The following is a 43,893-nucleotide window of genomic DNA, read 5'->3' on the forward strand; positions in this document are numbered from 1 at the left end:
TATTCGTTGATTAAATGGATTGGGCTGTTACTCCGCCGTCGAGCACAAACACTGCGCCGGTCGTGAAGTCCGATGCGGCTGAGGCCAAGTAAAGCGCTGCGCCCGTGATATCCCTTGGCTGACCGATGCGCCCCGCCGGCGTCCGCGCCAAAACGTGATCCAGCAATTCCGGATTTCCCCAAAGCGCCTGCGCGAATTTCGTCCGCACCAAACCGGGGATGCTTCCCTTCATCTCCATCGCGATCCGGTACGCGGGCGTGTTGCGGATCGTATCCTGCGCTTCCACGCGCAGGTGCATCTGCCCGAACCGCACGGGTCCGAACGTCACCGCGTATTCGGCCTCCTGGCCGATCGCGAAGGGCCACGCCGGGGGAAACGGACCGCCGCCCGCCGTTTCCGATCCGGCCTGGCCCGCGAGCGGGGCGCTACCGGCTAGGAAGGCGGCTAGCAGTCCGAGGCAAGACCCGGCGTGAGCACCGAGAACCGACGCGAGGACCGTGGCGAGCCCTGGCAGGCGCTCCGGCATGTCAGGCGACTTCCATAGCCTGCCGGCCGATTTCGCGCAGGGCGCGGTCCCGGCCGGCCGCGAACAGCTGCCGGAGTTGCTCGCCGACCCGGAAGCGCGCGTCGCGGTATCGGCGGAGGGGATGCGGATCATGCGGAATCTCCTCGAATCTTCGTACGAACGGCCACACCTGCAGGAGCAGCGCGGCGTTGGCGGCCCAGCCCTCGTACTGCACCAGCGGCCCATCGCCGGCGGCGACGGCGCGTTCCAGAGCGAACAACCTATATAACCGAAGAGAAGCATAAGGGTCCGTCACGGCTGGAGCCGCCAGCAGACGACCGGCGCAGAGCCGGCCGCCGGCCCGGGTCAGACGCCGGTTCAGGGGTTCGGGTTCGCCGCGCGCGACCGTGACGAGATCGGCGCCGCCCTCGAAGCAGCGAAGCATCTTCGGCAAGCGCTCGGGCGAATCGGAGAAATCGCCCTGCATGGAGACGAACGCATCGCGGCGGGGGTAGCCCGAGCGGCGAAGCGTCGCCCGGATCAGCCGGTCGAGGCTCACGGCGTAGCCCCGCCGTTCCTCGTTGCGGAGCACGGTCAGCGGGAGCACCCGCGGATACCGGTCCAGCGCTTCGCCCGTCCCGTCGTCCGAGGCATCGTCGCAAACGAGCACGTGAAACTGCCGCCGCTCGCCGTAGAGCAATTCGCGGATGCGCCACAGCAGCGGACCGATGGTCTCGCGCTCGTTGTGAACCGGAATCCCGATGTGAATCACGCGCCCTCTCCGCGTTGCGCCACCCGCTTCCAGCGCCGGTGGAACCAGAAGTACTGCTCCGGCCGCCGTTCGATCTCCCTCTCCAGCACCCGAACCCAACCCTTCGTGAGCTCGACCGGATCGCCGGCGGAGCCGGATCGACCGCCGTCGATCTCTTCATGGACGATCCGATACCCCGATGGGTCTCGAACGAGAGCCGCGAAGAAGAGAGGGACATCGGCCGCGAGACACAAACGCGCGGGGGCGAGCGATGTCCAGGCGGGGCGGCCCAGGAAGTCGATCGGGGCGCTGCCGCGCCGGGCGTGCTGATCGGCCACCAGGGCCAGGATCCGGCCCGAGCGCAGCGCGTCGAGCGCCGGCCGCGCCGCCTCGTCGCGGTCGAGCACGTCCAGTCCGAGCCGCGCGCGCAGCTCCTGCAGCCGACGGCCGAAGGCGCCCCGCTGGCGCTGCACGACCGCCGTCACGCGCACTCCGAGCGCCCGCACGGCGGCGCCGCCGAGCTCCCAGTTGCCGAGGTGTCCGGCGACGACCACGGCGCCGTCCCGCTCCGCGACCGCGGCGTGCAGGCGCGGACCCAGCCCGGCCTCATCGACGACGCGAGACAGCCTCCGCTCGACCCGGGGCGGGCCGCCCATGAGGAGCGCGGCTTCCCGGCCGAAGTGCCGGTAGCACGCGCGAGCCGTGCCGCGCACCCAGTGCGGCGTCGCGGCCGGGAAGCTCGCGGCGATCTGGGCGTCGACCACGCGGCGCCGCATGCGGAGAGGGTCGCGACACAGCGCCCCGAGCGCCCGCCCGGCCGCGAGCGCCACAGGTTCCGGCGCGGCGCGCAGTCCGAGATGCAGGCCGGTCACGCCGCCGTCCACGAGCGCCTCCGCGAGCCGCCGGCCGGCGCCCCGTCCGCGGCCCCCGCCACGCCGGCCCGCCCGGCCCTTCACGGTTGCGAGACGCCTTCGAGCTGGGGGCCGAAGAGCCGGCGGTACGGCCCGCCGCGAGAGGCGAGCGCGTCGTGGCGGCCGGCGTCCACGAGTCGCCCGCGGTCGAGGACGAAGATCCGGTCGGCTTCGCGCACCGTGGAGAGCCGGTGGGCGACGACGATCACGGTGCGGCCATGCAAGCCTTCGGCCGCCGCCCTCAGCGCCGTCTCGGTCTCCGCATCCACGGCCGACGTGGCTTCGTCCAGGATCAGGATCGGGGGATCGCGGAAGATGGCCCGCGCGATCCCGATGCGCTGGCGCTGCCCCGTCGACAGACGCACCCCGCGATCGCCGAGCACGGTGTCGTAACCGTCCGGCAGTCCCGCGATGAAGCCGTGCGCCCCGGCCGTCCGCGCCGCCGCTTCGACCGCCGCCGGGTCCGGCGCGTCCTCCCCGTAGGCGATGTTCGCCGTCACCGTGTCGTGGAAGAGCACGGCCTCCTGCCCCACGAGGCCGATGAGCCGGCGGAGGGAGTCCACCGAAAACTCCCGGATGTCCGTCCCATCGATCGTGACCCGCCCCACCTGCGGATCCGCAAACCTGGGCAGCAGGTCGACCAGCGTGGACTTCCCGCTCCCCGACGCCCCGACGATGGCGACGACGGATCCGCGCGGGACGACGAGATCGACGCCCTGCAGCGCCGCCCGGCCCCGCTCGTAGGCGAAGCTGACCCCCTCGTAGCGGATCTCCCGTTCGGGCCCCGCCGCGATCCGCGACCCTCCGGCCGGCTCCGGGTCCTGGTCGAGGATCTCGAAGAAACGGTCGGCCGCGGCGAGTCCCTGAGCGGCGATGGCCGGATACTGCGCTAATCCCTTCACCGGCGAGATGGCGCGCAGCGCGATGGTCACGAAGGCGACGAACTGTTCGGGCGCGATCGACCCGCCGCTCCCCACGAACGACGCTCCGATCCAGACGAGTCCGAGCGCCACGACGGACGCGAGCGTTTCGGAAAGGGGCGAGGCGAGGTGCCGGGTCGTGGCCGCCGAGATCCGCCTGCGGCTGAACGCGTCCGAACGGCGCCGAAAGCGCCTCTCCTCGAAGTCCTCGGCAACCCTCGACTTCACAAGCCGCACCGCGCCCAGCGATTCCTGCAGCGCCGCGACGAGTTCGCCGTGGTCATCCCAGGTGCGGCGGAACTTCTCGCGCAGCCGGCCGAGCAGCGGCCGCAGGCCGAGCCACACGAGCGGCACCAGGATGACGGCGATGAGCGCCAGCCTCCACGAGAGGGCGAACAACGCCACGGCGTAGGCCGCGAGGGTCGCCACCTGGCGCACGGCCTGCGCGAGCGCGTCCGTCACGACGGGCTTCGCCTCGCCCGCGTCCGCGATCACGCGTGCGATCAACTGTCCCGCCTTTCCACGCTCGAAGAAGGCGAGGGGCAGACGCTGCAGGTGCGCGTGCACGGCGTTGCGCACGTCGCGGACGAGGAACTCCTGGGTGCGGATCGAGAGCGCCCTCCCTCCGACGACGCAGAGGTTCTTGAGGAGGAGCGCGGCCAGCACCAGCACGCACACGGCCCGGAGTCCGTCCAGCCCCGCCTCCGGGCCGAGCCATCCCCCGGCGATCCCGTCGATGAAGCGCTCCGCCGCGTTCCGTCCGCCGCCGGGCAGGGGAGGCCCCATGCCGAAGAGCGAGCGGAGGAACGGGATGAGCAGGAGGAGGCTGAACGCCTCGAGTCCGGCCGCGAGCACACCGAGCGCCAGGCTCGCAAGAAAGGTCCATCGATAGGGGCGCAGGAACCGGAGCAGCCGCCGATACGACGAGGCGCCCCCGTCCCGGCCCGGGTTCATCGAGTCACCGCGGCGTGAGCAGCGCGGCGGGAAGCACCATCTCGTCGGGGCTCACCCCGCCGTGCAGGAAACTGTCCCGGTACCGGTTCTGGTATTCCCGCAGCCGCGTCGGGTAGACGAAGAAGTAGTCCTCCCGACAGAGGGCGAAGGTCTTGCTCATCCCGCCGGGAGGCATTCGCCATTCGTCCGCGTCCGAAGTCGACATGACCGCGGCCGGGTTCTCCACCTTCATGTCGTCGCCGATCTTGTAGCGCAGGCTCGTCGATGCGTCGCGCCCGGCGTAGATCGTGGCGGGCCGCCGGCAGTGAATCGAACCGTGGTCCGTCGTGAGGAGGACCCGGACGCCCCGCTGCGCGGCCAGCCGGAGCGCCTTCAGCGCCGGCGAACGCTCGAACCAGGTCACCGTGAGCGAGCGCAGCGCGCTGCTGTCCTGCGCCATCTCCCAGATCAGGCGCGACCGCGCCCTCCCGTGCGTGAGCATGTCCACGAAGCCGAACACGAGCGCCGTGGCGGAAGGAGACGACAGGTAACCGCCGAGCCGCGCCAGCATGGGCTCGCTCTCCTGGGCCGAGAAGATCTTCTCGTAGTGCACGGGGATCCGCGACGCGGTCAGTTCGTGGATATGCCGCTCGAAGAGTTCGTCCTCGAAGGAGTTGTAGCCGGTCTCGCTGCCCCTCTCCCACCACTCCGGACGACGCTCGGCGAGTTCGTCCGCGAAGATGCCTCCGAAGATCGCGTTGCGCGCGAACGGGGTCGCCGTAGGCAGGAGACCCGCGTAGAGCGCCTCCTCGATCTCGAAGTATTCGCTGACGATGGGGAGGACAGCCCGCCACTGGTCCAGCCGCATGCAGTCCATCACGACGAGCAGCGCCGCCGGATCCTCGTCCAGGATCGGCCGGAAGAAGCGGGACAGCACGTCCACCGAGAGGGTCGGCCCCCGCTCGCCCCCCTCGTGCACCCACTCCCCGTACCGGTCCGCCACGAGATCGCAGAAACCTCGGCTCAGGTCGGTGTGCAGCCCCTTGAGGATCTCGCGCAGGCCCGACTCGCCGGCCTCCTCCAGCTTCAGGTCCCAGTCGACCAGTTCCGAGTACAGGTCGGCCCAGTCCCGCCACGAAGCCGCCGTGGAGACCCGCTCGCGCAACTCGCCGAAGCGGCGCGAGAAGTCGCGCGTGATGTGCTCGTGGCGCAGGGCCGGGCCGGCGAGGAGCCGCGTCACGACCGACAGCACCTGCCGGGGGCTCGTCGGCTTGACGATGTAGTCGTCCGCCCGCCGTCCGATCGCCTCGTGCATGGTCGATTCCTCTTCGCTCTTCGTGACCATCACCACGGGGAGGCGGGGGGCGGAACTCCGGATGCGGTCGAGGACCTCGATCCCGCGCAGCCCGGGCATGCGCTCGTCCAGAAGTACGAGATCGTAGGAAGCCGCCGTCAGGAGTTCCATCGCGTCCTGGCCGTTCATCACGGCATCGACGTGATAGCCCGAGGACCGCAGCAGCATGAGATGCGGACGCAGCAGGTCGACTTCGTCGTCCACCCACAGGATCCGGCCTGCCACGGTCTTTGTCCCTTCCGTCATGCGCCGCCTCTCAGGTGGTCAGATACGAGCGGATGGCCCGCTCCAGCTTAAGCACGACTTCCTCGGCGCGGATTCTCGACATGCGTCCCGCCCGGGTGGCCCGGGACGGCATCCGCTCGCCATCGGAGCCGGCCGGGCCATGAAAATGGTCCACCGTGAGATCCGTGAACCGGCCGTAGGGACCGCTGCGCCTGGGGTCCGTGTACCCGTACAGTCCGATGGTCGGCGTCCCCAGCGCCACCGCCATGTGCAGAGGACCCGTGTCCGGCGCCAGCGCGAGATCGCTCGCGGAGAGCCGGCCCGCCAACTCCCTCAGCGTCCCGCCCAGCGCGACGCGCGGCGGAACCCCGCACAACCGTTCGAGGCGGCGGGCATCCCGCAGTTCCTCTTCGGAGTCTCCTCCCAGGAGGACGGGCTGAAGGCCCAGATCTCCGGCCGCCATGTCGATTACCCGCGCCGTCCCCTCGAGGGTCCAGTTTCTTCGGGCGTTGGAACTCCGCGGCACGACCGCAAGCACCGGAAGCGAGAATTCCTCCCGCCACCGCGCCGAGACCCGCCGCTCCTCCTCCGTGAAATGAAACCGCCATTCCAGGCGCCGCGGGACGCCGAGGTGGTCGAGGAATTCGAACAGTTCGTCCTGAATGTGGGCCACGGGAGCCGGCGGGATGCGGCGGTTCGTGGCCAGCCAGCTCAGGTCGCGGGCGCGCGGGCGATCGTGGCCGAGGCGCTCCGGAGCGCGCAGGAGACGCGTGACCGTCCCTCCCTTGAAGTTCGGCTGCAGACAGATGACGAGATCGAACGTTTCTCCTGCCACGTCACGCCGAAAGCGGGAATAGGCGCGGGCGCCGAGCCGTCGGTGAAAGCGCACGATCCGGTCGACATCCGGCCGGCCGGCCATCAGCGTGGCGGGGCCCGGCTGCAGCACCCAGGTGATGTGGGCGCCCGGCCAGGCCCGCCGGAGCGACGCGACGATGGGCATCCCCTGCACGGTGCTTCCCACCGCACTCATGAGCACGATGGCGACCCTGCGCGGCGGAGCGCCCGCGCCGCGCAGGGATCTATCGGGCCGCATCCCGGTACAGGGGGTGGCGGACCGCGACGAACCCGCGGGGCGAAACCGGCCCCAAAAAGACCCGCCCGGGCTGACAACGGCCCGAAAACACAGTAATCTCGGGGCGATGCGAACTCTCACCCGCTATATCCTGAGCCGTCACGCCGGGCCGTTCATCTTCGCCGCCATCGGCACCACGGTGCTGCTCCTCCTCGACCAGGTGAGCAAGCGCTTCGAGCGGCTCATCGGCAAGGACCTCGAGTGGTCGGTGATCGCCGAGGTCTTCGTCTACTCCATCCCCTTCATCCTCGCCCAGACCCTGCCGATGGCCGTGCTCATCGCGGTCCTGTACGTCTTCAGCCGGATGGAGGGCGACTTCGAGATCACCGCCGTCAAGGCGAGCGGCATCCCCCTGTCGCGCGTGATGGCCCCGCTCCTCGTTTGTGCCGTCATTCTGGCCGGCGGAATGACCTGGTTCAACAACACGGTCCTGCCGCAGTCGAATCATCACCTGCAGGTGCTGCTCACGGGGATCGGCCGCAAGAAGCCAACCTTCAACCTTCGGGAACATACGATCAACGAGGTGCTCCCGTCCTATGTCTACGTGCACCCCGGCATGATCGACCGGGAGGAGAGCGTGGTGCACGATGTCGCGATCTACGATGAGCGAAATGGCCAGGAGAGCCGCTCCATCTACGCGACGCGTGGAAAGATGGGCTTCTCGGAGGAGGGGGAGGACCTCTATTTCGACCTCGAGGACGGCGTCGTCCAGGTACGCATGAACGAGCGCCCGCACGCCTTCCGGCGCATCGCCTTCGAGCGGATGCTGCTCAAGATCCCGGATGTGGCGAACGGGCTCGAGCGCGATACCGCGGCCATACGCGGCGATCGCGAGATGAACATCGCCGACATGCGCGTGGAGGCGGATCGCGGCGCGCAGATGGCGGACGCGGCGCGTTGGGAGAGCCTCGTGTACGCGCAGGCGATCACCCGCATGCTGCTGGACTTCGCGCAGCCTCTCGCGGACGGCACCTATGCCGGGGAGGGCGACATCCCCGACTGGGACGATAACATGGCCGACTGGGCGGATTACGTCGCCGACCGGAAGGATGACATCCCCGAACTGGAAGCCGACCTTCCCGACTGGGCCGATCTCCCCGACCGGGGTGACGACCCCTCCGCGACACCGGGCGCGCCCGCCCAGGGCGAGATGGGGCCGGAACCCGTGGGGCAGCGCGCCGCGCCGGATTCCACCAGGCAGGTCGCCGAGAGCGCGGCCCGCCGCTTCTACTCCGCCTCCGATGCGGCGAACCAATTCCAGTCCTACGCCGAGCGCGAGGTCACGGGCCTTCGCCGAATCAACCAGTACTGGGTCGAGATTCACAAGAAGGGGACGATCCCGGCCGCGTGCATCGTCTTCGTCCTCCTCGGCGCCCCGATCGCCGTCCGGTTCCCGCGCGGCGGCGTCGCGCTCGTCGTCGGCGTCAGCCTGGGCATCTTCGGGGCGTACTACGTCTCGCTCATCGGGGGCGAGCGGCTCGCCGACCGCCTCTGGATCTCGCCGCTCTGGGCCATGTGGGCCCCGAACGTCATCTTCGGCGCCGCCGGGATCGTGGCCCTCGCGCGCTCCACCAAGGTGATGCGCTGACGCCGTGAAACTGCTCGACCGGTACGTCCTTTACCAGTTCCTGAGGATCTTCGCGGCCTGCGCGCTCGGCGTGCCGTTCCTCTTCATGGTCATCGACATCGCCGACAACCTCGACAGGTTCCTCGACCAGGGGTCGACCTGGTCCCAGATCGTCCTCCACTACGTGTACGAGTTTCCGTACCAGTCGCTGCTCGGGTTTCCGATCGCCGCCCTGCTGGGGTCCGTGTTCACGGTGGCCTCCATGTCCCGGCACTTCGAGGTCGCGGCCGTCAAGGCGGGCGGCGTTTCCTTCTACCGGCTCGTGCTCCCGATCCTCTGCGGCGCCACGCTGCTCAGCTTCGTCGCGCTCGGCCTCACGGAACTCGTCGCCGTGACGACGCGGAAGTCGGCCGAAATCCTCGAGCAGGAGGAGGCCCGCAGCCAGACGATCCGGAACTCCTTCGTCTACCGGGGAGACGACGGCCTCGTGTACAAGGCGCGACTGCTCGACACGCGCGAGGGCCGGATGGACGACGTGCAGATCGAGCGGAGGGGATCGGGACCCGACTTCCCCACCGTACACATCACGGCCAACGTCGCCAGGTACGACCCGGCGTTCTCGCGCTGGGTGCTCCAGCAGGGGTGGATGCGGGAGTTCCGCGGCCCGGAGGAAGAAACCGCCTTCGAGTTCGCCGAACTGTTCGTGCGACAACTGGACGAGACGCCCGAGGAGCTGCAGGCCAGACCCAAGGAACCGGACGAGATGCGCTACGCGGAACTGGGGCGCCTCATCGAGTCCGTAGAACGGTCGGGCGGCACGACGAACGGGCTAAGGACCTCTCGCGCGCTGCGCATCGCCTTCCCCTTCATCTGCCTTGTGATCGCCGTGTTCGGCATACCGCTGGCGCACAGCAACAAGCGGGGCGGCGCGCCGACTTCGATCGGGATCGCGCTCGGGACGACGATCCTCTTCCTGACTCTGATCCGCATCGCCGAAGCGATGGGCGCCGGAGGGGCGCTGTCACCGGCGGCGGCGGCCTGGCTGCCCAACATCGTCTTCTTCGGCGCCGGCCTGCTTCTCTTCGCGAAACTGCGCACGTAGCCAGCCGGGCGGAGCCGGCCGGGCGGAGCCAGCCGGGTGAGCGGGCCGCGGTTAGCCGGTCTGGGCGTCGATCCGTTCGATGTCGCTTCGCACCATGAGGCGGATCATCTCCTCGAACGACATGCGGGACTCCCAGCCCAGTTGCCGCTTCGCCTTCGACGGGTCGGCACAGAGCCGCTCGACTTCGGCCGGCCTCAGAAGCTCCGGGTCCTGTTCCACGTGCTCGCGCCAGTCGCGTCCGATCTCGTCGAAGGCGATCTCGATCAACCGTTGCACGGAATGGGTCACGCCGGTCCCGATCACGTAGTCTTCGGGCGTCTCCGCCTGAAGCATGAGCCACATCGCCTCGACGTAGTCGCCCGCGAATCCCCAGTCGCGCTCCGCCCCGAGGTTCCCGATCGACAAGCGGTCGGCGAGACCCCGGTGGATGCGGGCCGCCTCCCAACTCACCTTGCGCGTGACGAATTCGCGGCCCCGCCGGGGGCTCTCGTGGTTAAAGAGGATCCCGCTCGCCGCGAACAGGTCGTAGCTCTCCCGGTAGTTCACCGTAATGAAGTGGCCGTACACCTTCGCGACGCCGTACGGGCTGCGCGGATAGAAGGGCGTGTCCTCGTCCTGCGGGGTTTCCCGCACCTTTCCGAACATCTCCGACGAGGAGGCCTGGTAGAAGCGGATCGCGGGTTCGACCGCGCGGATCGCCTCGAGCATGCGCGTCACGCCCAGCGCCGTGAACTCGCCCGTCAGCAGCGGCTGATCCCAGGAGGTGGGGACGAAGGACTGCGCCGCGAGGTTGTACACCTCACGGGGCTGCACGCGTTCGAGAACGCGAATGAGCGACAGCTGGTCGAGGAGGTCCGCCTGGTGGAGGGTGATCCGGTCCCGCAGATGCGAGATGCGGTCGTATTTCTCCACCGAGGAACGGCGCACGACGCCGTGCACCTCGTACCCCTTGTCGAGCAGGAACTCGGCCAGGTAGGAGCCATCCTGTCCCGTGATGCCGGTGATGAGCGCGATCATGGCGGCCGAATATGCGCGGCCGGCGCGCCGCGGCCAAACGTGCGCGGCCCGTGCGAGGCCGGCGTCGCCCCGCCGCTTGACCGAAGACAACCCGAATCCGACATTCCCCGTCCCGCAGCCGGCCGGGCCGCGGGTAACCGAAGGCCGAAGACAGAGGAGGTCTCGCGATCCCGCGCGCGACGCCGGTTCCGGAGTGGGTGCCCGATCTTCCCGCGAGCCCGGGCGTCTACGTCTTCGTGGATGCGCACGGGCATCCCCTCTATGTGGGGAAGAGCGTGAACCTGCGGCGGCGCGTGCGGGGCTACTTCTACTCGGGGGGACCGTCGAACGAGCGTCTGGCCGAGATGCTGCGGATCGCCCGGGGCGTCGAGGCACATCCGACCGGGAGCGACCTCGAAGCGCGACTCGTGGAGGCGGAGCGCATTCTCGGCCAGCGGCCGCCCTACAACCGCGCGCTCAAGCGGCGCGATGCCGGCTGGTATCTGGAACTGCGCCAGAACGAACCCTTCCCTCGCCTGCGCGTCGTGCGCCGGCCGCGCCGGGCCGAGGCCCGCTACGTCGGCCCCTTCTGGAGTCGCCGGTTGCCCGAGCGCATCCGTCGCCTCGTGGAGAAGATCGTCCGGCTGCGGAGTTGCGCCGAATCCGTGCGTCCGGACCCGGCGCGGAGCCCGTGCATGCAGTTCGACATGGACCTCTGCACCGCGCCCTGCGCGCGCCGGGTGGGACTCAACGCCTATCGGCGGCAGGCGGAGACGGCCGGGCGCCTGCTCGCCGAGCCGGGCTACGCGTGGGAACTCATGGACCGGTTCGCCGAGGCGCGCGACGCCGCCTCCGAAAGACTGGAGTTCGAGCGGGCCGCGGCGGCGCAACTGCGTCTCGAGTGGATCGAGGAACTCGAGGAGCTTCGGTTCCTGCTGGAGCCGGAAGCGGAACCGCACTCCTGGCTCATCGTGCTCCCCGGGCTCGACGAGGCGCACCGGATGCTCCAGCCCGTGGCGCGCGGGCAGGTGCTGCGGCGGCGCCGCGTGGCGTGGGTCGAGGGTGCCTGGGAGGAGGCCGTGGAAGACGCCTGCTACGCCGTGCGAGTGGCGGAGTTGCGGGCGCCCCCCGTGCTCTCGCCGCGGGAATCCGTGCCCAGCGCGATGGTCGGCCGCTGGCTCGAGGAGGGCGGTGACGGCGGACACGCGATCGACCTGACCCGCCTCGACGCCACCGGCGCCATCGACCGCCTGCGGCGCCTCGCGTCCTGACGCCGGCCGCGGAACCCCGTCACCGTCAACCGGGTCTTGATTGCCATGCTCAGCTCGACTGCCATGCTCGAGAACTCAGACGTCGTCGCGGCCCGCGAACGGATCCGGTCCGGCGTGGCGCGGACCACCTGCCCGCAGTCCTTCGCCCTGGAGGCGCGCGCCGCTGGCCGCTTCCATCTCAAGACCGAGTTCCGGCAGCGCACCGGGTCGTTCAAGGACCGTGGGTCGCTCCACAAACTGCTGCGCCTCGGCCCGGCCGCGCGCGAGGGAGGCGTCATCGCGGCCAGCGCCGGGAATCACGCCCAGGCCCTCGCGTATCACGCCGCCCGGCTGGAGATCGCGTGCACGATCGTGATGCCCACGCACGCGCCTCTCATCAAGGTCGCCCACACCCGCGGCTACGGCGCCCGCGTGATTCAGACCGGGGAGACCCTCTCCGACGGGATGGCGCTCGTCGACCGCCTGGCCCGCGAGGAGGGGTTCACGCCCGTCCACGCGTTCGATGACCTCGATGTGATGGCGGGCCAGGGGACGATCGGGCTGGAGATCCTCGAACAGGTGCCCGACCTCACGACGGTCATCGTCCCCGTCGGAGGGGGCGGGATGATCTCCGGCGTCGCGACCGTGGTGAAGGCGCAGCGCCCGAAGGTGCGCGTGATCGGCGTGGAGGCCGCGGCCTCGCCCGGGGCCCGTGAGTCGCTGGCCGCCGGGAAGCCCGTACACCTGGAGAACTCGGACACGCTGGCGGACGGCATCGCCGTGAAGCGGATCGGCGACCTCGCCTTCCCTCACCTGGCGGCGCTCGTGGACGACGTCGTCCTCATCGACGAGGAACAGATCACCCGCGCGATCTTCTTCCTCCTCGAATCGGAGAAGTTCGTCGTGGAGGGCGGCGGAGCGGTGTCCGTGGCCGCCGTCCTCGAGGGAAAGGTCGACCTCGGCCCGTCCGACGTCACCGTCTGCATCCTCTCCGGCGGCAACATCGACATGAACCTCGTGTCGCGGGTCATCGACCGCGCGCTCTGGTCCGATGGCCGGCTCGCGCGTCTCGCCGTCGTCGTCCGCGACCGTCCGGGCTACCTCAACGAAGTGACGGCGCTCGTTGCGATCGAGGGCGCCAACGTCCTCCACATCGAACACACGCGCGCCTTCGGGGACATCTCCGTCGGGAAGGTGGGGATCGAACTCACAATCGAGACGCGCGGCCGCGACCACATCGCGACGATCGTGGCCAAGCTCCGCGAACTCGGCCACCGGGTCGAAGAACTGTCCTGACCCGCCCGCTGCCGCCAGCCCGAAATCAGGCCGTCTTTGCGTTCTTCCTCCGGCGCGCAAACCCCTCGAACAGCCCCTCGACTCTGGCCATACGCTCACGCAGATCGCCGATCTCACGCCCCATCCGTTCACGGAAACTGCCTACTTCGGCCGTGAGCGCCGTCAAGTCGCGCCGGATCGCGTACTGCCCCGGCAGGATCGCGGCAGCCAGTGCGATCGCCGCCGCTATGATCGTCCACATTTCAGCCGTCATGTGCTCGCCGACTCCTCATCCGTCGATGCCGTGTGAAGCTAACACCCCATCGAGTTACCCGCCCCGATCAACGGAGCCTTAACCGGGAGTGTCTTCGACCTCGGCCAGCGCCTTCTGGAGTTCGCGCCGGGCCACGCGCGTGACGAGGACGACGACGGCGGCCGTCGCGGCGAGGCCCGCCACGAGCAGGGCGGTCTGCCCCCAGCTCGCCGCCCCGCCGGACGCCTCGGCCACCTCCGCCCCGGCTGCGCCGATGTACACGTACAGGAGCGTCCCCGGGAACATCCCCACGAGCGAAGCCGCGACGTACTGGGTGAAGGTCGCGCCGGTGAGGCCGTAGAAGTAGTTCTGCGCGCTGAACGGAAACACCGGTGAGAGGCGGGTGAGGAAGACGATGCGCCAGCCCTGGGTTTCGACCGCGCGGTCGATCGCCCGCAGCGCCGGGCGGTTGGCGAGGAGCTTCTCGACGCGGTCGCGGAGCACGTAGCGGGCGATGAGGAAGGCGAGCGCGGCCCCGATGTTCGCGCCCACGAACACGGTGAGGGTACCGAGCGCGAGGCCGAAGGTGACGCCTCCGGCGATCGTCAGCGCCGAACCCGGCACGAAGAGGACCACCGCGAGCGCGTAGAAGAGTCCGAAGAAGAAGGGTCCCAGCCACCCCAGCCCCGCCGTGGTCTCGCGCAGCCAGGTGACGAGTCGCGCCAGGAAGCCCAGATCCTCCGTCGCGGCGGACTCCGAAGCCGCGGGCTCCGACGCCTGGGCGGCCTGTGCGGGGACCGGCGCAGCGACCACGAGGACGGGAGGGCCGCCGATCTCGGGACCCGCGTGGGCCGACGGCGCAGCGACCGCGCCCTCGACCGGCCCCGGTACGAACGCGCCCAGGAGGAGCGCGGCCAGGGCGGCCACTGAACCCCGTCTTCCGTTTCGCCTCGGCCCGGCCACTACGGCCTCTCCAGGCGGTTATGCGCGGCGAGAATGCGCCGGACTTCGTCGTGAGGGAGCCCGGGCACCATGTTCCCGTCCCGCCCCACCATGGTCCGGCCCGCAACCATCGCGTTCGTGATCGCCTCCTCCGTGGCCTGGGCCGTCGCGAGCAACAGCGGCGAAATGGCGTCGTTCGACATCATCTCGACGGTCGAGTTCTCGCCCCGGTTCCACGCCCCGCCGTTGGCCGTCGAGAAGGCGATGAAGATGTCGCCGGAACTGTTCGCCCCGTACCCCCCCATGCGCCCGATCCCGATCGGCGCCCGGCGCGCGAGCCGCTTCAACTGGTGCGGCAGCAGCGGAGCGTCCGTCGCGATGACGACGATGATCGAACCGAGACCGTCGAACGCGCCCGCGTCCGCCGCACCCCCCGCGCCGCCGGGCGGCGTCCAGCCGAGGAGTTCCTGTCCGACCGGCACGCCCGCGATCAGCAACTCCGGCCGGCGCCCGTAGTTGCACTGCACGAGCACGCCGACGGTGTAGTCCCCCACGAGCCGGGACGAGGTCCCGATCCCGCCCTTGAACGAATTGCAGACCATGCCGGTCCCGCCACCGACCGACCCTTCCGTGACGGAGCCCGCGGCGGCGCTCTCGATCGCCGCGAACACGTGCTCCTTGCCGACGTGGAAGCCGTTGATGTCGTTGAGCCGCCCGTCCCAGGTCTCCGCCACCAGCGGCAGGCTCCACCAGATGCCCGGCGCGATGGGATGGTTCGCCTCCGCATCCCGCGACCACTCGATGACCGCCTGGTGGACATCTCCCACGCTGTGGGTGTTGGTGATCATCACCGGACCTTCGAGGAAGCCCGATTCCTCGACCCAGGTCGTCCCCGTCATCTCGCCGTTCCCGTTCAGCGAGTACCAGCCGGCGAAGACGGGTTCGTAGCTCTCCGTGCGCGGGAGCACGGCGGTCACGCCCGTGCGCACGGGACCCTCCCCGACGACGAGCGCTCCTTCGCCTTCGATGATCGTCGCGTGCCCGACCCGAACGCCGGCCACATCGGTGATCGCGTTCCAGGCTCCGGGCTCCCCCGGGAAGGGGATCCCGAGGTCCCGCGCCCGCGGCGGGGTCTGGGCGCTGAGGGCGCCGGCGACCAGCGCTCCCGCGGCGAGCGCTGCGGCGACGGCGGCCGGCATCGGCGCGACTGGGCGCCGGCGGGCCGATCCCGTTCGTGGCAAGAAGAACATCGACACCTCCACGCGAGGGACTATGTGATTCGGTCTTCGACCATTACCTGAACGTGCCCTACCTGAACGTGCCCTGGATCCCCAGCGTCCACAGGATGTCCGGCCGCAGACCGGCCGCCTGGATCGGGAGCAAGGCGTTCGTGGCGAGAATCATGTCTCGGCCGAGCATGTATTTGAGCCCCACGGCGAGGTCGATGAAATGGTGACCGACGTCCGGGAGGGATGACGACTCGACCGTGAGCGCCGGGTTGCCGACGAAGGTGACGGGACCCGGCAGCGGATGCTCCGGATCCGCCAGTTCCCAGCGAGTGATGAGGTCGGCGGCCACCGTGAGGACGTCGGACGCCTGGGCATCGAATCCCACTGTCGCGAGCACCGCGTCCCGGTCGAAGTTCCGGTCGCGCAGGTTGCCCTCGCGCAGGAGATAGCCGGCGTTCACATGGGGCGAGAACCGTCCCCGATTGAGGGAGAGAATCGCCACGGCGCGGCCACGCCCCTCGCCCAGGCCGAGCAGATCTTCCTCCTGGCCCGTGGGGAAGGTGACGTCCGCCAGGAGCGCCATGCTCACGGGCGGGGGCGCACGGCCCACGGTCGTCCCGCTCGTGAGGTTGACCTTCACGCGGGCGGAGATATCGCCGATTCCCGTCGCCGACCCTCTCACGGAGTTGCGCGCTTCGAGGACCGGCGCGGCGGGCGTGCCGCCGAAACGGTGCGCGAGCGCGTTGCCGAGCGGCAGAATCTGAGCGTGTGCCGTCCCCCTCAGATTGGCCCGCACGACCGGCACCGCGAACCCCACGTCGAGGAAGGACGCCAGGCCGGCGCTCAGGACCGCCGTGGCCACCGTGTAATCGAGGTCGAGGTTCGTCCGCACCCTGAGCACATCGCGCTCGAAGAAGGGCAGGCCGAGCCCGGGGTCCGGACCCAGGGCCACGTTCGAATCCTCGTGGAAGAAGTTCAAAACGAGGTTGTCCGTGGGCACGCCGCTGAAGTTCGTGACCTGGAAGGCGGTCGCTTCGAGGCCGAGGAAGAACCGCCCCATCCCGAGGGTCTCCGCCCGTTCCGCGAAGATCGGCCCGAACGACGCGCTCCGCTCTTCGTCCGACCAGATGCGGCCGCCCGACATCGCCGTCGGGGGAAGGCTCCCGACCACGGCGGCGATGCCCCCCTGGAAGGAGAGGATGAGCGCGTCGTTTCGCGGGACCCGCTCGCGCAGGAAGTGCCGGCCGTGCTCCGTATTGAAGATCCCGGTCTCCTCGAAGTCCGGGTCGAGGCACAGAGGCACGCCGCACTGCCCGAACACGAACAGTTCCGACACGAGGTCCGTGAGCGACTGTGCCGCGGCCGGTCGGCCCGCCGCCGCCGTCAGCGCCACCGTGACCATGAGCCCCGCGACGGCTCGTCCGTGCATCTCGCCTCCCATCGAGTTTCCGCTCCGGTGGCGCTGAAGGTTTGTGCGCCGGTCGGACGCGGCAAGACGACCCGTTGACCACCGGCGCCCTCCGCGCTCATCGTCGGGCCATGCCTTCATCACGCCCGCGTCCGACAACAGCCGCCTCGGCGCCCGCGTTAAGGCGGCGCAGCCAGGACGCCCACGACGTCATCATCGTCGGCTCCGGCGCGGGGGGCGGCATGGCCGCCTACGTGCTCGCCTGCCACGGCCTCCGGGTCCTGCTCCTCGAGGCGGGGCGGGACTACGATCCGGTGTCGGAGACCCCGATGTTCCAGCTCCCCGCCGACGCGCCGCTCCGCGCCGCGGGGACCGCCGACAAGCCGTTCGGCTTCTACGACGCGACGGTGGACGGCGGCTGGCGCGTCCCCGGCGAACCCTACACGAACGCCGAAGGGGTCAACTTCATGTGGTGGCGGGCCCGCATGCTCGGGGGGCGGACGAACCACTGGGGCCGCATCTCCCTCCGCATGGGGCCGTACGACTTCAAGCCCTACAGCCGGGACGGGCTCGGGTTCGACTGGCCGATGACGTACGACGACCTCGCGCCATGGTACGACCGGACCGAGGCCTTCGTCGGCATCTACGGCTCGAGCGAGGGGCTCGAGAACACGCCCGACTCCTCCGATGGAATCCTCCAGCCGCCGCCCGCGCCGCGCGCCTACGAACTGCTCGCGAAGAAGGCGTGCGGGGGTCTCGGGATCCCCGTCGTGCCCGCGCACATCGCGATCCTCACCGAAGCGCAGGACGCGGAAGGCCTGTCGCGGATGCTGTGGCCGGGGAACGCCCTGGCCCAACGCGTGACGCGCGACGCCATGCGCGGCCGCGCGCCCTGCTACTGGGCGACGCCATGCGGACGGGGCTGCTCGATCAAGGCCAACTTCCAGTCGACGACCGTCTGCCTGCCGCCGGCGCAGGCGACCGGCAACCTCACGACGATCACCGACGCCATGGTGCGCGAGGTGACGCTCGATGCGCAGGGACGGGCGAACGGGGTCCACTACGTGGACAAGCAGGCGCGCGCCGACCGCCATGCCGCGGCTCCCGTCGTCATCCTCGCGGCCAGCGCCCTCGAGTCCGCCCGCATCCTCCTCAACTCCCGCAGTTCGCTCTTCCCCGATGGCCTCGCCAACGGGAGCGGACTCGTCGGCAAGTACATCATGGACACCGTGGGCGCCGGCGTCTCCGGCCAGATTCCCGCGCTCGAGTACCTGCCGCGGCACGCCGAGGAAGGGGCCTCGGCGATGCACATGTACATGCCGTGGTGGCTGTACGGGGAGCAGGCGGCCGGGCGCCTCGATTTCGCCCGCGGCTACCACATCGAGTTCGGCGGCGGGCAGCGGATGCCGGGTTACGGCGCGTTCAGCGGCATCGAGCCGCTCACCGAGGGCGCCTACGGACAGCGCTTCAAGGAGGAATGCCGCCGCTACTACGGTTCGTTCACCTACTTCGACGGCCGCGGCGAGATGATCCCCAACGACGACTGCTACTGCGAGATCGACCCGGAGGTCGTCGATCAATGGGGCATCCCCGTGCTCCGGTTCCACTGGAAGTGGTCCGACCACGAACTCAACCAGGCCCGTCACATGCAGCAGACGTTCGCCGGGATCATCGAGGAGATGGGCGGGCGCGTGCTCTCGACGGTGCAGACGGATGGCGCCCGCGCGATCCTGGCGCCGGGCCAGATCATCCACGAGGTGGGCGGCGTGCGGATGGGAGACCGGCCGGAGAACTCCGTGCTCAACCAGTACTGTCAGTCGTGGGAGGTCCCGAATCTGTTCGTGATGGACGGTGGGCCGTTCGTCTCCAACGCGGACAAGAACCCCACGCTCTCCATCATGGCGATCGCCTGGCGGTCTTCCGAGTACCTCGTGGATCAACTTCGGCAGGGAGCGCTCTGATGGCGGACCACCCACGCGAACGGGCGCGGGACCGCGAACGGGAACCGGAGGCGACCGAGGGACTGACCCGGCGCCGGGCGCTCCAGGTGCTCGCGGCCGGGGCGGCGGGCGCGGCCACCATCTCCGCGGGGGCGTGCGCCGACGGCGGTGAATCCGCGGTTCCCGGCGCCGAGGATGCGACCGCCTTCTCCGGCGCCACGAGCGGCGGCAACCGCCGGGCCGCCGGCACGCCGACGGACCCGGACCTCGTCTCGCCGGTCGTGTGGTGGGACCTGGTCCTGACCGAGGACGAACTCGCCACCCTCGCTTCCCTGTGCGACGTCATCATCCCCGAGGACGACCACTCCCCCGGCGCGGCGGCGCTCGGGGCGCACGCCTTCATCGACGAGTGGGTGAGCGCGCCCTACGACGGAAACCGGGACGATCTGACGCTCGTCCGCGGCGGGCTCGTGTGGCTGGACATCGAATCGGCGGAACGTTTCGGGGGCCGCTTCACCGAACTCACGCTCGAGCAGAAGCACGCGATCTGCGACGACATCTGCTGGGCGGAGAACGCGGCGCCGGAATACCGGGTCGCGGCCCGCTTCTTCGACCGCGTGCGGGATCTCACGTCGACCGCGTTCTGGACGACGGCGGAGGGGATGGCCGACCTCGGTTTCGTGGGGAACCGGCCCATGCCCCGCTTTGACGGCCCGCCGCCGGAGGTTCTCGAACGCCTGGGTCTGGCTTAGTGTACACCGGTGGCCGTCGGCGCGAGACCATGCAGGCGGACTTTCTTTCGCAGACCTGTCCCGGAGTGAGGCGCAGATGACGCTGAAGAACGATTTCTCCCGGCGCGACTTCGTTCGGGCCTCGGGCGCGGCCGGCCTCGGCCTGAGCATCGTACCCGCGCATGTGCTCGGCGGGCCCCGGCACCGCGCGCCCAGCGACACGCTGAACGTGGCGCACATCGGGGTCGGCGGCATGGGAGGCGGCGACGTGCGCGGCATGGCGGGCGTCGGCGAGAACATCTACGCCCTGTGCGATGTGGACGAGCGCCAGGCGGCCGGCTCGTGGAGCGCCTTCCCGCGGGCCAAACGCTACCGCGACTTCCGCACGATGCTCTCGGAAGAGGCCGACAACATCGACGCGGTCCTGATCTCCACGCCGGATCACACGCACACTGCGGCCGGCATGATGGCCCTTTCACTGGGCAAGCCCACGCGCATTCAGAAGCCGCTCGCGACCACGATCTGGGAGGTGCGCCAACTCGTCGCCGCCGCGGAACGCGCGGGGGTCGCCACGCAGATGGGGAACCAGGGTCACGCGCAGGACGGGACGCGGGAAATCCGCGAATGGTACGAGGCCGGCGCGATCGGCGAGATCCGGCGCGTGGAGTACTGGACGAACCGACCCATCTGGCCGCAGGCGATCCTGCGACCGACCGAGGCGCACCACGCCCCGCCCTGGCTGGAGTGGGACCTGTGGCTCGGGCCCGCGGCCGACCGCCCCTACCACCCGGCCTACGCTCCCTTCAACTGGCGCGGCTGGTGGGACTTCGGGACCGGCGCGCTGGGCGACATCGGGTGCCACGCGATGGACGCCGCCTTCTGGACCTTCGACCTCGGCACGCCGGAGCGGATCTCGGCGGAATCGACGACGCGGTTCCCGGAGACGGCGCCCGCGGCGTCGCGCATCGAGTACGACTTCCCCGCGCGGGGGGACCGGCCGGCCGTGAAGGTGGTGTGGCGCGACGGCAACCTCTCGCCGCCCCGGCCCGAGGAAGTGCCGGACGACGCGCGCTGGCCCTTCGAGTCGAGCGGGCAACTGTGGATCGGGACCGACGGCAAGATGTTCGCGGGGATCTACGGCGAGAACCCCCGGCTGCTCGACACGGAGCGGGACGCCGAGATTCGGGCCGACCCGCCGCCGGAGAAGTACCCGCGTACGGACGGCGTGTACGCGGAGTTCGCCGCCGCCTGCAAGGACGGGCCGCCCGCGGGCTCCAACTTCGTCGAACACGCGGGACCGCTGACGGAGATGGTGCTCCTCGGCAACCTCTCGGTGCGAAGCGGCCGGGAAGTCCGCCTCGATCCGGCGACGGGCGAGATCCTCGACGGCGTCTCGATCCCCGAACGCTACGTGAAGGCCGACTACCGCTCGGGCTGGGAATGGTAGCGGCCCGCTGCCGGATCGCGGCGACCGCCGATGTGCGCCCGCCGAGGCACGCCCGCTGAGCCACGCCGGCCGGTGATCCCGTGCAACTGAACGGCCTCGACTGGATCGTCCTGGCCGCGTACGGGACCGTGGCCCTCGGCGTCGGGCTCTGGTTCGCCCGGCGCGCCGGCTCCGGCACGAACGAGTTCTTCCTCGCGGGCCGGAAGCTGCCCTGGTGGCTGCTGGGGACGTCGATGGTCGCCACGACCTTCTCCACCGACACCCCGAACCTCGTCACGGACCTCGTCCGCAACGGCGGCGTGAGCCGGAACTGGGGTTGGTGGGCGTTCCTCATCACGGCGATGTGCACGACGTTCTTCTACGCGAAGCTGTGGCGGCGCTCGGGCGTCTTCACGGATATCGGCTTCTATGAACTCCGCTATTCCGGGCGGGCGGCGACCTTCCTGCGCGGCTTCCGGGCTCTCTATCTGGGCGTCTTCTTCAACGTCGTCATCATGGCGACCGTCACGCTCGCCGCAATCAAGATCTCGGGGGTCCTGCTCGGGGCGGACAAGTACACGACGGTGCTCGTCGCGGGCACGGTGGCGGCGCTCTACTCCGCGACGTCCGGGCTCTGGGGCGTGGTCGTCACCGATCTCCTCCTGTTCGCGGTCGCCATGATCGGCGCCGTCGCGGCGGCCTCGTACGCGCTCGCGCAGCCGGAGGTCGGCGGCCTGGCCGGGCTCGTCACGCACCCGGAGATCTCGCAGAACCTGTCGCTGCTGCCCGACTTCTCGGACTGGCGGACGGCGGCGATGGTGTTCGTCATCCCGATCGCGGTGCAGTGGTGGGCGAGCTGGTATCCCGGAGCGGAGCCGGGCGGAGGCGGGTACGCGGCGCAGCGGATGCTCGCGGCGCGCAACGAGCGCGACTCCATGCGCGCCACGCTGTGGTTCAACATCGCGCACTACTCGCTGCGGCCGTGGCCGTGGATTCTCGTCGCCCTCGCCTCGATCGCCGTCTATCCCACGCTCGACTCCATCGGGGCGGCCTTCCCCGACCTCGATCCGAGCCTTCTGGGGCACGACCTCGCCTACCCGGCGATGCTCGTCTTCCTGCCGCACGGACTCCTGGGACTCGTCGTCGCTTCGCTCGCGGCCGCGTATATGTCGACCATCTCCACGCACCTGAACTGGGGGTCGTCCTACGTCGTCGACGACTTCTATCGCCGGTTCGTGGCCCCGGAGCGGGACGAGGCCCACTACGTGCGGGTGGCGCGGCTCTCCACCGGGGTGCTGATCGTCCTCTCCGCCGCCCTCGCACTCTTTCTCGACAGCGCGAAACAGGCGTTCGAACTCATCCTGCTGCTGCACGCCGGGAGCGGCCTGATCTTCCTCCTGCGCTGGTTCTGGTGGCGGGTGAACGCGTGGTCGGAGATCTCCGGCATGGCGGCTTCCGCGAGCGTGGCGCTCTGGTTCCCGCTCTTCCACGAGCGCGTGGGGCTGCCGGCGCTCGATCCGGCGGTCAGCCTGTTGCTGGGCGTCGTGCTGACGACGGCGGTGTGGCTCCTCGTGACGTTCCTCACCCGACCCACGGACACGGCGACGCTGCAGGGCTTCTACGACCGCATCCGCCCCTTCGCCCGCGGCTGGCGGAGGGCCGTGAACACGCAGCCGGACGCGCCGGGGAGCCTGGCCGCGGGTCTCGCCGCGTGGGGCCTGGGCTGCGTGACCGTGTACGCCGCGCTCTTCGGCACGGGGATGGCGCTGTACGGGAGGCCGGCCGCCGCCGTCGGCTTCGGACTCGTGGCCGTCGCCGCCGCCGTCGGGCTGTTCCGGGCGCTCCCCCGGGTGGGCTTCGACTGACCGGATCCGGCTGCCCCGGCGCATGGCGCGTGGGGGTCGCGGACCGTCAGGGGCTTCAGGGGTCGATTTCGAGGTGGTCCACGAGGAGCACGTGGCCCGGAGGACCCCAGCCGTCGAGCGAGATGCGATCGACCCCGAGCGGAGCCTCGATGCGGACGCGTTCGGCCCGGAAGAGCGAGCGACCGCCGGGGCTGTAGGTCGCCGTCCCAGACCCTGAATCGTCCTCGGAGGCGTAACGCAGGTCCGGGGCATGGGCCCGGGCCGAGGCGGAGAGGCGTTCGCCGCCGCTCCAGGCGATCACCTCGAAGGCTTCGATGAGATCGGGGCCGAAGAGCGTGAACGTCACGCTCCGGGGGCGTCCGGGGAAATCGAGGTGGATGACGCCGACCTCCAGACCCCGGTCTCCCGCCAGCGGGAAGCTCAGCGCGTGCATCGACGCGTTCGGGGGCAGGTAGCCGCGGGCGTCCAGGACGTGAGGCCGGGTAGCGTCGGCCGTGTAGGATTCGAAGGACACTACGAGGCCCTGTTCCCGCCACTCCGCCTCCACCGGGGTGTTGGAGACGACGGGCCGGCCATCGGCGTAGGTCTCGAACTCGACCCGCTCGTACCGGCCGCTCGCCAGGGGACCGCCCCCGGAGGGCGGAGTGTCGGCCGGTTCGCCTTCTCCCGGCGCGGCCGCGGCGGAGGGCGGCTCCGAAGGCGGCGGGGCCTCGCGGAGGGCGGGCGCCTCGGCCGTGGATGGTGGCGGTGGTTCCACATCCCAGCGGAAACGGAAACCGGCGGAGCGCAGCCCGGTCCAGGCCGCCGCGCCGGCGAGTCCGAGCGCGGTGAGGACGGCCAGACCGCGGAGCACCCGCAGCGCGAAGGGCGGACGGCGCGTCCGCGCCTTCGTCAGGCCCCGACGACGCCGAGCTGCGGCCACGTCTCCCACCGGCCGCGGGTGAAGTCGGGGAAGTCGACCGGCCGGCTGCGGTCCGCCACCGACTCCTCGCTCACCGCGCACACGGCCGACAGCGCCGCCGCGTCGTACACGTTCATGTCGGTGGGCAGTCCCTCGCGCAGACATTTGATGAGCCGGTAGTCCTCGAGGTAATCCATGCTGCCGTGTCCGCGGCCCGCCCCGGCCCCGGCCATCTCGCGCCACAGCGGGTGCTCGAACTCCTCCAGGTAGTCCTCCGCCTCATCCCACCGGTGTCCCTCGCTGCGGCCCTCGACGTACACCCGTTCGGGATAGCCCTGGAAGAGGCCCTGCGTCCCCTGGACGAGGTGGATCCGCGAGTACGGGCGGGGGAGGTTCGTGTCGTGCGAGACGTAGATCGTGCGGCCGAGGGCGGTCTTGATGAGGGTGACGTTCACATCGCCGAGGGCGAAGGTCTCCCGGCGCTCCGACGCGCCCTCGGGGAAGTGTTCGCGCGCGAAGTCCTGCAGCCCGCGCGACGGCCCGCTCATCGAGACCGCGTAGTCGAAGCGGTCCCCCCGGTTGATGTCCATGCAGTTGGCGATCGGTCCGAGCCCGTGCGTGGGATAGAGGTTGCCGTCTCTCGTCTTCGAGTGCTCCCGCCGCCACAACCCCTCGCCGGTGTCGGCGAACTTTATGGCGCGCAGGTCGTGCAGGTAACCGCCCTCGCCGTGCAGGATCTCGCCGAACAGCCCGAGCCGCGCCATGTGGAAGACGAGCATCTCCCAGCGGCCGTAGTTAACGTTCTCCATCATCACGCAGTGCCTACGCGTCCCCTCGGCGGTCTCCACGAGACGCCAGCAGTCCTCCATCGTGTAGGCCGCCGGAACCTCCGTCGCCGCGTGCTTCCCGTGCTCCATGGCGGCCACGCAGACGGGCACGTGCCAGCGCCACGGCGTGGCCGTGTAGACGAGGTCGATGTCCTCCGATTCGCACATGCGGAGGAAGTCCGTCTCCCCGCGCGTGTAGAGCGTCGGCTCCGGGCCCCCGGCTTCGAGCACCCAGTCGCGGGCCCGCTCGGCGTGCTCGGGCCGGATGTCGCAGAGCGCCGTGAGTTCCACGCCCTCCATGTCGAGGAGATTGCGGACGTGGACCGATCCCATGCCGCCGATCCCCACGAAACCGATCCGCACCGTCTCCATCGGGGCAGCGGAGAAGAGGGCCTCCGGCGCCGGGGCGCCGCTTCGGGACCGCGCCAAGCCGCTCGCGGACCGTGCCGATGCACCGTCGGCCTCGGGCCCGCGGCAGGCACCCAGGACCGCGGCTCCCGCCCCCATCGCGCCCAGCTTGAGCAGCGTCCGCCGGTCGACGCCCGCCGGTGTCATCTCGCCGGTTTCGTTCGATTCGCGCTTCGTCGGTTCCATCTCCACCATCCATCGCCGTGGTCCGGAGTTTGCCCCGGGCTGCCGGACGTGACATATGGAATCCAACTTCGGAGCGCCGGGGAGCGGATGGCAAACATGAGGTCACACAGGACGAATCGAGCGTTGCGCGCGGCGGTGGCGGCCGGCGTCGCGGCCGCCCTGTGCCTGTCGTGCGAATCGGCGCCGACGGGCCGGGAGCGGCTCCTCGATGCCGCCGCCGCCATCGAGCGACTTTCGAGCCTCGCGTACGAGTACGCGTACGAGGGGAGCGGCAGCGCCGGGGGGGCCTACACCGGAAGGGTGCGGCTGATCAGGGCCCCCGGCGAGCCCCCGATCTACTGGGCCGAACTTCGGCCGTCCCCGTCATGGACCCCCGCTCCGCAACCGGGCGAACCGTCGCCGGGCGACGCACCCACCGACGCGCCCGGCGAGGCACCCGCGCTCATCGTGTCCGGGGGAGGCGACTACGTCGCGGCCCGTGACGAGGCGCTGGGCCAGTTCCGTCACGGGACGATCTCGGGGGGCTCCGGCCATCTCGTGGCCAACGCGCCCTTCGCGGTCCTCTCGGCGTTCACCGAACCTCAGCCGTTCCAGGCGGAACTGGCGAGCGACATGGAACTCGTGAGCCGGGAGACGATCGGCGGCGTCCTGTGCGACGTGCTGCGCGGAAGGACGACCGAGTTCGGCCCCGCGCGGGTGTGGTGGCACATCGGAGTCGAGGACCACCTGCCCCGCGCCTTCCGCTGGGAGGCGGATGACGGGAGCGGGGCCGTCGCGTTCGAGATCCGGAGCATGCTCGTCGATCCGACGATCACGGCCGACCAACTCGCGATCCGCGTGGACCTTCTCGGTCCCGAGGGCGGCGAGGTCATCGATGAGGACGCGCGGCGGATCGAACCGGGCGTTCCGGCGCCCGACTGGACGATCGAAACGGATGCAGGCTCGCCCCTCCGCCTCTCGGACCTGCGCGGGGACATCGTCGTGCTGAGTTTCGGGGCGAGTTGGTGCGCTCTGTGCCGGGACCTCGCGGCCGCGTACGCCGCCCTCCCGGAGCAGCGGGCGTCGGAGCGCGTCCGGTTCCTCAACCTCAACGCGTGGGAAAGCCCCGAGGTCGATCCCGGCCCGATCGTGCGGGAATGGGGACTCGACGCGCCTCTTCTCCTGCGCGCGGAGCGCATCGCCTCCGATTACAAGCTCGCCTCGGTTCCGGCGCTGTTCGTGGTGGATGCCGCCGGAGATCTGGCGCTCGTCCGGAACCCGACGCTCGCGGATCCCGAGGCTCAGGCCGGCGAACTCGAGCGGACGCTCCGGACGCTTCTCGACGCGGACCGCTGACCGCCCGACCGCACCGGGGCTGTCGCCACAGCCTGCTCCCTACTTGTCGATCGGCAGTCCGCTGGGCACGGACGCCGGCGCCAGGTGCGACAGGTCGCGCGCCGCGTCGTCCGTCAGCGACTCGAGGAAGGCGACGAGGTCGTCCGCTTCCGCGTCGTCGAAGATGATCGGGATCAGGACCGTGTCCCGCGTCGCGAGGATCTCGTCGAAGTTGTTGAGCAGCGTACTCCGCAGTTCGGGATCCACCTGCGATACGTCATAGTCCCGGAGCCGGCTGTCGATGCTGTCGTAGTGGACCACGATCGCCTTCAGCGTGGCGAATTGACCGGCGTGGCCGTACGGCCCCGTGAGTTCGACGTTCCGCATCGGCGGCGTCTTGAAGAGGCGGCGGTGCGCCGGGTCTCCCGTCACGCGCTCGCGGCCGAAGTCGTCGTTCCCGCCCGGCCCGTCGCCCAGCCCGGGTCCGATCTGCGGGATGGCCGCGTTGTGGTGCTCGTTGTTGCGGTCGTCGAACTGGTCGGTCTCGTGACACAGCATGCAGCGGATCGTCATGAAGCTCTTCGCGCCGCGCAGCGCCGAATCGCCGAGCTGGTCGTCGTCCCCCCTCAGGAACCGGTCCCACGGCGTGTCGATGAAGGTGAGTTCGGCCACGTAGAAGCCCGCGATCGCGTTCGCCGCGTGCGCGAAGGACATGTCGTCGAAGGCCGTGCCGGGGTACGCGGCCTCGAACATCTCACGGTATGCCTCGATCTCTCCCAGCCGCGCCATGAGCGCCGCCCACACGCCGGTGAAGTCGTCATCCTCCAGCGCCGCCAGTTCGTTATCCTCGCCGAAGCCGCGCATCTCCTTGCGCCGCAGCACGGGAATCATGGGCTGCGCCGAGAGCGCGCCGAACTCGAACACCGCTTGCATCCCGGGCGTCAGTTGATCCCCGGCCTCGGTCGCGATGGAGCCGTCCTCCGTTTCCTCCACGAATCCATCCCAGAAGAACTGCGTCGAGAGATGGAGGTTGAAGAGCGCGGGCGAGTTGCGCGGGATGAACTCGCCCTCGGGGTGCGTCCGGTTCGGACCCAGTCCCCGTCCCCCGACACCGACCGAGAGCGACCGGCCGTCCCCCATCGCGAAGCTGGGAAGGTGGCACGTCATGCAGGAGATGTCGCGGTTCCCGCCCAGGATCCGGTCGAAGGCCAGGACGCGTCCAAGTTCGACGAGTTCCGGCCGCACGGAGGGCGGCGGCTCGAGGGGGTCGAGGTTCCGGTGGTCCACGAGCAGGCGCACCGTGTCGATGAGCATCGCCCGCACGACCTCGGGAGACGGTGGCGGCGGGGGCGGCGGTTCCGGCGGAGGCGCGGGCGGGACCGGCGGCGGGACCGGCGGCGTGACGGAACCGTCCCCACAGGCGGCGAGGCCCAGCAGGAGTCCCGTGGCCGTGAAGGCGAGCGCCTTGCGAGTGCGATTCAACATGCGGGAGACATATGCACCGGGGTCGCGGAAGCTCCCGTCAGGGGCTTTCCACGATGATTCGCACATCCATCATGTACTCGTGGTAGCGGCAGAAGAACACGTACTCGCCCTCGACCCGGGGACGATAATCCCAGACCGTACCCGGCCGCAGATCGTCGCTGTCCACCGCGTTCGCGCCCTCTGGGACCTTGCTGAACTCCACCCGGTGGATGTTCGTGCCGTTCTGCGTCCACGTGATGACCGCGTGCCGCTTCACCGTCACCTGGGCTTCCTGATCGTGATTTCCGTCGGGATCGACGAACGTGTCGTCCAGGATGTCGAAGTTCGCGTCCGACCCGAACGGTACCTCCACTCTGGGCGGCGGCGGCGGTGGAGGCGGCGGAGGCGGCGGCGGCCCGACGGGCGGGGGCGGCGGTGGTGCAGGCGGAGGAGGCTCGATGGGCGTACCGACCGGGCCCTCGCCCGAACCGCCGCCCCCACAGTTGAGGGCGATGCCCATCGCAAACAGCAGGGCTGGCCAACGACCCTTCATTCAAGACCCTCCTGGGGTACCGCGCCCACAATCCGACCTGAAAAAATGAAACGGCACGCGTGCCTCAGGCAAGCTCCTTCGGCTCGACGGAGGCCCGGCGTTGCTGCGGGGCCCGATCCGTTCAAGATTCGCGGGCATGCGAACCTCACCGGATATCCGGCCCGTGACACCCGTCATCGGCGCCGAGGTCGACGGCCTGGACCTCACCGCCCTCGATGATGACAGTTTCGAGGTCATCCGCGATGCGTTGATGGCGCATTGCGTCCTCTTTTTCCGGGACCAGGACATCTCCGTCGAGAGCCAGAAGGCGCTGGGGGCCCGGTTCGGGGAACTCATCGAACACCCCAACGAGCCGGGCATCGCGGGACATCCGGAGGTGTTCCGGATCCATGCGGACGAGAACTCGGTGCGGGCGACCGGCGAGCGCTGGCACTCGGATGTGTCGTGCGACCCCATGCCGCCGATGGGTTCGATCCTGCGCCTGCACACGGTGCCCGAGAGCGGCGGCGACACCCTGTTCGCGAACATGTACGCCGCGTACGAGGCGCTGTCGGACCGCATGAAGGCGCTGCTCGATGACCTCACGGCGGTCCATGACGGCGGTCCGTACTACCGGGAGGTCAATCGCCTCATCGGGCGCGACGACGGGGGTCGCTCGTACCCGTCGGCGGAACATCCCGTCGTCCGCACGCACCCCGTGACGGGGCGGAAGGCGCTGTTCGTTAACGAGATGTTCACGGTCCGCATCGCGGATCTGCCGCGGGGCGAGAGCATCGGGTTGCTCGACTTCCTCTTCCGGCACGTGCAGCGGCCGGATTTCCACTGCCGCTTCCGCTGGCGCCCGCATTCCGTCGCCTTCTGGGACAACCGCTGCACGCAGCACCACGCGATCTGGGACTACTTCCCCGCCGTGCGCTCCGGCTACCGCGTCACCATCCGCGGCGAACGCCCGATCTGACGAAGCGGGGAACGGAGTGCGGTCGGGCTATCGCGTCCAGAGTTCGCTGAACGGAACGGCCAACATCCGATCTGTGGCGAGCGGCAGGATGTCGCCGCCGTTGTAGAGAACGATTCCGGCCTCGAAGTCATCCCCGCAGAGCGCGGCGAGGCGCCTCAGCCCCTTCCCCGCCGACTGTCCCGGCGTACTCGTCGCTTTCACTTCGACGCCCCAGGTCCGTGACCCGAGCGTGATCACCAGATCCACCTCGCAGCCGTCCTTGTCCCGGTAGTGCCAGAAGCGGAGATCGGGATCCGTCCAGCCTGCCTGCGCCACGAACTGCTGCACCACGAAGGACTCGAGGAGATGTCCCATGCGCTGCCGTTTCGTGAGCCAGTCCCCGGCGGAGAGCTGCGCAAGCGTTGCCGCGAGACCGCTGTCGATCAGATGGGTCTTGGGCGATTTTATCAGTCGTTTTCCGGGATTGCGGTGCCAGGGGAGCAGGCGCCTGACGAGAAAGAGTCGCTCGAGGACGGAGACGTATTCCAAAACCGTTACTCGTTGCAGGCCGAGATCGCGCGCCACGCGGCTGGCGTTGAACAGTTCGCCGTTCCGGACCGCAAGAAGTTCCAGGAGGCGACCGACCTGGTCGGCAGCCCGAACGTTCGAGACATCGAGAACGTCCCGATCCACGATCCCCCGCACGTACTGGCGATGCCACTGCCGTGCGCGGGCCGGCGTTCGCGTCAGAGGCTCCGGGTATCCCCCCGCTGTGAGCCGGGTGGCAAGTGCCGGCGCGGTCGGTCCTGTCCCCGGGCGGAGTGAGGGCTGCAACCGCCCCTCGAGGAAGTCGCGGAGAAAACCACCGGGGCGGCGCTCCTTCTCGGATTCCGAGAGCGGCATGAGGCGCACGACCTCCATGCGGCCCGCCAGTGACTCGGTGACGGAGGGGACCAGCAACAGGTCGGCGGAACCCGTAAGAAGGAAGCGTCCTGGGCGTCGATCCGTATCCACAGCGAGTTTGATCGCCGGGAGGAGCCCGGGCGCCCGCTGTACTTCATCGATGGTCACATCGCGGGGGAGGCTGTCCATGAAGCCCGCAGGATCGGCGGATGCCGCGTCAAGAAACGGAGGATGGTCCAGGCTTACGAACGCCCGCTCCGGCTTCAGGACGCGGGCAAGCGTCGTTTTGCCGCACTGACGAGGACCGGCCAGACACACGACGGGCGTGTCGGACAGGGCCTCGCGCAGAGCGGAGGCCAGCGTACGAGCATAAAGCGCCTGGTTTCGGGACATGAAAAAAAGATAGCGGCCATTTGTCGGTTACGCTACCGTCCAATTGTTGGTTAGAATAGCGTCCAATTGCTGGTTAGGACGTCGGCCATTTGTCGATTTGGCAATGATCGCCTTCCCGGATTCGTACGTTTTTCATACGATGGTTGTTTGCACGTTCTCCGGCGTGCCGCATCAACCATTGGAGGAGTCCGGATCATGCTGAAGCGCACTCCGATTTCGCTCATCGTGCTCGTTGCGGCGGGGCTCCTCGGGGCCTGCGGCGGCGCCGACCCTGACTCCTCACCCGCGGCTGCGACGGAGGCGCCGGCGCTCGCGATCGTCGGGGCGACCGTCATCGACGGCTCGGGCGCCGAACCCGTGCCCGGCGCGACGGTCGTGCTCCGCGACGGGCGCATCGAGTCCGTGGGACCGTCGGCGGAGGTCGAGGTGCCGGCGGACGCCGAGGTCCTGGACGCGGCCGGGAAACACCTCATTCCCGGTCTCATCAACGCACACGGCCACGTGGGTGCGACCCTCGGCCTCGAGGGCGGGCACTACTCGCGGGACAACGTGCTGCGCCAACTCGAACTGTACGCGAGCTACGGCGTCACCACCGTCGTGAGCCTCGGCGGCGACGAGCCCGCCGGCGTCGAGGTGCGCGAAGAACAGGACGTGCCGTCGCTCGACCGGGCCCGGCTCTATGTGGCGGGCGCCGTGGTGGCGGGGATCACGCCGGGGGCCGCGCTCGAGATGGTGAACGGGAACGCGGCGATGGGGGCCGACTTCATCAAGATCCGGGTCGACGACAACCTCGGGAGCACGTACAAGATGACGCCGGACGTGTACGGGGCGGTGATCGAGGGGGCGCACGAACTCGGGCTTCCGGTCGCGGCGCACCTGTTCTACCTCGAGGACGCCCACGGGCTGCTCGACGCCGGGGTCGACTTCATCGTGCACAGCGTCCGCGACCGGGACGTGGACGACGCGCTCGCCACACGGCTCGTCGAAGCCGATGTCTGCTACTCGCCGACGCTCACGCGCGAAGTCTCGACCTTCGTGTACGAGAGCGAGCCCGAGTTCTTCTCGGATCCCTTCTTCCTCGCCTCCGCGGAGCCGGCGGTGCTCGAAGCGCTGCGCGCCCCCGAGAGCATGGTGCGGTACCGCGAGAGCGAGTCGGCCCAGCGCTACAAGCAGGCGCTCGCGCAGGCCCAGGAGAATCTCGGCGCGCTGTCCGATGCCGGCGTCACGATCGCCATGGGCACCGACACCGGCCCGCCCGCGCGCTTCCAGGGCTACTTCGAGCACATGGAACTCGCGCTCATGGCGGAGTCCGGCATGTCGCCGATGGAGATCCTCGTCGCCTCCACGGGCGACGCGGCGCGCTGCGCGGGACTCGAGGACGTCGGCACGATCGAGGCCGGCAACTGGGCGGATCTCATCCTCCTCAACGCGGATCCGCTGGAGGGCGTCGAGAACCTGCGCGCGATCGAATCCGTCTGGATCGCCGGCAACCAGGTGCCTTCCGTCTCCGGCGAACCCCGGCTAACTCCGGCCAACTCCAGCTAACTTCGGCTCCGTTCGCGGAGGTCGACGATCGCAGGGGCGTCGTCGGGGATCGTTCCCGGCTCGACGGCGCGGACTTCCACGCGGAGCCGGGTCGCTTCCCTGAGGCGGGCGGCGACTGCGTCGAGATCGGGCGGCCCGTGGCCCGCGGGCTCGACGGAGACGACGAGGATGTCGCGATGCTCCTCCTCGGTGACCGACCCCTGGTAGCGCCGGACGCCGGGGGCGCCTTTGAGCGCCTCCGCCAGTTGCCGGGGATGGACGAACATGCCGCGCACCTTCACGCCCTCGCCGGTTCGGCCCAGGAAGCCCGCCAGCCGGGGGGAGGTGCGTCCGCAGTCGCACCCGTCGGGGCGGAACGTCGACAGGTCGCCCGTGCCGAAGCGGACGAGCGGGTAGACCGGGTTGGGGCTCGTGACGACGACCTCGCCGGGCTTGCCGGGCGCGCACGGCGCGCGCGTACCAGGGTCCAGCACTTCGACGACGACGCCCGGCGCGATGTGCCAGCCGTCCTTCGCGTCGCACTCGTAGCCGATGGCCCCGGCGTCGGCGGTCCCGTACGCCTGAAAGACCGAGACTCCGTGGCCTTCCTGAAGCAACCTGCGGAGATCGGGAGGCAGGGGCGCGCCACTGACCAGCGCGCGACGGAACGTGGCCGAGATCCCGTCCTCCCTCCCCCGCTCCAGGAGGGCGAGGAGGAACTGCGGCGTCCCCACGTAGCCGGCGGCGCCGATCTGTGACGCGAAGGCGGCCTGGGCCGACGTGTTCCCCACCCCGCCCGCCACGACCACGCACCCCACGGCGCGCAACCCCGCATCCATCATGTGACCGCCCGGGGTCAGATGATACGAGAACGTGTTGAGCACCACGTCGCCGCGCTCGAACCCCGCCGCGCGGAACGCCGGGGCCATGCGCCAGTAGTCCGCCCGCTGGCCCTCGGGGTCGTTGATCGGGCCGGGGGAGCGGTGGATGCGCCGGAGGACGCCGACATCCACGCCGAGCATCCCGCCGAAGGGCGGCTGGGCGGCCTGCAGGTCCGGCAGGTCGTCCTTGGCCAGGACCGCCACCTCCCGCAGCCCCGCCACGCCGCGCGGCTCGGGGTGGGCGACCCCGGCCGCCCGCAGGCGCACTCCGGCTTCCCCGCTGCGCTCGAGCGCCAGGCGGACGGCCCGGTCCGCCAGCGCATCCTGCGCCGCGTCCCAGTCGGGCGGCGCTTCCGCGGCGTCCAGGGGACGACGCCCCACCGTGCTCACGACAGCCACCGCTTGCGGCGGCGATAGTGCTTCACGTCGCGATACGAGCGCCGCCCGATCTCGCTCAGGCCCAGGTAGAACTCGCGCACGTCCTCGTTGTCTCCCAGTTCCTCCGCGGAACCCTCCAGCACCACGCGGCCCGACTCCATGACGTACCCGTAGTCCGCGACGGAGAGGGCGAGGCGCGCGTTCTGCTCGACGAGAAGGATGGTCGTGCCCTCCTCCTCGGTGATCCGCCGGATGATTCCGAAGATCTCCCGCACGAGAATCGGCGCGAGCCCCAGCGACGGTTCATCGAGCAGCATGAGCCGCGGGCGGGCCATGAGCGCGCGCCCGAGCGCGAGCATCTGCTGCTCGCCGCCCGACAGGTAGCCCGCCGACTGGCGCTTCCGCTCCGCCAGCCGCGGAAAGTACCCGTAGACGCGCTCGAGGTCCGCTGGCACCCCGCCACGGTCCCGGCGCGTGTGCGCCCCCGCGAGCAGGTTCTCGTGCACCGTGAGGTGCTCGAACACGTGTCGCCCCTCGACGACCTGGAAGATGCCCCGGCGCACGATGCGATCGGCGGGGAGGTTGTGAATCTCGTGTCCGTCGAAGCGGATCGATCCGTCCGTGACCTCGCCGTCCTCGACCTTGAGCAGGCCCGAAATCGCCTTGAGCGTCGTCGTCTTGCCGGCCCCGTTCGAGCCGAGGAGCGCGACGATGTGCCCCTCCGGCACCTCGAGCGACAGTCCGCGCAGGACGAGGATCACGTCGTCGTAGAGGACCTCGACGCTGTTGAGTTCGAGCAGAGCGCTCACCGAGCTCAAGGGGCTGTGAGGACGTCCGTCAGCGGGATCCACCTTCCGTCTTCGGCGCGGAAGAGCCGGAGCCCCTTCGACCCCCGGTGGTCGCTCGGCGTGAAGGTGAGCGGCGGCCCGGCGCCGCCCGTGTCGAGCCCGTCGATCGTCTCCAGCGCCTGCTTGATGTTCTCTCCGGTCGGTTCCTGTCCCGCATCGAGCACCCGCCGGATCCCCTCGACGAACACCGCCATCGTCCACCACCCCTGCGTGAACGCGTTCGTCTTCCCGGCGTAGTCCTCGCCCCGGGATTCGAGGTAGCCGCGGATGTCCCGGACCCCCGGCACATCGTCCGTGAGCGGCGCCCAGGGGATCGCGCCGACCACCCCTTCGGCGGCGTCCTCCGCCAGTCGCCACAGGAGCGCGTTGGCGCACCAGTTCAGGCACACGAAGGTGGCGTCGATCCCCAACCCCTGCGCGTTCCGCAGGGCGACGGCCGCCGGCGCGGAGGTGTTCTGGAACACCACGTACGTCGCGCCCGACCGGCCGATGCGGGAGAACTCCGCCGTGTAGTCGGTCGCGCCGCGCGGCATCTCGTAGGGCGTGACGTCGACGCCGATCTCCCGCGCGTAGTCCTCCCCCCCCTGCACCCAGGGCGACAGGCCGAACGGGCTCGCGTTGTGCATGAACGCGACGCGCGCGTTCCCTTCCCCGCCGTTCGCCCGGTGGTCCTCCGCGATCCAGCGCAGGACGATCCGGAACTGGTCGCTGTAGCTCGTCGCCACGAGGAAGTTGTAGGGCGATTCGTGCGCGTCTCCGAGCACATGGGAGAGCGACGCCGACGAGAACGGGATGCGGTCCTCGGCGATCCTCAGCCGGAGCGCCTCCGTGTCGCCCGTCCCCCAGCCCATGAAAATGAGCGCGCCCTCCTGCACGAACTGCGTGTAGAGCTGCTCGGCCCGGTCGACCTGGTAGCCGTAGTCCTGGTAGATGAGCCGGACCGGGCGTCCCCCGACGCCGCCCCGCGCGTTGAGCCACTCGACGTGCCCCTGCACCCCCTCGGCGTAGTCGAGCCCCACGTCGGCCGTAGGACCCGTGAGGTCGAAGATGGCCGCGATCAGGATCTCGTTCTCCGCCCTCTCCCCCGAGCCCCCGCACGCGGCGAGCGCGACGGACAGGATGAGACCGCGCGCGGCGGCGGCCGTGAATGCGAATCGAGTGGCGCGCATATCCGGAGACCTCGTGATGTCGTGAAGTTCTGTCGACTTCGGAGCGAATCGGCGACCCTTTGCGCGACGGTGCGCCAAGGGCTGCACGTAAAGACAGTCTTTCACGTTACGCCACGGTTTGGACAGACCATCGGGCCCGACGGCGTCGGGTGTCTACTGAGATGGCGGGTCGGGCCGGTCCCGTTCGCGGATGAGGTCGGCAAGTTCCCGTATTTCTTCGCGTAGACCGCCGATCTCCTCACGCATCTCGGCGCGCAGATCGCCGATCTCTTCGCGCATCTCCTCGCGCAGATCGCGCACTTCCGTCTCGAGGCCGGTCACACGCGCATCCAAACCGGAGACGCTCGCGACGAGTTGCACCTGCGTTTCTCCGAGCGTCACCGTCTGGTTCCACACAAGCGTGAAGGCCGCCATCACGACGGTGAGCGCGATCGTCAGCGAGAGTCCCAGGCTCCAGCGCGTGATCGTGATGCCATCGGCGGCTCCCGACGGTTGAACGCGGGCGCGGGACCGGCGGTCGTCGACGCGCGACCCACCGGCATCCGCTCCGGTTCGGGGTCCTTGCGCATTCGGCTTGGGCATGGACGGCTCCTCGGACGTTGATCTCAAACTAGCGGTTCGGGTTACCGCACCAAAGTCGCAAGGGAGATCAACGGAGCGTCAACGTGGCTGCCCAGGTCCGGGAGTCGATCAGCGGCCCTCACCGCTGCAGTACGCGAAGGGCCAGACGTAGAAGTAGTCTTTCACGTTGCGCCACAGTTTGGACAGGCCTGCGGTCCCGAACATCGACCCCCGCACGCCGCGCAGGAGGGCCGCCACGCGCAGGCGTCTACCCCCCGATTCTGGGAGGTTACAACTCCCGTTTCCCGCCTTACGTTGCTTGCCGAACACCCACTGCGGAGGCTCCCGGAAGATGGTCAGACAGGGGTTGCGGCGCAGGCGCGCTCTCGGTGGCCGGGGACGGCTGAGGGCGGGCTTCACGCTCCCGGCCGCGGCCGTCGCCGGGATCGCCGCGCTGGTCCTTTCTTGCGGCGACGACGGCGTGGGGCCGACGCCGCCACCCCCACCGCCGCCGCCTCCTCCTCCCGCTCCCGTCGCCACGACCGTAACGGTCAACCCCCGTTCGGTTTCGTTTACCGCCCTCGGGGAGACGGCCCGCTTCACCGCGGAGGTGCGCGATCAGAACGGGCAGGTGATGGCGGGGGCCGCGGTCGCGTGGACGAGCAGCGACGCCTCGGTCGCGACGGTGGACGCCTCCGGCGAAGTCACGGCGGCGGGGAACGGCACCGCCACGATCACGGCAACGGCGGGATCGGCGTCGGGGAGCGCGGCCGTGACCGTGGCGTCGGACGCGGGCGACGATGACCGCGCCGCGCTGGAGGTGCTGTACCGGCGTACGGGCGGCCCCCGCTGGATCCGCGGGGCCAACTGGCTCACCGACGCGCCGCTCGATACCTGGCACGGCGTCGTGGTTGTCCAGGGGCGGGTGACGGAGTTGACCCTGCGCGACAACGGTCTGGAGGGCTCTGTCCCGCCCCAACTCGGGAACCTCTCCCGGCTCGAACACCTGGACCTCTCCGAGAACGACCTGTCCGGCCCGGTCCCGCCGGAACTCGGGCGGCTCTCCCGCCTGGAGCGACTGGACTTCTACGACACCAACGTGACGGGCCGGATTCCGCCCGAACTCGGCAACCTCGCGAACCTAGCGATCCTGTCGCTCGACGAGAACAACCTGACGGGCTCCGTACCGAGATCGTTCCTCAAGCTCGATGCGTTGAGGACCTTCAGGATCGAGGGGAACGACGGTCTTTGCGTACCCGGCGCCAGGGATTTCGTGACTTGGTGGCGATCCATCGACCGTACGGGGGGCCCGCTCTGCAGCGCGGCGGACGCTGCCGCGCTGGAAGCCCTCCATGAAGCAGCCGGCGGCGCGGGATGGACGAACTCCGGCGGCTGGCTCGAGGGAGAAACGGTCGGTGAGTGGTACGGCGTCACCGCCGACTCCATCGGCCGGGTGGCGGCTCTCGACCTTCGCCGCAACGGGCTGACCGGTCGGCTTCCGGGACAGTTGGGCGACTTGACGGCGATGACCCGGCTGAGACTGGACGGGAACGCGCTCTCCGGGTCATTGCCTCTGTCGTTGACGGCCGTCCCCCTCGAGGAGTTCCGGTACGCGGATACGGAATTGTGCGTTCCGGCCGACGCGGCGTTCCGTGAATGGCTGAGCGGCATCGCGACGCACGACACCGGGACGGAGTGCGGCCCCCTGTCGGAGCGCGACATTCTCGCCCGGCTGTACGATGCCGCAGGTGGGCGGAGCTGGAGGAACGACGACAACTGGCTGACCCGGGCTCCACTCTCGGACTGGTACGGCGTTGAGACAGTCGACGGGCAGGTGTCCGCGCTGCGGCTGAGTGAGAATGGGCTTGCAGGCATAATCCCGGCCGAACTCGGAAGTCTTGCCGGCCTGCAAGTGCTCGAGTTGGCCGACAACGATCTTGCGGGCCGGCTGCCCGCGACGCTTGGACGTCTTCGTGGTTTGCGGAGCTTGGCCCTTCGCGGCAACCGACTGACGGGCCGCGTCCCGGTCGAACTCGGGAGCCTGTTCGGTCTGGAGCGGCTGGATCTGGCGGTTAACGCTCTGACAGGTCCGATCCCGGCGGAATTGGGGAACCTCTCGAACCTCCGCGACCTGGATCTGACTTCCAATTCGTTATCCGGTCCGATCCCGGACGCGTTGGGGGGCCTTTCCAGCCTGCAAACGCTGTATCTCGGTGACAACCGTTTGTCGGGCCGGATCCCGGACGCGCTGGGGCGTCTTTCCCGCCTGGAGTCGCTGTATCTTGCGCGCAGCCGTCTGTCAGGCCCGATCCCGGCCGAGCTCGGCAATCTCTCGCGTCTGTTGTATCTGTATCTCGACGGCAACGCGCTATCGGGTCCGATCCCCGCCGAACTCGGCAACCTGTCGAGCTTGAACCAGTTGCACCTTCAAGCCAATGCCCTGTCCGGAGAGATCCCGGCCGAACTCGGGAACCTCCCGCGCCTGTCCGACCTGTATCTCCACGACAACGCGCTATCGGGTCCGATCCCCGCCGAACTCGGCAACCTTCGGAACCTGAACCGGCTGTACCTCCGCGCCAACAATCTTGCGGGTTCTCTCCCGCCCGAACTCGGGAACCTCTCGCGCCTTGCCGAACTTTCGGTCGCACTCAACGACCTGACGGGTTCGATACCAGCGGAATTCAGCGGCATGGTCGAGTTGGAGCGGCTCAACGTGGCGCACAACCCCGGGCTGTCCGGACCCCTGCCGGTCGACTTGACGGCCCTTCGAAGCCTGCAGGACTTCCAGGCCGCCGGAACGGATCTCTGCGCACCGGCCGGAGCCGACTTCCAGAGCTGGCTCAACGAAATCGGGAATCGCTGGGTGGCCACGTGCGCCGAAGTGGAGGGATCGGTCGCGTATCTGACGCAGGCCGTGCAGTCGCTCGGTTTCCCCGTCCCCCTGGTGGCCGGTGAAGCCGCGCTGCTCAGGGTGTTCGTAACCGCGCCGGCCGCCGCCGGAGAGCGCATCCCGCCGGTGCGGGCGCGTTTCTTTCAGGACGGCTCGGAAACGTACGTGGCGGACATTCCGCAGCAGTCGGCCGCCATCCCGAGGAACATCGATGAAGGCTCGCTGCTCGCGTCCGCGAACGTCGAGATCCCCGCGTCGGTGGTCGTGCCCGGGCTCGAGATGGTCGTCGAAATAGACCCGGACGGAACGCTGGATCCCGGCCTCGGCGTACAACGGAGGATTCCCGAGACGGGCCGTACGGCGGTCGACGTGCGAACCCCGCCCGTCCTCGATCTCACGGTGATACCGTTCCTGTGGTCGGTGGCCCCGGATCGTTCGATCGTGGACCTCACGGCCAACCTGAGTGCGGACCACGACATCTTCCTCAATACTCGTACGCTGCTACCGGTCGGCGACCTCCAGGTCTCGGTGCACGAACCTGTGACGACCGACAGAAACCGCGCCTTCGACCTGGTCGATGTGACGGAGATGATTCGGGTCCTCGAGGGCGCCACCGGCCACTACATGGGCATGATGACGGGCGAGTTGGGAAGCAGCTTCATCGGCGCCGCGCTGGAGCCGGGCAGATCTTCTTTCGCGATCTGGCGAACGGATGTCGTGGCCCACGAACTCGGGCACAACATGAGTCTCGCCCACGCGCCGTGCGGCGGCGCCGGGAGGCCCGACCCGGCGTTTCCGCAGCGCGACGGTTCGATCGGCGACTGGGGGTACGACTTCGTCACCGGTCGATTGGTCCCGCCGACCGCGCCGGACTTCATGTCCTACTGCGGTCCCCCCGACTGGACGGGCAGCTTTCATTTCACCAAGGCGCTGCGCTTCCGGAGTTTCGACGACAGTGGCGCGGCCGCCGCCGTGGCGGGACCGGCCAGGTCGCTGCTGTTGTGGGGCGGCGTCGATTCCGCGGGGACACCGTTTCTGGAACCCGCCTTCGTGGTCGACGCGCCACCCGTGGCGCCGCGCGCCGCTGGCGACCACCAGCTTACCGGCTGGGCTGCGGACGGGCGCGAGTTGTTCTCGCTCAGCTTCGCCATGCCCGAAGTGGCGGACGGCGAGGGAGCGGGAAGTTTCGTCTTCGCCCTGCCCGTGAGGGCTGGCTGGGCCGCCGCCCTGGCGAGCATCGCGCTGTCCGGCCCCGGAGGCTCGGCCACGCTGGACGGAGCGACGGACCGCCCCATGGCCATCCTGCGCGACCCCCGGACCGGGCAGGTGCGCGCATTCCTGTCGGATCTCCCGGCCGCGGCCCGGACGGCGGACGCCGTGGCGCAGACCATCGGGCAGGGGCTGGAAGTGCTGTTCAGCCGAGGCATTCCCCCCGCGGATGCTTGGAGACCGTGAACCCGCACTGAGATTGAGAGGGCCATCGACTCGTCCACATTCGCCCGTATATCTTGTTCCGCCCGATAGGGACTATCCCGACTCCTGGTCGAGCGCTGAACGACGGGGCTTGAACATCGCCTGACGGAGAAGACAGGAGGCTTGAGGCTATGACCAGCATCGACCGTGATTTCGGTGATCTTGCCGTTATGCGCGTGCCCGTCAAGCGAGCTGCCTACAGCCGTCGCACCGCGTGGACAATGGCGATCCTGGCCGAACTCGCCTACACGCCGTTCGACGAGGAGTCCGAGCAGCACATTCTGGATCTCGCGGAGGAACTTGCGACGCTGACGGACCGCGAAAGGATCGCCGATCGGTTGGTAAAGTTTCGGAAGACGCTCCGCGGATTCGATGGCGCGCCGGAAGCAGAGCGCAGGAATCAGAAGCTTCGGGCGGCGCTTGCCTGCGGCGGATTCCAATTGGTGGGTTCGGTCCTGTACGATCCCGGGACGGACACGCAGGGGTTCGTCGCGGCGCGGCGCGACGACGAAGGCACCGGTATGGCAGTGATCTGCTTTCGCGGCACCACCCGGATCCGAGACTGGATGACGAATCTGGATATCGCGCCGCGGTCGATCGAGAACCCGAGGACTGGCGCGCCCATCGGCAACATGCATAAGGGGTTCCACAACGCCTACCGCTCCGTGCACGACCAGATCGGCGAGCGCCTCAAAGGTCTCGAGGACCTGCCGCTCTATATCACGGGCCACTCCCTGGGCGGAGCGCTCGCCGTCGTCGCGACCTGGTATCAGAGTTCGCAACGCCTGGCTGCCTGCTACACGTTCGGCGCGCCCCGCGTGGGAGACCAGGGCTTGATCGACCGGTTCAAGACGCCGATCTACCGGATCGTAAACGGTCCGGATCCGGTCTCGTTAGTGCCACCGGCTGGCTTCGGACTCGAGATCGTCAAAGCCATATTCCGTGTTCTGGGAGTCTTCCTGCCGTTTTGGGGATGGGCAGCGTGGGTCACGGACAAGCTCATTCGCAATCAGCGGTTCCGGCACTACGGATACATGCGATATCTGACGGTGGCGAAACCCGGACCGGACGGGAGTTACCCGGGGCTTCGACTGGAGTTCGCTTTATCTACGCCCGATCGCCTGGCCCGGTTCATCAGGCTGCGAACATCGGGAACGGGAGACCGCATCGACAAGTACCATGACATTGCCCGATACCGAAACAAGCTGCGCGCTCATGCGCTGAGGGCGAACCCGCCTTAGGGCCGGCGCGACGTTCCTGTCTTCGTCTCGTCGGTGGCACCTGCTTCGCGCCGACTACGGGACCCGAACCAGAACCCGATTATTGGGCCGATAACCGCAACGACATAAGAAAAGACGTCCTTCGCCTGGTCATATTGAGCCATAAATAGAAAGGAGATGATCAAAACCCCGGCCATCAATGCGAAGGTCCACGCCATTATGTGCGTGACGATGGGCTGAACCATCTCTCTCCGGAATACTGTTTCAAAACCAGTCCTCTTGCCGGATTCCGGGGGTGCGGTCAATCGAAGGACCAACTGACCTAACCCGATGACCAGAACCAGGATCAGGCCTGAAATCAAGAGGGGCCACCATTCGCCGAGCCATCCTGACATTCGTCCGTCTCCTCGTCAAACCTTGGAGCAATAGTCGTTGGCGCTCCCAAGATGTGACGTGAATCTTTTCATGGCAAGTCGTCGCGTAAGCGGCTATAACGCTTACACTCCAGCATTCCCCGCTGCGAAGCCTGGAGCGCGAAAGACCTCAGCGGCCTTCGCCGCGGCGGTAGGCGAAAGGCCAGACGTAGAAGTAGTCCTTCACGTTGCGCCACAGTTTGGACAGGCCCTCGGGCTCGAACACCAGGAAGAGGATGATGACGAGCCCGAACGCCGCCTGCTGCACGCTGGGCAGGAGGGCCGCGACCGCCGGCGCCGACTGTTGCAGTTCCCGTCCCGCCGTCGCGATCATGGCCGGGAGGAGGGTGATGAGCGCCGCCCCGAACAGCGAGCCGCGGATCGTCCCCAGTCCTCCCACGATGATCATGGCGAGGTAAAGGACGCTGGTCTCGAGCGTGAAGCGCTCCCACGAGATGATGTTGCGGTAGTACGCGGTGAGGGCGCCGGCGAGCCCCACGAAGAACGACGAGGTCGCGAAGGCCAGGAGCTTGGTCCCGAACACGTTCACGCCGATGACGCTCGCGGCGATGTCCTGGTCGCGGACGGCGACGAAGGAGCGGCCGATGCGGGAGCGGAAGAGGTTCGCGGTGAAGAGCGCCGTGGCGCCGGCCAGGGCGATGCCGAGCCAGTAGAAGCCGAAGTCCGTGTTCAGGCGCTGGCCGAACAGCCGCGGGGCCGGGACGACGACCGCTTCGACGCCTCCGGTGAGCGCGGGCCAGTGCGTGACGACCCATTCGACGATCTCCTGGGCGGCCAGCGTGGAGATCGCCAGGTAGAGCCCCTTGAGCCGCAGCGAGGGGAGGCCGAAGAAGACCCCCACCGCCGCCGTCGCGAAGCAGGCGGCCACGATGCTCACGCCCCAGGGCAGGCCCAGCCTCAGCGTGAGGAGCGCGGAGGTGTACGCCCCGACGGCCATGAAGGCGCCCTGCCCCAGCGAGACCTGCCCGGTGTAGCCGACGAGGATGTTCAGCCCCAGCGCGCCGATCGTGGCGATCGCGATCTGGTTCGCGAGGTTGAGCCAGTAGGGCGACGCGAGGAACGGGAAGACGAGGAGCGCCGCCGCGAACAGGCCGAGCCGGATGCGCTCCGCCGGCACGCGCCGGAGCCCCATGTCCGTTCGATAGTCCGTGTGAAAGACGCCGCTCTCCACGCAGTGCTCCTATACGCGCTCGATGATTTCTTTGCCGAAGAGTCCGTACGGACGGACCATGAGGACGATGATCAGCACGATGTACGGGACGATGAGGTTGAGCCCGTGGCCGATGTAGCCGCCCGCGTAGAACTCCAGTAGCCCGATGATCGCGCCCCCGACGACGGCCCCGCGGATCGAGTCGAGCCCGCCCAGGATCACGACCGGGAAGACGCGCAGGCCGATCTGCGCGACGTTCGGGGTCACGCCCACGATGTTGCCGAGCATGATCCCGCCGATGGCGGCCGTCGCCGCAGCCAGCGCCCACGCGGTCGCGAACACCCGCGGGATGCTGATCCCCATGCTGAGGGCGGCCTGCTGGTCGTCCGCGATGGCCCGCATGGCGATTCCGCTCCGCGTGCGCCGGAAGAAGAGGGCGAGTCCCGCAAGCAGCGCGAGCGCCAGCGGGATCGCCACCAGGCGGTCGGCGCTCACGACGGCCGATCCCAGCATCACCTCGCCCTCGGGCAGGAAGGACGGGAAGGTGCGCGGCTGCGGTCCCCAGATCGCGTGCACGATCGCACGCAGGACGCTCGAGAGGCCGATCGTGACCATGATCATCGAGATGATGGGCTCGCCGATCAGCGGCCGGAGCACGGTGCGCTCGACCGCGACGCCGATCCCCGCCGCCACGAGCATCGTCAGCAGGACGCCCGCCGTCCACGGGAGCCCGATCTGGACGAGGGAGAAGAAGATGAGATAGG

At 69.3% G+C, this 43,893-nt stretch carries 36 protein-coding genes; 13 read left to right on the plus strand and 23 right to left on the minus strand.

Annotation, left to right across the window (positions count from 1 at the left end; genetic code table 11):
- Nucleotides 1-10 precede the first annotated feature (10 nt).
- The 6 genes from OXN85_14440 to OXN85_14465 are packed head-to-tail and all read right to left on the minus strand — an operon-like array spanning nt 11 to nt 6,692.
- Entirely contained in the window at nt 11-526 is a 516-nt protein-coding gene (locus OXN85_14440; protein ID MCY3601162.1) for an SDR family oxidoreductase, read from the minus strand.
- 1 nt (nt 527) lies between these two features.
- The gene (locus OXN85_14445; protein ID MCY3601163.1) at nt 528-1,277 is read right to left on the minus strand and encodes a glycosyltransferase; all 750 of its coding nucleotides are present in this window, start codon (nt 1,275-1,277) and stop codon (nt 528-530) included.
- Complete coding sequence (locus OXN85_14450; protein ID MCY3601164.1) at nt 1,274-2,212, minus strand: lysophospholipid acyltransferase family protein; 939 nt, start codon at nt 2,210-2,212, stop codon at nt 1,274-1,276. Before OXN85_14450 ends, OXN85_14445 begins: the two co-directional genes overlap by 4 nt.
- Nucleotides 2,209-4,041: an ABC transporter ATP-binding protein gene (locus OXN85_14455; GenBank protein MCY3601165.1), complete on the minus strand. Its 1,833-nt coding sequence runs from the start codon at nt 4,039-4,041 to the stop codon at nt 2,209-2,211. The genes OXN85_14450 and OXN85_14455 overlap by 4 nt, the downstream gene beginning before the upstream one ends.
- Nucleotides 4,042-4,045: 4 nt before the next feature.
- The gene (locus OXN85_14460) at nt 4,046-5,620 is read right to left on the minus strand and encodes a bifunctional response regulator/alkaline phosphatase family protein (GenBank protein ID MCY3601166.1); all 1,575 of its coding nucleotides are present in this window, start codon (nt 5,618-5,620) and stop codon (nt 4,046-4,048) included.
- Nucleotides 5,621-5,630: 10 nt separating this feature from the next.
- On the minus strand, nt 5,631-6,692 hold the full coding sequence (locus OXN85_14465) for a glycosyltransferase family 9 protein (protein MCY3601167.1): 1,062 nt from the start codon (nt 6,690-6,692) through the stop codon (nt 5,631-5,633).
- A 106-nt stretch (nt 6,693-6,798) separates the two neighbouring features.
- Between OXN85_14465 and OXN85_14470 the strand changes: the two genes are divergently transcribed.
- Both OXN85_14470 and OXN85_14475 read left to right on the plus strand, forming a co-directional pair.
- The gene (locus OXN85_14470; protein ID MCY3601168.1) at nt 6,799-8,319 is read left to right on the plus strand and encodes an LptF/LptG family permease; all 1,521 of its coding nucleotides are present in this window, start codon (nt 6,799-6,801) and stop codon (nt 8,317-8,319) included.
- 4 nt (nt 8,320-8,323) lie between these two features.
- The gene (locus tag OXN85_14475; GenBank protein ID MCY3601169.1) at nt 8,324-9,400 is read left to right on the plus strand and encodes an LptF/LptG family permease; all 1,077 of its coding nucleotides are present in this window, start codon (nt 8,324-8,326) and stop codon (nt 9,398-9,400) included.
- Nucleotides 9,401-9,451: 51 nt separating this feature from the next.
- Here OXN85_14475 and gmd read toward each other — a convergent pair whose 3' ends face one another.
- Complete coding sequence (gmd, locus tag OXN85_14480) at nt 9,452-10,417, minus strand: GDP-mannose 4,6-dehydratase (protein MCY3601170.1); 966 nt, start codon at nt 10,415-10,417, stop codon at nt 9,452-9,454.
- A 197-nt stretch (nt 10,418-10,614) separates the two neighbouring features.
- Between gmd and OXN85_14485 the strand changes: the two genes are divergently transcribed.
- Nucleotides 10,615-11,667 (plus strand): hypothetical protein, encoded by a 1,053-nt coding sequence (locus OXN85_14485; GenBank protein ID MCY3601171.1) that lies wholly within the window; start codon nt 10,615-10,617, stop codon nt 11,665-11,667.
- Between the two features lie 63 nt (nt 11,668-11,730).
- Nucleotides 11,731-12,942 (plus strand): threonine ammonia-lyase, encoded by a 1,212-nt coding sequence (gene ilvA, locus OXN85_14490; GenBank protein MCY3601172.1) that lies wholly within the window; start codon nt 11,731-11,733, stop codon nt 12,940-12,942.
- A 25-nt stretch (nt 12,943-12,967) separates the two neighbouring features.
- On the opposite strand, the gene OXN85_14495 is transcribed toward ilvA, so the two are convergent.
- The 4 genes from OXN85_14495 to OXN85_14510 all read right to left on the minus strand — a co-directional run bounded on the left by OXN85_14495 (nt 12,968) and on the right by OXN85_14510 (nt 16,774).
- Nucleotides 12,968-13,195 (minus strand): hypothetical protein, encoded by a 228-nt coding sequence (locus OXN85_14495; GenBank protein ID MCY3601173.1) that lies wholly within the window; start codon nt 13,193-13,195, stop codon nt 12,968-12,970.
- Nucleotides 13,196-13,273: 78 nt separating this feature from the next.
- Nucleotides 13,274-14,101, minus strand: a complete 828-nt coding sequence (locus tag OXN85_14500) for a TVP38/TMEM64 family protein (protein ID MCY3601174.1) — start codon at nt 14,099-14,101, stop codon at nt 13,274-13,276.
- Between the two features lie 35 nt (nt 14,102-14,136).
- Nucleotides 14,137-15,315: a P1 family peptidase gene (locus OXN85_14505; GenBank protein ID MCY3601175.1), complete on the minus strand. Its 1,179-nt coding sequence runs from the start codon at nt 15,313-15,315 to the stop codon at nt 14,137-14,139.
- Between the two features lie 109 nt (nt 15,316-15,424).
- A complete protein-coding gene (locus tag OXN85_14510) occupies nt 15,425-16,774 on the minus strand; it encodes a hypothetical protein (protein ID MCY3601176.1) in 1,350 nt (449 codons plus the stop codon).
- 110 nt (nt 16,775-16,884) lie between these two features.
- On the opposite strand from OXN85_14510, the gene OXN85_14515 reads away from it, so the two are divergent.
- The 4 genes from OXN85_14515 to OXN85_14530 all read left to right on the plus strand — a co-directional run bounded on the left by OXN85_14515 (nt 16,885) and on the right by OXN85_14530 (nt 22,715).
- A complete protein-coding gene (locus OXN85_14515) occupies nt 16,885-18,714 on the plus strand; it encodes a GMC family oxidoreductase (protein MCY3601177.1) in 1,830 nt (609 codons plus the stop codon).
- Nucleotides 18,714-19,445: a gluconate 2-dehydrogenase subunit 3 family protein gene (locus OXN85_14520; protein MCY3601178.1), complete on the plus strand. Its 732-nt coding sequence runs from the start codon at nt 18,714-18,716 to the stop codon at nt 19,443-19,445. Before OXN85_14515 ends, OXN85_14520 begins: the two co-directional genes overlap by 1 nt.
- A 76-nt stretch (nt 19,446-19,521) precedes the next feature.
- Nucleotides 19,522-20,871, plus strand: coding sequence for a Gfo/Idh/MocA family oxidoreductase (locus tag OXN85_14525; protein MCY3601179.1), 1,350 nt, complete (start codon nt 19,522-19,524; stop codon nt 20,869-20,871).
- An 80-nt stretch (nt 20,872-20,951) separates the two neighbouring features.
- Nucleotides 20,952-22,715, plus strand: coding sequence for a Na+:solute symporter (locus tag OXN85_14530; protein ID MCY3601180.1), 1,764 nt, complete (start codon nt 20,952-20,954; stop codon nt 22,713-22,715).
- Nucleotides 22,716-22,770: 55 nt separating this feature from the next.
- Here OXN85_14530 and OXN85_14535 read toward each other — a convergent pair whose 3' ends face one another.
- Nucleotides 22,771-23,637 carry a hypothetical protein gene (locus OXN85_14535; protein MCY3601181.1) on the minus strand — a complete coding sequence of 289 codons (867 nt, stop codon included), beginning with the start codon at nt 23,635-23,637 and terminating at the stop codon, nt 22,771-22,773.
- The gene (locus tag OXN85_14540; protein ID MCY3601182.1) at nt 23,607-25,037 is read right to left on the minus strand and encodes a Gfo/Idh/MocA family oxidoreductase; all 1,431 of its coding nucleotides are present in this window, start codon (nt 25,035-25,037) and stop codon (nt 23,607-23,609) included. The genes OXN85_14535 and OXN85_14540 overlap by 31 nt, the downstream gene beginning before the upstream one ends.
- 96 nt (nt 25,038-25,133) lie before the next feature.
- Between OXN85_14540 and OXN85_14545 the strand changes: the two genes are divergently transcribed.
- The gene (locus OXN85_14545; GenBank protein MCY3601183.1) at nt 25,134-26,372 is read left to right on the plus strand and encodes a TlpA disulfide reductase family protein; all 1,239 of its coding nucleotides are present in this window, start codon (nt 25,134-25,136) and stop codon (nt 26,370-26,372) included.
- A gap of 39 nt (nt 26,373-26,411) precedes the next feature.
- Here OXN85_14545 and OXN85_14550 read toward each other — a convergent pair whose 3' ends face one another.
- A complete protein-coding gene (locus OXN85_14550; protein ID MCY3601184.1) occupies nt 26,412-27,836 on the minus strand; it encodes a cytochrome-c peroxidase in 1,425 nt (474 codons plus the stop codon).
- A 37-nt stretch (nt 27,837-27,873) separates the two neighbouring features.
- Nucleotides 27,874-28,368, minus strand: a complete 495-nt coding sequence (locus OXN85_14555) for a hypothetical protein (protein MCY3601185.1) — start codon at nt 28,366-28,368, stop codon at nt 27,874-27,876.
- Nucleotides 28,369-28,504: 136 nt separating this feature from the next.
- Between OXN85_14555 and OXN85_14560 the strand changes: the two genes are divergently transcribed.
- Nucleotides 28,505-29,326, plus strand: a complete 822-nt coding sequence (locus tag OXN85_14560; protein MCY3601186.1) for a TauD/TfdA family dioxygenase — start codon at nt 28,505-28,507, stop codon at nt 29,324-29,326.
- 27 nt (nt 29,327-29,353) lie between these two features.
- Here the strand turns inward: OXN85_14560 and OXN85_14565 are convergent, their stop codons facing one another.
- Nucleotides 29,354-30,601, minus strand: coding sequence for an ATP-binding protein (locus tag OXN85_14565; protein ID MCY3601187.1), 1,248 nt, complete (start codon nt 30,599-30,601; stop codon nt 29,354-29,356).
- Nucleotides 30,602-30,796: 195 nt separating this feature from the next.
- Here OXN85_14565 and OXN85_14570 point away from each other — a divergent pair, with 195 nt between their 5' ends.
- A complete protein-coding gene (locus OXN85_14570) occupies nt 30,797-32,146 on the plus strand; it encodes an amidohydrolase family protein (GenBank protein ID MCY3601188.1) in 1,350 nt (449 codons plus the stop codon).
- On the opposite strand, the gene OXN85_14575 is transcribed toward OXN85_14570, so the two are convergent.
- The 4 genes from OXN85_14575 to OXN85_14590 form a co-directional block, all read right to left on the minus strand.
- Nucleotides 32,143-33,396 (minus strand): AMP-binding protein, encoded by a 1,254-nt coding sequence (locus OXN85_14575; protein MCY3601189.1) that lies wholly within the window; start codon nt 33,394-33,396, stop codon nt 32,143-32,145. The two genes, OXN85_14570 and OXN85_14575, sit on opposite strands and share 4 nt — an antisense overlap.
- Complete coding sequence (locus OXN85_14580; GenBank protein MCY3601190.1) at nt 33,393-34,184, minus strand: ABC transporter ATP-binding protein; 792 nt, start codon at nt 34,182-34,184, stop codon at nt 33,393-33,395. Before OXN85_14580 ends, OXN85_14575 begins: the two co-directional genes overlap by 4 nt.
- 14 nt (nt 34,185-34,198) lie before the next feature.
- Nucleotides 34,199-35,401 carry an ABC transporter substrate-binding protein gene (locus tag OXN85_14585; GenBank protein ID MCY3601191.1) on the minus strand — a complete coding sequence of 401 codons (1,203 nt, stop codon included), beginning with the start codon at nt 35,399-35,401 and terminating at the stop codon, nt 34,199-34,201.
- A gap of 153 nt (nt 35,402-35,554) precedes the next feature.
- A complete protein-coding gene (locus tag OXN85_14590) occupies nt 35,555-35,983 on the minus strand; it encodes a hypothetical protein (GenBank protein MCY3601192.1) in 429 nt (142 codons plus the stop codon).
- A gap of 331 nt (nt 35,984-36,314) precedes the next feature.
- On the opposite strand from OXN85_14590, the gene OXN85_14595 reads away from it, so the two are divergent.
- Both OXN85_14595 and OXN85_14600 read left to right on the plus strand, forming a co-directional pair.
- Complete coding sequence (locus OXN85_14595; GenBank protein ID MCY3601193.1) at nt 36,315-40,307, plus strand: Ig-like domain-containing protein; 3,993 nt, start codon at nt 36,315-36,317, stop codon at nt 40,305-40,307.
- 149 nt (nt 40,308-40,456) lie between these two features.
- The gene (locus tag OXN85_14600; GenBank protein MCY3601194.1) at nt 40,457-41,566 is read left to right on the plus strand and encodes a lipase family protein; all 1,110 of its coding nucleotides are present in this window, start codon (nt 40,457-40,459) and stop codon (nt 41,564-41,566) included.
- On the opposite strand, the gene OXN85_14605 is transcribed toward OXN85_14600, so the two are convergent.
- From OXN85_14605 to OXN85_14615, 3 genes are all read right to left on the minus strand, one after another.
- Entirely contained in the window at nt 41,563-41,940 is a 378-nt protein-coding gene (locus OXN85_14605; protein ID MCY3601195.1) for a hypothetical protein, read from the minus strand. The two genes, OXN85_14600 and OXN85_14605, sit on opposite strands and share 4 nt — an antisense overlap.
- Nucleotides 41,941-42,088: 148 nt before the next feature.
- Nucleotides 42,089-43,150 (minus strand): branched-chain amino acid ABC transporter permease, encoded by a 1,062-nt coding sequence (locus tag OXN85_14610; protein MCY3601196.1) that lies wholly within the window; start codon nt 43,148-43,150, stop codon nt 42,089-42,091.
- Nucleotides 43,151-43,159: 9 nt separating this feature from the next.
- Nucleotides 43,160-43,893: branched-chain amino acid ABC transporter permease (locus tag OXN85_14615; protein ID MCY3601197.1), on the minus strand; the 734-nt coding region annotated here is incomplete at its 5' end.

It is taken from the genome of Candidatus Palauibacter australiensis (genome assembly GCA_026705295.1).
Classification (GTDB): Bacteria; Gemmatimonadota; Gemmatimonadetes; order Palauibacterales; family Palauibacteraceae; genus Palauibacter; species Palauibacter australiensis.

Coding starts and splice junctions, on each gene's coding strand:
- OXN85_14540 (MCY3601182.1), bottom strand. CDS start 25,037: ATGGAACCGACGAAGCGCGAATCGAACGAAACCGGCGAGATGACACCG.
- OXN85_14455 (MCY3601165.1), bottom strand. CDS start 4,041: ATGAACCCGGGCCGGGACGGGGGCGCCTCGTCGTATCGGCGGCTGCTC.
- OXN85_14605 (MCY3601195.1), bottom strand. CDS start 41,940: ATGTCAGGATGGCTCGGCGAATGGTGGCCCCTCTTGATTTCAGGCCTG.
- OXN85_14460 (MCY3601166.1), bottom strand. CDS start 5,620: ATGACGGAAGGGACAAAGACCGTGGCAGGCCGGATCCTGTGGGTGGAC.
- OXN85_14545 (MCY3601183.1), top strand. CDS start 25,134: ATGAGGTCACACAGGACGAATCGAGCGTTGCGCGCGGCGGTGGCGGCC.
- OXN85_14520 (MCY3601178.1), top strand. CDS start 18,714: ATGGCGGACCACCCACGCGAACGGGCGCGGGACCGCGAACGGGAACCG.
- OXN85_14440 (MCY3601162.1), bottom strand. CDS start 526: ATGCCGGAGCGCCTGCCAGGGCTCGCCACGGTCCTCGCGTCGGTTCTC.
- OXN85_14590 (MCY3601192.1), bottom strand. CDS start 35,983: ATGCCCAAGCCGAATGCGCAAGGACCCCGAACCGGAGCGGATGCCGGT.
- OXN85_14495 (MCY3601173.1), bottom strand. CDS start 13,195: ATGACGGCTGAAATGTGGACGATCATAGCGGCGGCGATCGCACTGGCT.
- OXN85_14525 (MCY3601179.1), top strand. CDS start 19,522: ATGACGCTGAAGAACGATTTCTCCCGGCGCGACTTCGTTCGGGCCTCG.
- ilvA (MCY3601172.1), top strand. CDS start 11,731: ATGCTCGAGAACTCAGACGTCGTCGCGGCCCGCGAACGGATCCGGTCC.
- OXN85_14505 (MCY3601175.1), bottom strand. CDS start 15,315: ATGCCGGCCGCCGTCGCCGCAGCGCTCGCCGCGGGAGCGCTGGTCGCC.
- OXN85_14515 (MCY3601177.1), top strand. CDS start 16,885: ATGCCTTCATCACGCCCGCGTCCGACAACAGCCGCCTCGGCGCCCGCG.
- OXN85_14565 (MCY3601187.1), bottom strand. CDS start 30,601: ATGTCCCGAAACCAGGCGCTTTATGCTCGTACGCTGGCCTCCGCTCTG.
- OXN85_14570 (MCY3601188.1), top strand. CDS start 30,797: ATGCTGAAGCGCACTCCGATTTCGCTCATCGTGCTCGTTGCGGCGGGG.
- OXN85_14555 (MCY3601185.1), bottom strand. CDS start 28,368: ATGAAGGGTCGTTGGCCAGCCCTGCTGTTTGCGATGGGCATCGCCCTC.
- OXN85_14550 (MCY3601184.1), bottom strand. CDS start 27,836: ATGTTGAATCGCACTCGCAAGGCGCTCGCCTTCACGGCCACGGGACTC.
- OXN85_14585 (MCY3601191.1), bottom strand. CDS start 35,401: ATGCGCGCCACTCGATTCGCATTCACGGCCGCCGCCGCGCGCGGTCTC.
- OXN85_14600 (MCY3601194.1), top strand. CDS start 40,457: ATGACCAGCATCGACCGTGATTTCGGTGATCTTGCCGTTATGCGCGTG.
- OXN85_14470 (MCY3601168.1), top strand. CDS start 6,799: ATGCGAACTCTCACCCGCTATATCCTGAGCCGTCACGCCGGGCCGTTC.
- OXN85_14510 (MCY3601176.1), bottom strand. CDS start 16,774: ATGCACGGACGAGCCGTCGCGGGGCTCATGGTCACGGTGGCGCTGACG.
- gmd (MCY3601170.1), bottom strand. CDS start 10,417: ATGATCGCGCTCATCACCGGCATCACGGGACAGGATGGCTCCTACCTG.
- OXN85_14595 (MCY3601193.1), top strand. CDS start 36,315: ATGGTCAGACAGGGGTTGCGGCGCAGGCGCGCTCTCGGTGGCCGGGGA.
- OXN85_14465 (MCY3601167.1), bottom strand. CDS start 6,692: ATGCGGCCCGATAGATCCCTGCGCGGCGCGGGCGCTCCGCCGCGCAGG.
- OXN85_14560 (MCY3601186.1), top strand. CDS start 28,505: ATGCGAACCTCACCGGATATCCGGCCCGTGACACCCGTCATCGGCGCC.